This is a genomic window from Photobacterium sp. Ph5 (genome assembly GCF_022129445.1).
Taxonomy (GTDB): domain Bacteria; phylum Pseudomonadota; class Gammaproteobacteria; order Enterobacterales; family Vibrionaceae; genus Photobacterium.
Genome location: NZ_JADQAQ010000019.1, coordinates 1 through 57,671, shown reverse-complemented (window position 1 = coordinate 57,671; position 57,671 = coordinate 1). Strand labels below are relative to the sequence as shown.

General features: G+C 38.3%; 54 protein-coding genes and 1 pseudogene (1 of these 55 running past the window's edge). 24 read left to right on the top strand and 31 right to left on the bottom strand.

The genetic code is table 11. The features are described from left to right. Positions 1–408 carry the 3' portion of a cation transporter gene (locus I3259_RS09515; RefSeq protein ID WP_238029400.1) on the top strand. 273 nt of this gene lie to the left of the window's left edge, so only the last 408 of its 681 coding nucleotides appear in the window; its start codon lies beyond the left edge, outside the window; its stop codon occupies positions 406–408. Between the two features lie 72 nt (positions 409–480). On the opposite strand, the gene I3259_RS09510 is transcribed toward I3259_RS09515, so the two are convergent. Next, positions 481–960, bottom strand: coding sequence for an NYN domain-containing protein (locus tag I3259_RS09510; RefSeq protein WP_238029399.1), 480 nt, complete (start codon positions 958–960; stop codon positions 481–483). Between the two features lie 221 nt (positions 961–1,181). Here I3259_RS09510 and I3259_RS09505 point away from each other — a divergent pair, with 221 nt between their 5' ends. Both I3259_RS09505 and I3259_RS09500 read left to right on the top strand, forming a co-directional pair. Beyond that, positions 1,182–1,925: a YggN family protein gene (locus tag I3259_RS09505; RefSeq protein ID WP_238029398.1), complete on the top strand. Its 744-nt coding sequence runs from the start codon at positions 1,182–1,184 to the stop codon at positions 1,923–1,925. 175 nt (positions 1,926–2,100) lie between these two features. After that, on the top strand, positions 2,101–2,256 hold the full coding sequence (locus I3259_RS09500) for a hypothetical protein (protein WP_238029397.1): 156 nt from the start codon (positions 2,101–2,103) through the stop codon (positions 2,254–2,256). A gap of 62 nt (positions 2,257–2,318) precedes the next feature. Here I3259_RS09500 and I3259_RS09495 read toward each other — a convergent pair whose 3' ends face one another. Together I3259_RS09495 and I3259_RS09490 are read right to left on the bottom strand one after the other, a co-directional pair. Next, positions 2,319–3,317, bottom strand: coding sequence for a phospholipase A (locus I3259_RS09495; protein ID WP_238029396.1), 999 nt, complete (start codon positions 3,315–3,317; stop codon positions 2,319–2,321). Positions 3,318–3,505: 188 nt separating this feature from the next. Continuing rightward, entirely contained in the window at positions 3,506–5,854 is a 2,349-nt protein-coding gene (locus I3259_RS09490; RefSeq protein ID WP_238029395.1) for a YgiQ family radical SAM protein, read from the bottom strand. A 206-nt stretch (positions 5,855–6,060) separates the two neighbouring features. On the opposite strand from I3259_RS09490, the gene I3259_RS09485 reads away from it, so the two are divergent. Then, positions 6,061–6,315, top strand: coding sequence for a YhfG family protein (locus tag I3259_RS09485; RefSeq protein ID WP_238029394.1), 255 nt, complete (start codon positions 6,061–6,063; stop codon positions 6,313–6,315). 2 nt (positions 6,316–6,317) lie between these two features. Beyond that, on the top strand, positions 6,318–6,908 hold the full coding sequence (locus I3259_RS09480; protein ID WP_238029393.1) for a putative adenosine monophosphate-protein transferase Fic: 591 nt from the start codon (positions 6,318–6,320) through the stop codon (positions 6,906–6,908). An 86-nt stretch (positions 6,909–6,994) separates the two neighbouring features. Here I3259_RS09480 and I3259_RS09475 read toward each other — a convergent pair whose 3' ends face one another. Continuing rightward, on the bottom strand, positions 6,995–8,254 hold the full coding sequence (locus I3259_RS09475; RefSeq protein WP_238029392.1) for a mechanosensitive ion channel domain-containing protein: 1,260 nt from the start codon (positions 8,252–8,254) through the stop codon (positions 6,995–6,997). Positions 8,255–8,373: 119 nt separating this feature from the next. On the opposite strand from I3259_RS09475, the gene I3259_RS09470 reads away from it, so the two are divergent. Continuing rightward, positions 8,374–9,141, top strand: a complete 768-nt coding sequence (locus I3259_RS09470; protein WP_238029391.1) for a ribonuclease H family protein — start codon at positions 8,374–8,376, stop codon at positions 9,139–9,141. A gap of 13 nt (positions 9,142–9,154) precedes the next feature. Here the strand turns inward: I3259_RS09470 and I3259_RS09465 are convergent, their stop codons facing one another. The 3 genes from I3259_RS09465 to I3259_RS09455 all read right to left on the bottom strand — a co-directional run bounded on the left by I3259_RS09465 (position 9,155) and on the right by I3259_RS09455 (position 12,165). Next, positions 9,155–9,496, bottom strand: coding sequence for a hypothetical protein (locus I3259_RS09465; RefSeq protein WP_238029390.1), 342 nt, complete (start codon positions 9,494–9,496; stop codon positions 9,155–9,157). Between the two features lie 102 nt (positions 9,497–9,598). Beyond that, positions 9,599–10,966: an anaerobic C4-dicarboxylate transporter DcuC gene (dcuC, locus tag I3259_RS09460; RefSeq protein WP_105059935.1), complete on the bottom strand. Its 1,368-nt coding sequence runs from the start codon at positions 10,964–10,966 to the stop codon at positions 9,599–9,601. 320 nt (positions 10,967–11,286) lie between these two features. Next, positions 11,287–12,165 carry a LysR family transcriptional regulator gene (locus I3259_RS09455; protein WP_238029389.1) on the bottom strand — a complete coding sequence of 293 codons (879 nt, stop codon included), beginning with the start codon at positions 12,163–12,165 and terminating at the stop codon, positions 11,287–11,289. Positions 12,166–12,324: 159 nt separating this feature from the next. On the opposite strand from I3259_RS09455, the gene I3259_RS09450 reads away from it, so the two are divergent. Continuing rightward, positions 12,325–13,533, top strand: a complete 1,209-nt coding sequence (locus I3259_RS09450) for an MFS transporter (RefSeq protein ID WP_238029388.1) — start codon at positions 12,325–12,327, stop codon at positions 13,531–13,533. Between the two features lie 55 nt (positions 13,534–13,588). Here I3259_RS09450 and I3259_RS09445 read toward each other — a convergent pair whose 3' ends face one another. Beyond that, positions 13,589–14,005 (bottom strand): hypothetical protein, encoded by a 417-nt coding sequence (locus I3259_RS09445; RefSeq protein ID WP_238029387.1) that lies wholly within the window; start codon positions 14,003–14,005, stop codon positions 13,589–13,591. A gap of 186 nt (positions 14,006–14,191) precedes the next feature. Between I3259_RS09445 and I3259_RS09440 the strand changes: the two genes are divergently transcribed. Further along, positions 14,192–14,380 carry a hypothetical protein gene (locus I3259_RS09440; protein ID WP_238029386.1) on the top strand — a complete coding sequence of 63 codons (189 nt, stop codon included), beginning with the start codon at positions 14,192–14,194 and terminating at the stop codon, positions 14,378–14,380. Between the two features lie 6 nt (positions 14,381–14,386). On the opposite strand, the gene I3259_RS09435 is transcribed toward I3259_RS09440, so the two are convergent. After that, entirely contained in the window at positions 14,387–14,743 is a 357-nt protein-coding gene (locus I3259_RS09435; RefSeq protein ID WP_238029385.1) for a hypothetical protein, read from the bottom strand. 287 nt (positions 14,744–15,030) lie between these two features. On the opposite strand from I3259_RS09435, the gene I3259_RS09430 reads away from it, so the two are divergent. Together I3259_RS09430 and I3259_RS09425 are read left to right on the top strand one after the other, a co-directional pair. After that, positions 15,031–15,699, top strand: coding sequence for a hypothetical protein (locus tag I3259_RS09430; protein ID WP_238029384.1), 669 nt, complete (start codon positions 15,031–15,033; stop codon positions 15,697–15,699). A gap of 131 nt (positions 15,700–15,830) precedes the next feature. Beyond that, positions 15,831–16,019 (top strand): DUF4250 domain-containing protein, encoded by a 189-nt coding sequence (locus tag I3259_RS09425; protein ID WP_238029383.1) that lies wholly within the window; start codon positions 15,831–15,833, stop codon positions 16,017–16,019. 52 nt (positions 16,020–16,071) lie between these two features. Here I3259_RS09425 and metR read toward each other — a convergent pair whose 3' ends face one another. The 9 genes from metR to I3259_RS09380 form a co-directional block, all read right to left on the bottom strand. Continuing rightward, on the bottom strand, positions 16,072–16,983 hold the full coding sequence (metR, locus tag I3259_RS09420) for an HTH-type transcriptional regulator MetR (protein ID WP_238029382.1): 912 nt from the start codon (positions 16,981–16,983) through the stop codon (positions 16,072–16,074). 185 nt (positions 16,984–17,168) lie between these two features. Further along, on the bottom strand, positions 17,169–17,618 hold the full coding sequence (locus I3259_RS09415) for an META domain-containing protein (RefSeq protein WP_238029381.1): 450 nt from the start codon (positions 17,616–17,618) through the stop codon (positions 17,169–17,171). A 362-nt stretch (positions 17,619–17,980) separates the two neighbouring features. Continuing rightward, positions 17,981–19,642, bottom strand: coding sequence for a mechanosensitive ion channel family protein (locus I3259_RS09410; RefSeq protein WP_238029380.1), 1,662 nt, complete (start codon positions 19,640–19,642; stop codon positions 17,981–17,983). A gap of 244 nt (positions 19,643–19,886) precedes the next feature. After that, complete coding sequence (locus I3259_RS09405; RefSeq protein ID WP_045084364.1) at positions 19,887–20,222, bottom strand: DUF1971 domain-containing protein; 336 nt, start codon at positions 20,220–20,222, stop codon at positions 19,887–19,889. 25 nt (positions 20,223–20,247) lie between these two features. Then, entirely contained in the window at positions 20,248–20,883 is a 636-nt protein-coding gene (locus I3259_RS09400; protein ID WP_105059943.1) for an alternative oxidase, read from the bottom strand. 176 nt (positions 20,884–21,059) lie between these two features. Further along, positions 21,060–21,809 (bottom strand): phosphate ABC transporter ATP-binding protein PstB, encoded by a 750-nt coding sequence (pstB, locus tag I3259_RS09395; RefSeq protein ID WP_238029379.1) that lies wholly within the window; start codon positions 21,807–21,809, stop codon positions 21,060–21,062. 16 nt (positions 21,810–21,825) lie between these two features. Continuing rightward, a complete protein-coding gene (gene pstA, locus I3259_RS09390) occupies positions 21,826–22,686 on the bottom strand; it encodes a phosphate ABC transporter permease PstA (RefSeq protein WP_238029416.1) in 861 nt (286 codons plus the stop codon). A gap of 32 nt (positions 22,687–22,718) precedes the next feature. Then, entirely contained in the window at positions 22,719–23,630 is a 912-nt protein-coding gene (pstC, locus tag I3259_RS09385) for a phosphate ABC transporter permease subunit PstC (protein ID WP_238029378.1), read from the bottom strand. Between the two features lie 86 nt (positions 23,631–23,716). Beyond that, on the bottom strand, positions 23,717–24,538 hold the full coding sequence (locus I3259_RS09380) for a phosphate ABC transporter substrate-binding protein (protein ID WP_238029377.1): 822 nt from the start codon (positions 24,536–24,538) through the stop codon (positions 23,717–23,719). A gap of 450 nt (positions 24,539–24,988) precedes the next feature. Between I3259_RS09380 and I3259_RS09375 the strand changes: the two genes are divergently transcribed. The 3 genes from I3259_RS09375 (at position 24,989) to I3259_RS09365 (ending at position 27,851) form a co-directional block, all read left to right on the top strand. After that, positions 24,989–25,903, top strand: a complete 915-nt coding sequence (locus I3259_RS09375; protein ID WP_238029376.1) for a LysR family transcriptional regulator — start codon at positions 24,989–24,991, stop codon at positions 25,901–25,903. 311 nt (positions 25,904–26,214) lie between these two features. Then, a complete protein-coding gene (locus I3259_RS09370; RefSeq protein WP_238029375.1) occupies positions 26,215–27,477 on the top strand; it encodes a NupC/NupG family nucleoside CNT transporter in 1,263 nt (420 codons plus the stop codon). Between the two features lie 98 nt (positions 27,478–27,575). Continuing rightward, positions 27,576–27,851, top strand: a complete 276-nt coding sequence (locus I3259_RS09365; protein ID WP_045150175.1) for a hypothetical protein — start codon at positions 27,576–27,578, stop codon at positions 27,849–27,851. An 82-nt stretch (positions 27,852–27,933) separates the two neighbouring features. Here the strand turns inward: I3259_RS09365 and I3259_RS09360 are convergent, their stop codons facing one another. Further along, positions 27,934–30,474, bottom strand: coding sequence for an Ig-like domain-containing protein (locus I3259_RS09360; RefSeq protein ID WP_238029374.1), 2,541 nt, complete (start codon positions 30,472–30,474; stop codon positions 27,934–27,936). Positions 30,475–30,744: 270 nt separating this feature from the next. Here I3259_RS09360 and I3259_RS09355 point away from each other — a divergent pair, with 270 nt between their 5' ends. The 3 genes from I3259_RS09355 to I3259_RS09345 all read left to right on the top strand — a co-directional run bounded on the left by I3259_RS09355 (position 30,745) and on the right by I3259_RS09345 (position 33,149). After that, on the top strand, positions 30,745–31,128 hold the full coding sequence (locus I3259_RS09355; RefSeq protein WP_238029373.1) for a DUF805 domain-containing protein: 384 nt from the start codon (positions 30,745–30,747) through the stop codon (positions 31,126–31,128). Between the two features lie 187 nt (positions 31,129–31,315). Then, positions 31,316–31,558 carry a hypothetical protein gene (locus tag I3259_RS09350; protein WP_238029372.1) on the top strand — a complete coding sequence of 81 codons (243 nt, stop codon included), beginning with the start codon at positions 31,316–31,318 and terminating at the stop codon, positions 31,556–31,558. 415 nt (positions 31,559–31,973) lie between these two features. After that, positions 31,974–33,149, top strand: coding sequence for an aromatic amino acid transport family protein (locus I3259_RS09345; RefSeq protein WP_238029371.1), 1,176 nt, complete (start codon positions 31,974–31,976; stop codon positions 33,147–33,149). Between the two features lie 289 nt (positions 33,150–33,438). On the opposite strand, the gene I3259_RS09340 is transcribed toward I3259_RS09345, so the two are convergent. Then, positions 33,439–34,005: a C40 family peptidase gene (locus I3259_RS09340; protein ID WP_275949787.1), complete on the bottom strand. Its 567-nt coding sequence runs from the start codon at positions 34,003–34,005 to the stop codon at positions 33,439–33,441. Positions 34,006–34,367: 362 nt separating this feature from the next. Between I3259_RS09340 and I3259_RS09335 the strand changes: the two genes are divergently transcribed. The 3 genes from I3259_RS09335 (at position 34,368) to I3259_RS09325 (ending at position 39,057) form a co-directional block, all read left to right on the top strand. Next, positions 34,368–35,555: an extracellular solute-binding protein gene (locus I3259_RS09335; RefSeq protein WP_238029415.1), complete on the top strand. Its 1,188-nt coding sequence runs from the start codon at positions 34,368–34,370 to the stop codon at positions 35,553–35,555. Then, positions 35,552–37,618 (top strand): GGDEF domain-containing protein, encoded by a 2,067-nt coding sequence (locus tag I3259_RS09330; RefSeq protein WP_238029370.1) that lies wholly within the window; start codon positions 35,552–35,554, stop codon positions 37,616–37,618. The genes I3259_RS09335 and I3259_RS09330 overlap by 4 nt, the downstream gene beginning before the upstream one ends. A gap of 152 nt (positions 37,619–37,770) precedes the next feature. After that, positions 37,771–39,057, top strand: coding sequence for a PepSY domain-containing protein (locus I3259_RS09325; protein ID WP_238029369.1), 1,287 nt, complete (start codon positions 37,771–37,773; stop codon positions 39,055–39,057). 41 nt (positions 39,058–39,098) lie between these two features. On the opposite strand, the gene I3259_RS09320 is transcribed toward I3259_RS09325, so the two are convergent. Both I3259_RS09320 and I3259_RS09315 read right to left on the bottom strand, forming a co-directional pair. Continuing rightward, positions 39,099–39,566 (bottom strand): RNA methyltransferase, encoded by a 468-nt coding sequence (locus I3259_RS09320; protein ID WP_005368466.1) that lies wholly within the window; start codon positions 39,564–39,566, stop codon positions 39,099–39,101. Positions 39,567–39,677: 111 nt separating this feature from the next. Continuing rightward, positions 39,678–40,013 (bottom strand): PBPRA1643 family SWIM/SEC-C metal-binding motif protein, encoded by a 336-nt coding sequence (locus I3259_RS09315; protein ID WP_238029368.1) that lies wholly within the window; start codon positions 40,011–40,013, stop codon positions 39,678–39,680. 605 nt (positions 40,014–40,618) lie between these two features. On the opposite strand from I3259_RS09315, the gene zwf reads away from it, so the two are divergent. The 4 genes from zwf to I3259_RS09295 all read left to right on the top strand — a co-directional run bounded on the left by zwf (position 40,619) and on the right by I3259_RS09295 (position 44,840). Next, the gene (zwf, locus tag I3259_RS09310) at positions 40,619–42,118 is read left to right on the top strand and encodes a glucose-6-phosphate dehydrogenase (RefSeq protein ID WP_238029367.1); all 1,500 of its coding nucleotides are present in this window, start codon (positions 40,619–40,621) and stop codon (positions 42,116–42,118) included. 2 nt (positions 42,119–42,120) lie between these two features. Beyond that, positions 42,121–42,846, top strand: a complete 726-nt coding sequence (gene pgl, locus I3259_RS09305) for a 6-phosphogluconolactonase (RefSeq protein WP_238029366.1) — start codon at positions 42,121–42,123, stop codon at positions 42,844–42,846. A 1-nt stretch (position 42,847) separates the two neighbouring features. Beyond that, entirely contained in the window at positions 42,848–44,296 is a 1,449-nt protein-coding gene (gene gnd, locus I3259_RS09300; protein WP_238029365.1) for a decarboxylating NADP(+)-dependent phosphogluconate dehydrogenase, read from the top strand. Between the two features lie 106 nt (positions 44,297–44,402). Beyond that, positions 44,403–44,840, top strand: a complete 438-nt coding sequence (locus tag I3259_RS09295) for a hypothetical protein (protein ID WP_238029364.1) — start codon at positions 44,403–44,405, stop codon at positions 44,838–44,840. Positions 44,841–44,930: 90 nt separating this feature from the next. On the opposite strand, the gene torA is transcribed toward I3259_RS09295, so the two are convergent. From torA to I3259_RS09265, 6 genes are all read right to left on the bottom strand, one after another. Continuing rightward, positions 44,931–47,399 (bottom strand): trimethylamine-N-oxide reductase TorA, encoded by a 2,469-nt coding sequence (gene torA / locus I3259_RS09290; RefSeq protein WP_238029363.1) that lies wholly within the window; start codon positions 47,397–47,399, stop codon positions 44,931–44,933. A 23-nt stretch (positions 47,400–47,422) separates the two neighbouring features. Next, the gene (gene torC, locus I3259_RS09285) at positions 47,423–48,601 is read right to left on the bottom strand and encodes a pentaheme c-type cytochrome TorC (protein ID WP_238029362.1); all 1,179 of its coding nucleotides are present in this window, start codon (positions 48,599–48,601) and stop codon (positions 47,423–47,425) included. A gap of 42 nt (positions 48,602–48,643) precedes the next feature. Further along, positions 48,644–48,820, bottom strand: coding sequence for a trimethylamine N-oxide reductase system protein TorE (gene torE / locus I3259_RS09280; protein ID WP_045153582.1), 177 nt, complete (start codon positions 48,818–48,820; stop codon positions 48,644–48,646). 450 nt (positions 48,821–49,270) lie between these two features. After that, positions 49,271–50,374: a phosphoribosylaminoimidazolesuccinocarboxamide synthase gene (locus I3259_RS09275; RefSeq protein ID WP_238029361.1), complete on the bottom strand. Its 1,104-nt coding sequence runs from the start codon at positions 50,372–50,374 to the stop codon at positions 49,271–49,273. Between the two features lie 198 nt (positions 50,375–50,572). Beyond that, positions 50,573–51,337, bottom strand: coding sequence for a metal-dependent hydrolase (locus I3259_RS09270; RefSeq protein WP_238029360.1), 765 nt, complete (start codon positions 51,335–51,337; stop codon positions 50,573–50,575). 236 nt (positions 51,338–51,573) lie between these two features. Next, a complete protein-coding gene (locus I3259_RS09265) occupies positions 51,574–52,281 on the bottom strand; it encodes a DUF445 domain-containing protein (protein ID WP_238029359.1) in 708 nt (235 codons plus the stop codon). 245 nt (positions 52,282–52,526) lie between these two features. On the opposite strand from I3259_RS09265, the gene I3259_RS09260 reads away from it, so the two are divergent. After that, positions 52,527–54,848 (top strand): ATP-dependent helicase, encoded by a 2,322-nt coding sequence (locus tag I3259_RS09260; RefSeq protein ID WP_238029358.1) that lies wholly within the window; start codon positions 52,527–52,529, stop codon positions 54,846–54,848. 36 nt (positions 54,849–54,884) lie between these two features. On the opposite strand, the gene I3259_RS20225 is transcribed toward I3259_RS09260, so the two are convergent. The 3 genes and pseudogenes from I3259_RS20225 to I3259_RS09250 all read right to left on the bottom strand — a co-directional run. Continuing rightward, a complete protein-coding gene (locus I3259_RS20225) occupies positions 54,885–55,016 on the bottom strand; it encodes a hypothetical protein (protein ID WP_255721151.1) in 132 nt (43 codons plus the stop codon). Positions 55,017–55,838: 822 nt separating this feature from the next. Continuing rightward, positions 55,839–57,083 carry a dicarboxylate/amino acid:cation symporter gene (locus I3259_RS09255; RefSeq protein WP_238029357.1) on the bottom strand — a complete coding sequence of 415 codons (1,245 nt, stop codon included), beginning with the start codon at positions 57,081–57,083 and terminating at the stop codon, positions 55,839–55,841. A gap of 292 nt (positions 57,084–57,375) precedes the next feature. Beyond that, positions 57,376–57,671 (bottom strand): annotated as a pseudogene (locus I3259_RS09250) (S-(hydroxymethyl)glutathione dehydrogenase); the annotation flags it as partial.

Genomic DNA, 57,671 nt, shown 5'->3' with positions numbered 1-57,671 from the left:
ATGTGTTTATGGTCTTTTTATTCAGCCGTTGAAGCAATTTTAGCCGGTGGGCGTGATATTAATGCAGGTGTCGCACTTGCATTTGGTATGGTAAGTGTTACTGGCTGTTATGCGACTTATCGTTATATTAAGTTGAAGAGCGAGAATATTGAATCTGCGTTAGCTGATGCTGAAGCAAAACAGTGGGTTATGGATACCGTGATCAGTGTTGCTGTTTTAGCTGGCTTCTTTATCGCTAAATTATTAATGATGACGCAATACGCAGAGTATGCAGTATATGCCGATCCAACAATGGTTGTATTAGCATCGGTTTATTTCATCATTGTTCCTGTGAAAATGGTATGGCGTTCAGTACATGAACTATTAGAAATTCATGGTCAGCCAATGGCGCATGCAATGAGTAAATAAAGAAAAGTAAATGAGATAAGGCCAGCTTTATTATTTGATAGAGCTGGCCTTATTTATTGTTGCAAGCAACGATTAACGTCCAAGTAAAAGGGTATCTTCAATTTCACGGTAATGTGCGGCAGTATTGATAAGTGATGTCGCCGTTAAGCCAGGTACGCCATAAATTTCTACTTTGGTATTATATTTGGTTTGTACTTTATCAACTAACAAATCAAAATCACCATCGCCTGATAATAAAATAATACGATCAGCATCTTGTGCATGCTCGATAACATCTAGCGTAATACCTACATCCCAATCTCCCTTAGCAGAGCCATCACTGCGTTGGATAAACGGTTTTAGTTTTACTTCAAAGCCAATCGCTCGCAGAATATTTTGAAATTGTCTTTGCTTTTCATCTCCTTTATGAATTGCATAAGCGTAAGCTGCGATGATTTCTCTATCTTGTGAAACTTCCGCCCAAAAAGCATTGTAGTCGAAGTTAGCGCGATACTTTTCTTTTACGGTGTAGTAGATGTTTTGTACATCAACAAAGATTGCAACTTTTTCCACGAGAATTCCAAATTGGTTGAATTTAAAAGCTATGTTGAAGAAATGGAGGGGATAATTCAACTGTTATTGAACAATGTGTTGTTATTGTTGGTTTTTTATTCAAAGAAACACGGCGAGTCGTTACAAGCAACAAATCGCGATAGATTATGGAATAAAAGTAGAAAATTGATGTCTTAATAAAAAGGCAATCACTCGCCTAGATGATTTAAAGAGATAAAGTGATGAACAAGTTATTGATCGGCACACTACTATTAAGTTCAAGCTCAGTATTGGCACAGAGTTGCCCTGTAGATGTACCAAATCCTATTCATATTGATAATGGCAATATTTCTGTTTACGAACAAGGTAAGCCTAAGTTACTGATTGATAAAAATAATGAAGTTTATATTAATGGTGAAAAAGTTGATTTAACTGCAATGCAGCAAAAAGCAGTCGAGGCCTATAGCCAGAATGTTCAGACTTACCTACCGCAGATGGCACAACTAGCACAAGAAGGTGTTGGGATGGCAACGGATGTATTGGGTGAAGTTGCCAATAGTTTTGATTCACAAGATGCTTTTAAAAACGTTGAAACGCTAATTGCTCAGTTTGGTCAGCAAGCTCATGAGAAATTTTATAATCAGCAAGGGGAGTTTGTTATGCCTGCTGATGTGTTTTCTAATATGGATACTAATTGGAAAACTGAGTTTGAATCGGCAATGAAACAAGTCAGTGTTCAATCGATAGCGAGCTTATTTGCGGCGCTTTCTGATGAAATGAAAAATGGCGATGTAGATTTTACGCAGCTTCAATCAAAATTTGCTGAATTAAAAACACGATTAAGTGAACAAATGACCCAACGTAGTCAGCAAATGAAAGTAAAAGCAGATAGTTTATGTGGTTCTATTGAAGGTCTGGCCGAACAGGAGAAGCAGCTTCAACAGGTAATACCACAATTGAAAGATATGCCAATGTTTGAAATTTAATTAGCTCTTTTATTTTAGAAATAGCGCAGCTCTGCGCTATTTTTTGTTTGTGTGTTTTTTGTCCTAAATATGAACTATGTGTTAAGCTAAAAAGATAAAATAAGTAATAAGATCGTGTATTTAAAGGAAGATATTTTCATCATTAGAAACGCACTTTGACCAATAGGGGATAAATATGTTGAAGATTGCTGTGATAATTGGTCTGTTACTGTTTGCTTATTGGGTTATGCGTTATATGTCGCCGACAAATCAAAGAAAGGTTGTTGTAGGTCTTTTTTCTGTATTAGGTAGTGCTGCAATTATCTTTATGGGGTTTGAATTATTTCGATAGAACAAGCATGACGCTTATATGGGCTTTAATGAGAACACTAAGCGTCATGATGATTCTAATTATTACAAAATATCAGTTAGGGCTATCCCCACACCAATACGTTGCTGTTTGTGGTTATAATCAATTAGGTTTTCACCGTAACCTGTTGAATATTTAGTATAACCGCGTAGTTTCCCCCAGAGTGGGAATGTTAAACCAATCTCGCCATAACCTTTATGAGAAGCAAAGTTTTCACGTCCAATAAAGCTGAACTCATAGTCATCCCATTTATAGACCATACCAACTTGGTAATGGCCCATGTAATGCTCGATATCAGGGTTATCATCACCAGATGGAGAGAATGGTTCTTTTTTCTTATCTTCAGGAATGCGCCACCACGGTCTAAAGGAGAAGGCAAAATGTCCCTTTTCAAAAATAAAGTCGGTATATACACGATTCCAACTACGGGATAATCCTTGAGTACGGCCATTTGATTGATGCTCGATACCTATTGTCGCCCACGTATTACCACCTAGAGGCTTCCATGGCGTAGGGGCTAGGTAAAACATTTCAGGGCGATAGTTGGTTTCTCTAAATGGGCGTGAAATGTCACTGGCATACACCTGCCAGTAAGAATTTAGAGTGAAAGCAAGAAAGACGCCATCACCATCAATGAATAAATCATCGTAGTTTAATGGTGTTTTAAAACTTATCTGGAATTCAGCTTCTGCATTCTTTAAGTGATTATCCCATTCTGTACCATTATATGCATCACGATTAACACTGTCGGTTAAGCTAACAGGAAGGAAGTAATTCATTCGGTGGGGGGTAATAACAAACGGATCAAATGTAGTCGCACGCTCACGTTGCAAACGCTGCGAGATCATGGGTTCGTTATTGATTTTTTTAGCCTCAGCTATTAACTTTTCACACCGACTACGAATTTGGCTAAGTGTTAAATCACCACTTTGACGTTTCACTGCATCAAATAAACATGCCTCATAGTCGTCATTAGGTGCAGCATTTACAACAAAGGGGGTTGTAAACATCGCTAATAAACAGAAGTTATATACTGGTTTCACAAGTAATCGATGTCCCTGAAATAAGCACAAGAAAGTTATAAAAAAGTTAAGTAAGCAGACTTGAACTGTTTGTTTTGTATCAATTACTATCTATTATACCTACAAAATGTCAATGTTTGGTTAAATAAAAACGCCACTTTGATAGTGGCGTTTTTTGCAATTGGCTATATTAATTAATATTTATAATATTAAGAGCCAGCTCGACTGCGTGCTGGTTTGTTTGGTCGCCCCGCTTTTCCATTACGATTTGTATTGCCTGCAGGTCTGCTATTGCGGGCACCTGCATTGTTGCTGTTATTTGGGCGTTTATTGCTGCTTGTCTCACTTCGGTTGCTAGTCCCAGTAGGTTTGCCATTAGCTGAAGGTTTACCTTTTACTGTTGGCTTTCCGTTACGCGTTGTTGGGCTACGCTTCCCATCTTTACGGATATCTGGTTGATTTGGGTGCTTAGTCGCAAATCGCTTAGCGCCATGACGACCTGAGCCACGACGCTCTGCTGGCGTTAACTCAGCTTCTGTACCTGGTGGTGGTACCAAACAACTCGGACGATTACCGATTAAGTGCTTTTTACCCATCGAAATTAGCGCATCACGGATCAATGCCCAGTTAGCTGGATCGTGGTAACGTAATAGCGCTTTGTGTAAGCGACGTTGACGTTCACCTTTAGCAACAGATAAATCTTCGCGACCTTTATATTTCACTTTTTTCAGTGGGTTTGTTTCAGAGTGATACATCGCTGTTGCATTACACATTGGAGACGGATAGAAGTTCTGAACCTGATCACACTGGTAATCATTTTGCTTTAACCATAATGCAAGGTTAAGCATGTCTTCATCTGTAGAGCCAGGGTGTGCTGAAATAAAGTAAGGGATCAGGTATTGCTTCTTGCCTGCTTCCTGACTGTATTGTTCAAACATTTCTTTAAAGCGATCAAATGTACCCATACCAGGCTTCATCATTAGATCAAGCGTGCCTTTTTCGGTATGCTCAGGAGCGATTTTTAAGTAGCCACCAACGTGGTGAGTCACAAGCTCACGGACATATTCTGGTGATTCAACGGCTAAATCATAACGCACGCCTGACGCAATCATAATCTTCTTAATGCCTTTTAGATTACGCGCTTCACGATACAGATCGATAGTATGTTTATGGTCAGTATTTAGCTTTTCACAGATCTTAGGGAAGATACATGATGGACGACGACAGTTAGCTTCTGCACGTTCATCAGAACAACCTAAACGATACATGTTTGCTGTTGGGCCACCCAGATCAGAAATAGTACCTGTAAAGCCAGGTACTTTTTCTTGAATATCTTTAATTTCGTTCAAAATAGATTCTTTTGAACGGTTTTGGATGATTCGACCTTCGTGCTCTGTGATTGAACAGAAAGAACAACCGCCAAAACAACCACGCATGATATTAACCGAGGTTTTGATCATGTCATAAGCTGGGATCTTTGCTTTGCCGTAGCTAGGGTGTGGCACACGTGCAAATGGTAAGCCGAAAACAAAGTCCATCTCTTCAGTAGAAAGTGGGATTGGTGCACGGTTTACCCAAAGCTCACGATCAGCGTGTTTTTGAATTAGAGCACGGCCAGAGTAGGGGTTGGTTTCTAAATGCATCACACGGCTAGCGTGGGCATAGAGAATACGGTCATTGGCTAATTTTTCATATGACGGTAAACGAACAACTGTTGTTTTTGCATCGTGACGTGATGGCTGTACACGTACTACTTTAGCTTCGTTTTTTTGTTCTTGTTTATTAGTGTCACAGTTTTCTTCGGTCGCGTATGGGTTTGGCATTACCATTGCGCGGCCTGGTTTTTCAATACGTGAAGAGTCAATTTCTTTATACTCTTCAGGAACTCCTTTCACCATTACCGCAGTACCTGCGATACGCGTTAATGATTTAATATCTTCGCCATTACCTAAACGGTGCGCGACTTCAACCAGCGCACGTTCAGCGTTACCAAACAACAAAATGTCGGCTTTTGCATCCATTAATACTGAACGACGGACTTTGTCAGACCAGTAATCATAGTGTGCTAGACGGCGAAGACTTGCTTCAATACCACCTAATACAATAGGAACGTCTTTAAATGCTTCACGGCAGCGCTGAGAATATACGAGTACTGCGCGATCGGGACGTTTGCCCCCTTCATTGTTCGGGGTGTAAGCATCATCATGACGAAGCTTACGATCGGCGGTATAGCGGTTAATCATTGAATCCATGTTACCAGCAGTAATACCAAAAAAGAGATTCGGTTTACCCAGCTTCATAAATTCGTCTTTATTGTCCCATTTAGGCTGGGAAATAATACCAACGCGGAAACCTTGGGCTTCTAGTAGGCGCCCAATGACTGCCATACCAAAGCTAGGATGGTCAACATACGCATCACCAGTAACAATAATAATGTCACAACTATCCCAACCTAAAGCATCCATTTCTTTACGAGATGTTGGTAAAAATGGCGCTGTGCCATAGCATTCAGCCCAATACTTAGGATAGCTATCAATAGGTGTTACTTTCGTGTGCATGTTTTGACCTCTATATTTTGAGGCGGGAATTATAACGGTTAGCGGTATCACTGACTAGCCCTTATAAAACCAGAGAATTTTTAAGGATAAATCATTACTGAAGCAACATTTTTATAATAGCTAACTATGCTAAAAATATTTCATATAGAGCGTTAAATTAGATGTATTAAATGAACTGTGAATTATAAAACATAAAAATGTTTACAATGGACGAAAAAAGAGAAGTGAGAAAATGGATGAAGAGTAATGAGCAGGAGAATAAATCGCTACCGATATTAACAAGCTTTGCAGACAAGCATGCATATTGTGAGCAAGTTAAAATGGCTAACTTTACGCAAAGTATGCGGTTAGAAGGCTATGACATTAGTGTGCCTTCACCGATAAAAAATACGCGAGAGCGTAATGCATTGCGCCTACAACTGATTAGGTATTATCAACAAGAGAACACTGAAAAGGTGTGAATGTGGACGATAAGTACGGTACAGACCAAGATCCTTATACTTACGAAAATTCTTATGTATTGATTAATAAGCTCAATATTAGAGATGAAGCTTTATTTGATGAGGCAGAAACTCAATTTAATATATTGGCGGCGATGGGAATTGAATTTGACTCGCCACCTTATGATTTCGCGTATTTTTGTCAGCTACACAAATGGCTTTTTGATGATTTGTTTGAGTGGGCGGGTCAGTGCCGTACGATTGATATATCAAAAGACGATACACGTTTTTGTCACGTGAGTCGTTTACCGCAAGAAACCACTCGTTTATTTAACCAACTTGAAGCTGAACGTTATCTGGTCGGGTTACCCTTTGAACAGTTGATTGAGCGATTGGCACAATATTATTGCGATATCAATGTATTACATCCTTTTCGAGAGGGAAATGGGCGGACACAGAGAATACTGTTTGAACATATCGTCATTAATTGTGGCTATAACATTAATTTTAGTGGCGTAACGGCAGATCAGTGGCTTAACGCTAACATTCAAGGGGTTGTGTGCAACTATAAGCCGATGCAGGATTTGTTTAGACGCTGTGTGACAACGCCTTAATGTACTAGCAACGTTCTGAGTAAAATAGCAAGCTATAAACGCTGAGTGCATAACGTTATATCGCTTGCCATTTCTAAGTTCGATAATTAAAAGTTTTGTTTTTCAGCGATGGTTTGTTGTTCTATTGCCATAGTTGGTTGCAAGCTTCTAATATCTGATGAGGCAGGGCTTTGGTAAACCGCCAGACCAAACTTAGGGATCATTGCAAAGACATGGTCAAAAATATCTGATTGCACATCTTCATAAAAAGCCCATCGCGTATCATTCACAAAAACATAAATCTGGATCGGTAATCCGTTAGGGGTCGGCTCTAATTCACGCACGAGAAAAGTCATATCTTGGCGTATTTGAGGATGTTGTTTGAGATACACATCAAGATAACCACGAAATATCGCGACGTTGGTTAAGCCAGTATTTGGTGGTAGGTTTTGTTTTTTCTTTGCCAGAATTGTAGGTACAAAATCTATTGTTGCTAACTGTGCTTCATCATTGCTGTCGATAAACTTGATGGTATCAATATCGATTAACACCGATCGTTTAATACGACGACCACCTGATTCTTGCATTTGGCGCCAGTTAATAAAGGAATCTTGTACTAACGCATAAGCGGGAATATTGGTTACGGTGTTATCCCAGTTTTTAACTTTTACTGTGGTTAATGAGACTTCTTCAATACTGCCATTAGCGCCATATTTATCCATTTGGATCCAATCACCCACTTTTACCATTTGGTTTGCAGATAGCTGGATACCAGCAACAAAACCTAAAATAGTATCGCGGAAGACTAATAATACTAGACCTGTCGCAACACCTAAACCACTTAAGAAATAGACTGGAGAGCGATTGGCGAGTACTGAAATCGCGATGATTAAGCCAATTAAAAAGATGATTAACTTAAATAATTGAACGAAACTTTTTATGGGCAGATCACGGCTCATTAATTTGATATCAGCGATATCATTACTGGCATCTAAAAAAGCATAACTACTTCGGATAAGAGCAAAAATAAGCCATAAACTTAGAATACGGTCTATTAATCCACTAAGAATAATGTGTTTATCAAGTACTAGTGGAATGAGTAAGTTAAGCACCACAGCAGGAATGATCAGTGACAGTTTTTCAAATACCGCATGTTTGACGATCACTGAACCCCATGAGGCTTTTGAGCGTCTAAGCATGGCATTGACAATTTTCAATAATCCCCAGCGAACGATCACATAAGAAAGAAAAGCGACCCCACTACATAACACTAAGAAAAAGACCGTTGATATATTGTCATGTGGTTCAATATTGACACCAATTTCGGACAGAATGTGGGCGATATCAACTCTAATTTCTTTGCTCACAGGCTCACTCCACTTGATAACGTTTAAACAATAAATTATTACCGCATCATACCTGAAAAAAATAGCTAATGACTGTTAGTATATAATTGAATACTCAATGATATGTGCTGGAGATTGGCGTGGCAAAAAAGTTTTATGTTGTATGGCAAGGAAGAGAGCCGGGAATATATACCGATTGGCTTAGTTGTAAACAGCAAGTGGACAAGTTCGCAGGTGCTAAATACAAGTCATTTCCTAGCCAAGAAGAAGCACAAGCCGCTTTTGGTGGTAAAGCTCCCACACATAGGGCATCTTCTACCACAAAAAATATCGCGAAAGCAGCTAAAACCAGTAAAGGATCTTTGACCGCAGAGCAAGTACATGCTGTAAAAGCTGAGATTAAAATCTTCACGGATGGTGGTTGTGATCCCAACCCTGGCAAAGCTGGATCGGGGTTAGCGCTGTATAGAGAAAACCAATTAAGTGAATTATGGTTTGGTTTATATAATCCGCAAGGTACCAATAATACCGCTGAGCTAAATGCGTTATATCAAGCTTTACTCCAAGCTGAAAAGTATATTGCTGGTGGCATAAGTGTCGCGATATTTTGTGATTCAAGATACTCGATTCAGTGTATTACTCAGTGGGCTGTATCGTGGAAAAAGAATGGTTGGAAAAAAGTAGGGGGAGAGATCAAAAACCTAGATTTGATCCAACCAATGTTTGAGCACTATCAAGCAATAAAAGAGATGATCCAAATTCACCATGTAAATGGGCACGTTGGCATCGAAGGTAATGAATTGGCTGATAGAATGTCGATTCTTGCAGTAGATGAGCGCGAGGTTGCGTTTTCGCTATATCAGCAACCCTTAGATATTAAAGCAATTTTAGCCCTAAGAGCGGGCTAAAATCGGTGATGTATCATTCTTGATAGTTAAGTAAAGCGAGCATATGTTCAATGTTCGCTTTTTTATTTCCGTTATTTCCCATCATTTCAGTATTAGCTAATGCATAGAGCCAATCTTCAATTGCATCACCATCAATATCGTCACGAAAATTGATCAAATTAGCCCATTGCTCAAGATCATCATCATCAATCTCTTGTGTTAAGTATTTATTCAGTACTTGAATGAGCAAAGGTTTAGTGACAATAAATGGTGTGTCTTGATCTGACGCTGCATTAAGGTAGACAGAAAAGGCACTGTCACGTTCAGGACCAAAACTCATAATTTGATAAATAGCTTGTTGTTTATCCACAGTCATTATCTTTAATCGATGATTGAGTGGTTATTCTGCCGTTTTAGAAGCAATAAAAAAAGCCTGTAGATCGCTCTACAGGCTTTAGTTTTATCATGTCAGTTTTTATTAAGCGTACATAGGTACAAGCACGACGGTACCTAAAATAACGGTGATTAAGCCACATACCACAGGTACAACAGTACGTTTAACCACATCGAATGGGCTGATTTTCGCCATACCAGACGTTGCAACAATAACACCTGATACCGGTGAGATAGTACGACCTAAGTTTGATGCTTGAAGCATCGGAATAATAAGGAATGCAGGGCTTAAACCTAACTTACCCGCAAGTTGAGGTGCAAGTTCAACAAAGGCATAGAAAGGCGCATTACCCGATCCTGTTGCAATTGCAGCGGCAACCGTTAGTGCTGTTAGTAATAGCATTAGAGCGACGCCACCGGCACCAGCTTTATCAGCCAATGCAAGTAGGTTATCAATGGCACCAACAGACATTAAGCCTTGTGCAAACACACCTGCTGCGACTAATAACATCACTACGCCTTTGAATGCATCACCCATACCTGCGTAGCAAGATTCTAGGTTTTCAAGTGTAACCTTACCGTTTAAGCGATTAGTCAGAAAATCGACAATCGCACCAATAGTAATAGATAACACAACAATGGTGTAAATATCGATTTTTAGACCAGGGATAGTCTCGCCATTGAATAGGAATACACCAATGATTGGCATGAAAGGTAAAATTGAGTAATAGGCTGGCGCTGTTACTTCCATTTCAGAAATATCAACACGCTCCATTGGTGTGTTGTTTTTCTTATCAAGGTATTTATTCCAGAAGAATGCCGCCACAGCCATGACAATAATAGCGCTGATAGAAACAGGTAATACAGTTTCAACGGCGAACACGTGTAATGGTAAACCTGCTTTTTCTGCAGCAACAACCACATCACCTGACGTTGGCGAGAGAATGATTGCTGCAGGGGATGCACAGACTGCCGCTGCCGCAGGGCGAGAAATACCCATTGCAGTCATCATTGGGAATAGTGTTGCCATTAATAGCACGCCAAGACCAGTTGCAGAGCTCACGGCAAGAGACATTAAACAAGCAACAATATAAGCCGCAACTAATAATACGTAAGGCGATTTAATAAATGACAAAGGTTTTGAAAATTGTTTTACCACGACATTATTAGCACCAATATGGGTCATGTATGATGCGAAACCGCATAACAACATGATTTGTAGACCTAAGCCGCCACCACGGTACTGCAGCATGTATTTTACATACTCAAGAGAATCGGTGAATAAATTACCAGTTGATACAACTTTTGCAGGTAAAACCGAATGGCCTAATAAGCCGGCAATAATTAATAACGAAACTCCTGCAGTTAATAAGACTCCTGCAGCTTTATATCCTTTAACAATGTAATAGCCAACGGCGATGGTGATCACCAAGCCTATTAATAGCTCCGTCATGAAGACTCCTTATTTCATTTTAAATCTAATTATAGAAAGTTGTTACTGGGTAGTAGTGTTTGCTGCGAGTAATTTAACTAAAACTAAAATTATTAACGAGATTTAATCAGAAAAGTTATGATCTAAAGCAGTATTTACTGTTTAATGTTAATTATTTGATATATAAATGATAAAGGCATTTGCTGTTTGTGGTTGTTTAACGTTACATATTGATATTCATATTGTTTTCTATTAAAAGATAATAAGATTTAATATCAGATCAATTAATAAGATAAAGCGACTTAACTATTTAGTTGTTGAGTGATATTTATACAACGTAATTATTGTTGGCAGCAGTGTTGCTTTACATAATCAATAAATGCTTGATCTGCTATTGATAAATATCCTGTTTTACGCCATGCCATTACAACATCAAGCAAGATCGGTTCTTCAAAAGGAATAGGGACAAGTTTTGGTTCATACTCAGTCACCATTTCTAGCAATGTAGTGATGGCGAAATCTTGTCTCACGATTTTAAAAATCATCGCCAATAAGTTAGTTTCAAATGAAATGTTAGGTGTGAAATGGTATTTCTCACAGATGCTATCGATTGTTTCTCGATGAAAATAGCCATGTTTAAACATCACTAGCTCTTGGTTAAAAAAATCAGCAAAAGAAAGGGATTTATATTTTGAGAATTCATGATTTTCTGAAACAACGGCAACCATTTGTGATTTTAATAGTGGTTCTGGATGCAATGAATCAGGCAGATCATGATTAATTATCACACCAAAATCTAACTCACCATCAATAATCATTTTTCTAATTGATTGAGTGCCAGCTTCAACAATGCTGAGCTTTAAATTTGGGTATTGACTTTTAAAGCCCATAATAATTTCTGGAAAGAAGTATGAGCCTAGCATGCTTGGAATACCGACACGTACTTCCCCTTTTTCTAATCCTCGTAATTCAGCCATTGCAATTTGCGCATCATGAATTTTTTGAATAATCACTTTTGCATGTAGCAGTAATACTTTACCTTCATCAGTTAATTCTACTTTGCGTTCATTGCGTGAAAATAAGCATAAGCCCAGTTGTTGTTCTAGTTTTTTGATTGTCATGCTAAGCGCAGGTTGAGCAATGTGTAGCTTTTCAGCTGCTCGCGTAAAATTAGTTGTTTCTGCAAGTGCGACAAAATAGGTAAGCTGTCGAGAATCCATGGCTATAAACCAAAGTTATTATAATTATATTTATTATATATTTTCATTATCACAAGGCAATTGATACCGTAAGTGCAATTTGATAGATAACTCTTTCCTACGTTAATGCTTACATCACAGGTATGAGCGTTGTATTGAGCATGACTTTCTGGTGAATAAATGATTGAACTTCATTCATCGCATTATAAAAAAGCCTGTTTTGCTCTGGCATTAGGTTCGTTTATTGTGTTTTGTAACCTCTATTTATTTCAACCAATGCTGCCTCTTATGGCACGAGAATTTGGTGTGAGTGCGACAGCAATAAATTGGGTATTAGCGGCAACAACATTAATGTTAGCTGTGTGTTTGATCCCTTGGGCGATTGCTTCTGAAATTGTCGGACGGCGTGTGATTATGTTAGTGAGTTTGTCATTATTACCTGTAGTTGGCAGTATCATGGCTTTTAGTAATAGCTTAATCACACTCACGATTTTAAGGGCGATAATGGGGGTTTCTGTTGCTGGTTTTATTGCTGTTGCTGTTGCTTATATGGCAGAAGAATTTACGCCAAAAGCGCTTATGGTTGCAGTGGGGAGCTATATTAGTGCTAATTCATTAGGGGGGATAGTTGGGCGATTATATGGAGGTATTATTAGTGAGCATTATAGCTGGCATCTTGCCGTGTTAGGATTAGCTGGTTTTAGCTTGGTTGGTGCAATCATTGTGATCAAGTTATTACCTAAACAGCAACACTTTAGGCCTAATCGCCAAGGTTTTCGCGTTCATGGTAAGCATTTGGTACAGCATATAAAGCAACCGATATTATGGATAGCGATGTTGATTGGCGGTATTAATTTTGCGCTATTTGTTAACCTTTATTCTGTCTCTGGTTTTAGGTTGGTCGCAGCACCGTTTAATTTACCATTGAGTTGGGCAGCCTTAATTTTCCTGTGCTATTTAAGTGGGACATTAACAGCACGACTTAGCGGTAAATGGGCTAACAGATTTAGTCCTGTGAGTGGCATGTTTTTTGGTGGAGTGATTAGTTTACTGGGAATGTGGTTAGGTCTAGTTGAATCACGTGAAATGATCCTCATTAGCTTGTTACTGATTAGTTCTGGCGCGTTCTTTACTCATTCATTGGCTTATGCATGGGTGAGTAAACATGCACAAGTTGCTAAAGCTACAGCAACAGCGATGTATTTAGTACATTACTATGTGGGCGGTAGTATAGGGGGCTTTGTATTAATTTACTGTTGGCAGCACGGTCAGTGGGAAAGTGTCGTTGCTGGTGGAACGGTACTTTATAGTGCAATGTTCATTTTATGTGGCTTATTAGCCCGAGAAGCTGAAAAAAGTAAAATGCAATTGATGGAACAAGTTGGATAAAGATCTAGTGCCTATTGATAGTACGTTATAGACAGGATCTATAACGTACTTTTAACTATTTTATTTCAATCAATAATGTGAAATCACTATGCTCACCACGACGAGCAAAGGCACGATGTTGACCAACACGAATGGTGTATTTACCGCTGTATGGCAAAATATAAGCGCCTTGTTTATTGAGCGATTCAGAGTATTCACTGAGATCAACACCTGATTCTAAGTGCTGATTAGATAGGTTAATCCATAATTTCGTACTTTTTGTAAGAAGCTTTGCTGTTAGTGCCTGCCCTTTTTTTGCATAAAAAACATAATCATTAAAATCATAGCCTGTTATTTTTGCAGGATATTCAGCACTGGTTGCCCCTCTTTTAAAGTGAACATCTTGGACTTTGTTCGCAGCTAACGCAGAGAAAGAAAACAAGCTTAGGAATAGCGTAAGAATAATAGCATTGGTACGAGAGAATAATTTCATAGTTATATCCAATTAAGTTGAATCAGAGAAACGAGTATTAATTAACGACAAGTATATCAATGCTAGAGGCGAATGCGTAATAGCGACGATAAATGACTTTGTTTTTGATGACAAAAAAATTGAATAACAAAACGACTTTTTTAAGCTAAAATATATGCAAGTTGTTTATGTACTATTGGTGTGTTCATGGAAGATAAAAACATACTCGGTCATTTAACAGTAAAAGAGCGTTTAGCGCTGGCTGAGCAAGGAAAATACATTGAATTCCTCATTAATGATCCTGATCGTCGAGTAAGAGAAGTGGCGAGCGAGCATGATTTAGATATATTAATTGATGACGATACTGCCACTGAAGATTTACTATCGTCTCTATAAAATACATTATTTAATTTTCTCAACAACAGAATCTAAGAGGGTTGAACCGTGATAGATTTTAAAACTGAGAAAGTTAACAAAAGGGTATTGCTTATTTAAAATTGCTTTATCTGAGTGCATATTTTGAAGCATTTCTTTTGCCAAGCCATGCAACTGTTCAGTGTTAAAAGATGCGGGATTATATTGGTAACTATAGGTTAAAGTTTGCTCTGAACAATTAATGACATAAAAGGCATCAATACCTGAGTCATTGGTTTCTAATGTATTTTTACCTGATGGTATGTCCGCACAAGAATAAATGGCGGACAATGCAGGTGTACTGCTAAGTAGTAATAATAGTGGGAGAAGTGGTGACTTTCTCATATAAACCTCCTGCTGTTTGAAATAATACTGATAATGAGAAGTAAAGTTAAATAGATAAACCTATTTTAATTTTATCCTTTTCACTATGAAAGATAGCTTAATTACTAAAATTTCTTATAGTTAAGAAATTTTTATTGGAATATGCAAAATGCGTCTCAAATAGAATAAATGAGAGTATTGTTCTATTTTAAAATGCTGCCTCAATTTAGAAAATATAGTCATATATTCACATCACTGAATAACTCGGTATAATCGCAATACATTTTCTCTACTCAATGACGTTTATTATGGCAGGCTACTTAACCTTTCTCGTGCCCGCGCTACTTGGTGCGCAGTTTATCCTTACCATTGTTTTGATGAAGGGCGAAATTTGTCCTGGTCAACGTGGTCGTGTTCATAAAATGTTACCTGTACTGCTTGTTGGTTGGTTACTTGCCGCAATAGCGCAACCTTTAGCTGTATTGCCTTTATTGTCATTAGCGTTCTTTACAATGAAGGTGAAAACAAGGAAAACGCGTGATGCAGGGCCGATTAAGGTTTTATATGGCAGTGATGTCTTAGCGTTTATTTGTTGGCTAGTATTATTACCAACGTTAAATATGCCTGAAATTGCGATTAGCTTAGTCGCTATCGCGTTATATGGTAGTGCATTAGCCCATGTTTTACTGACTTTTGCTCGTACGCGTTTACAGGCATTTCACCGTATTTTGCCTTTTGTCGGTTTTATTAGTGCGATATTAACGATTTTATTTATGATTTGGCAGATCATGACTCTTGGGCAAGTAACAACAAGTCACCATATGATAGAAATCATTACAGCATTGGCATTAATGGTGATTGGCTTGGTGATTTGGGCTGGTCACATATTATTAAATAAAAAAGCCAATAACTGGCAGTTAGTGATTGCACTTGCAGTACTGGTGTTTTCAGCAGGTTTACAGTTAGTCTTGTTTTAATATTCGGGACACAATAATGTGAAAAGCCGCTTTTTGAAGCGGCTTTTTCGTATCTGTTTTCTACGTCTATGCTTAATAAGTAAAGTTAATATATCTTGATTTAGTTGTTAATGTTGGGATCTGGAGGATGAATGGAAATTAACAATTTATTAAGTATGGATGGCAATATTGTTATCGGTATAGTGAATGAGCGCTTACGTTTAGAGTGCAGTAGTATTTCGGAGCTGTTGAGCCGTTATGAACTAGATGAAGGCGAATTAACAGATAAGTTGGCACAGCTAGGTTATCAGTATGATCCTATAACCAATCAATTCCGATAGTACATTCATCTATAAAGTAGCCTCACGAATGAGGCTTTTATGCTGTAAAAAATCAGGCTGATTTAATACCTTCTAAATGGAGTTGGCATTGCTGCTTTGCGATTGCAAAAAAGGCCTGTAGATAATGGCGCTGTTGTTCAGATGCTCTAATCGCAGCAAATAAACGTCGCCACAAGCCTTGTTCTAACGGCTTACTTACTACCAGACCCTGTTGCGCAAAATCATGAATAGCCCAATTGGGTAGTGCAGCAACGCCTAATCCTGCTGACACCATTTGTACAAGCATCAAGGTATTATCTGCCTGTTTCCAAGCTTTTGGCTCTATGCCCGCAGGTTGTAGGAAATGTTTGACGACATCTAAGCGATTTTTTTGTACGGGATAACTGAGCATGGTTTGATCGGCAATATCTTGTGGTGTGATAAAAGGCTTTTCTGCTAAAGGAGAATTAACACTAACGATTAATCGCATTTCAAAATCAAATAAAGGCTCATAATGGATTTCACTCCGAGGTTGAATATCGGAAGTGATCACTAGATCGAGTTCACCGCAAACAAGAGCCGGGATCGGTTCAAAGCCAAAGCCTGATGAGAAGTCGAGTGTTACTGCTGGCCACTGTATTTGGTATTCCTTAAGTGCAGGCATCAGCCATTGGAAACAGGAATGGCATTCGATCGCCATATGTAAGCGACCAGTGGCATCTTGTTTTATATTAGCGAGTTCATGCTCGGCATGAGTAACTTGAGGAATAATCGTATCTGCAAGGTTTAATAAAATATCACCTTCTGCGGTAAATTTTACAGGTCGAGTTTTTCGTAAAAATAGTTGGCCGCCAAGACGTTGTTCCAGATCTTTTAATTGGTGAGAAAGGGCTGATTGAGTTAAGCATAATGTATTGGCGGTCGCTGTTAATGAGCCAGTATCCCGCAATACAGATAATGTCTTAAGGTGTTTTAATTCAATCATGCTTATTTACCGTCCTTGTAAATATGTAGTGTTAAACAACTTATCGTTTTACGGTATCAAAGTAAACATCTGGACGGCTAAATGGCTATGTTGGTGTGAATTAATTTATATCGCCATACTATCGACATAAGAAATAAAAAAGGCAGCCCATTGTTAGGCTGCCTTTTCAATGTTTAGCGTAATACTTATTTAACGTCAGCAATTTTTTTAGTGAACGTTAATGTATGTTTGGCATTGGTTAGCGTAAGCGTATCGTCAGAAACAGCTACTTTGTTCCAGTCTGATAATGACTCAGAGAATGTTTGCTCAACATTCATTGCTTCATCAGGGCATAGCATCATCGTCATACCCATTTTTTCAATGCGTAGTTGACCATCTTTAAGCTCTGCTTGACCAAAGTAACGGTTACAACCTGCGTTACCGTTAGCTGCAAGATCAGAAGCTAGTTCTAGGCTAGGAGCTTGGAAAGGTTCTGGTAATGTAAGGTCTTGGTTATCGATTTTAACCAATTCCCAACTGCCATTGCTGATTTCATTTGCTGTTACTTTATGCGGTGTTGAGTTCATAGCACTGTTACCGGCACAAGCTGTTAGCATCATAGGAAGCACCAAAACTGATAAAAGACGCTTTTTCATAATCATCATTCCTGAATAAAGTCTATTTTAAAAATAGCAAAGCGTGATAAACACATTCTATTTTTATGTCAGCGCTATTGTACGCTGTTTCATTGTGTAAATAACTATAACTTAAAACACTCTACCAGAGTATTACTTTACATTTTTTTACGTAACCAAATGTAAATCTTTAAGCTAAGTAAAGATTATTGAAAGGTTTAATTATTCAAAATCGATAACATTGTAGCGTGTTATGGCTGATGAATCATTGTTTTGGAAGAAGAGGCGGATAAAACAATGAATAAAGTTAGCAATAAAAGAAGGGGAAGGTATTACATAAATAATGTGATACCTTCCCTCCTGATTTAACTCATTTGGTCTATTTAAGCACTTTTAGATTCGAGCGCTTTTTCCACCATGTGTAAATGTACATCTTGTTGTGGGAATGGAATCGAAATATTTTCTTGGTCGAAGCGCATCTTCACTTCACGAGTAATATCCCAGTAAACATCCCAGTAATCATCTGTCTTGACCCAAGGGCGAACAATGAAATCAACAGATGAAGAATTCAGTGTGTGTAGTTTAATTGTAGGCTCAGGGCTACGTAGCACTGCAGGGTGCTCAGATACAATTTCATTTAACACACGTTCTGTTTTTTCAATGTCATCGCTGTAACCAATGCCAAAGATCATATCGACACGACGTACTTTTTCGTGAGTTACGTTCTTGATGATGTCACCCCAAATTTTACTATTTGGGATCATCAACATTTCGTTACTGAACGTTTTGATCGTGGTATTTACAAGGCTCATGTGACTAACTTTACCTGTAATACCGCCGGCTTCAACAAGATCACCGACATCAAATGGACGGTAGATCAGCAGCATCATGCCCGCAGCAAAGTTAGATAATGTGTCTTGTAATGCGAAACCAACAATAATACCAGCCACACCGAAACCGGTGAGGATAGGGGCTAGGTTTAGGCCAATTTGAGATAAAGCAATAAGCAAACCAATAGCAAAAACGGCTTTACCTGACATAGAGATAAAGAATTCTTGCATCAGGATAGACATTTGCAAGTTCTTTGCAGAAACGGCACGCTTAACCATTTTTCTAACAATGTTCTTTAATGTTTTGAATGCAAAGATGATCAAAACAAAAATAAATACTTTAAATAGCATTTGTGGCAGGTTATCAAATAACCAATCTTTCAGATCTGATGTCCAGCCAGATACAATAGACCACATTACTTTGCTGTTAAGTAAGTCGTCAGTCACATTACCCGTTTGCTCGAATAATTGCTTTTTGTATTTAGCGGTATCAATACCAATGTTATCCGCAATTTCAATCAGTTGTTTTAGATTTTCAGTGTCGTTGTCTACTTGTCGCTGTGCAAGGATCTGTGACATCTGCAACGTACTTTTCTCACTTTCAGTTGCAGATTTTAACTGTTTGCTTGCAAGATCAAGTGCTTGGCTATCGAAGTTAAGTGAAGCAGAAATAAACTCTAAGCGGTGTTCTACTTTGCTTGTAAGCTCTTTGACAGCTTTTGGCGCAGGCTTATCAAGTTTTTCTAGCCACTGATAGTTTTGCCACTCTTCATTAAGGATTAATGTCGAATAATGACGTGTTTCTGCCAGCTTTTTCAATGCAATTAGCTTGTCTGCATCTTTTGCGTCATCAAGCTTTTCTTGATCTCGTTTAAGCTTTTTATCAAGAAAAGTACTGAACTGATTAATCAAAACGACTTGATGATTAACTTCTTTAAGTAGTTGTTTTTTATCCGAGTCTTTTTCACTGATTAGTGATGCTAAGATGTCACGACGCTCATCATTCTTATTTAGAATCTGTAAGCCAATCACATCAGCAGAAGAAGAACCGTCTTTAACAGCACTTTCTTGTTCTTTTTGCAGTGATGATATTTCAGTGTTTAGTTGTTGAAGTTGTTCAACTTGAGGGCTAGTTGTTTGTTTCGGCGTGTCGACTTTAGTTTCTGCAAAGCTAAGGGAAGACACAAGTAATAAGATTAATACCAGAAAGCGCATAATGCGATTAACTCCTACTGGTGTAAACATAACCAAGAAAAGTCAGATTATACATTTTTTATCATGTATATTTTTGCTGACTATAAAAAATAGGCGCAGATTATATATTAGTTTTAAGGCAGAAAGTTAGAAATTTGCAAGTAATCAACAAGAAGAATGGATGGTACAAATAATTGTTTAAGTTGATATGAAAAATAGAAAACCACGACAATTTAGTGACTTATCGTGGTTTATTGTAACTTTATTATGAACGTTCATTTAAGTTTTGGCGCGCTATCTCACTGTCTTTGTCTGCATAGAAATGTACTTGAAATTGAGTATCAGGCGTCATTAATTCAACTTTATGCCAGTATTGAGGCGGGCTGATAAGTGAGTCATTTGCCTGAATAACAACCTCTTGTTCGATTTCTCCTCGTCTTTCAGTAAAGCCATAAAATTTCAGAGTCCCAGATATAACACTAATTTTTCCGTATACACCTTCACGGGTGTTGTGCTCATGAACTAACATTTTCGGCACAGTGTCACGATTAAATACTGAGGTTGATTTGTAGTTAATAAAGCTATTAGGAATAGATGCCATAAGTTCTCTCCAATATTATTTTTGATTAGGCTTGGTGAGCTGGTAAATCCTTGTTCTGATAACAATCAGCAAAGTTATGATTACGATCGCGATGTTTAGCTTCATCTTCTCTGATTCTTAATACAACATCTCGCAGTTTTGCATCATCATGTAACTCATAGTAGTTAATTGCAATTTGTGGCGCTGCGACATTTTCAAGTTCACCACTATCAATTTTTTCTAAAAATTCGGTATAGCTTTTACAAGCTTCCTCTTCAAAGTAACCCACGACACGGTGCGCAATCTTTGATGAAGTGAGGTAAATAATACTGTAGACACAGATGAAAACGGCTTGCCCTAATAAGACGAGTCCACGTTCAACCCAGCTTGGTTTAGCGATATCTAAAAAGATCATTAAGTGCATACGTTCATTATCTGCTTCACTTAATAATTCTTTGATCCAACCCTCATCATCTTTCATTCTGCGAAGGGCTTTTAAATGGTTAAACATACCGGCAACCATACCTGGTACGGCAGCAATGGTTTCTAAAATCACAGCACGTTTAGCGTATTTTTTGCCATAGAAAATATTAAGAGAATACTTGAGAAGCTGTGTGATTTTATACGCTAGGCGCTCAGAAAATTTAGTGGTTTCTCTGTGTGTTAAAGCAAAATCTGACATTGGACTACTCGCTCTTTTTTAAACATGTATTAATAATACATTTTTAAATTGTTAAAACAAGCATTTCAAATGCAACATATATAAAAAAGCCTCTTCACAAGGAAGAGGCAAAAGTACCATCGCTATTATTATTCTAAAAAATGCGAAGAGGAAGAACGTTAATTAACTTCTATTAATTAACCAAAATCACCATTTACATAACCACGAGTGCGATCATCTTGAGGGTTAGTAAACAGGTTTTGTGTTTCATCATGTTCAACTAATTCACCCATAAGGAAAAATGCAGTACGATCCGAGATACGACGTGCTTGCTGCATTGAGTGAGTAACGATAACAATGGTGAAATCTTTCTTCAGTGACTCCATTAAATCTTCAATTTTCTTGGTTGCAATAGGATCAAGTGCGGATGTTGGTTCATCCATCAAAATAACTTCAGGCTTCATTGCGATTGTACGTGCAATACATAAACGTTGCTGCTGACCACCCGACAGGCCAAATGCGTGTGATTTCAAACGATCTTTTACTTCGTCCCATAATGCGGCACCACGAAGAGATTGCTCTACAATCTCATCAAGGTTTTTTTTATCTTTAACGCCTTGTGCACGTAGACCATAAGCAACGTTTTCGTAAATGCTCATTGGGAATGGGTTTGGTTTTTGGAATACCATGCCGACTTTAATACGTAGCTGTGCCACATCAATATTGCCATAAACATCTTCGCTATCCATGGTCAGTGATCCTTTGATGCTTACGCCTTCAATAAGATCATTCATGCGGTTAAGGCAACGAAGTAGGGTAGATTTACCACAACCTGATGGGCCAATAAGAGCCGTTACCTGACGATTAGGAATCGGTAAGTTAATTTGTTTTAGCGCTTGGTTCTGACCGTAGTAAAGATCTAGGTTTTCAATATTAAATTTATTCATTTTATCTTCCTCAAAATTAGTAAGTCGCAGTGTTGAAACGGCTGGCAATTAGTTTGGTAATTAAGTTAATAATAAGAACAACAACAATAAGAACGGTGGCAGTACCGTATGCCTGATTCCATTCATGAACGGTGTAAAGTTCTTGGGTTAACTTATAAAGGTGCACGGTAAGTGTTCGACCAGAGTCAAAAACACTTTCAGGTATACGTGCAACCATACCTGCGGTCATAAATACCGGTGCGGATTCGCCAATTACACGACCGACACTGAGGATGATAGACGTTACAATTCCAGGCATTGCACTAGGAAGAATAAGTCGCCAGATGGTGTAGATTTTAGATGCGCCTAAACCATATGAACCTTCACGGTAGGTTTGAGGAACAGCCATTAGTGCTTCTTCTGTGGTTCGAATAATAACAGGCAGAATCAAAATACTGAGTGTTAATGCACCCGATAAAATTGAATAGCCAAAACCCATTACCACAACGAAGAATGTCATACCGAATAAACCATAAATAATTGATGGAATACCGGCGAGTGATTCTGTACAGAATCGAATTACTTTAACTAAACGACTGCCTACTTTTGCGTATTCCGTTAAGTAGATAGCCGTCATAATACCTAATGGTGCTGCAACTGAGATAGAAGCAATAACCATATAGATAGTTGAGACGATCATCGGCCAAATTCCTGACTCTTTATCAATAGTGGTGTAGTCAGAAGTAATAAAGGACCAATTAACATGGGCAAGACCATTACTTAAAATGTACCAAATCACCCAAAGTAAAAAACCAACCGTAACGCCTGCTGATAACCAAATCAAAGATAAGGCTATCTGATCTTTACGTTTTTGTGCTTTAGGATTGGCTTTAGCCAATGCCGATGTATTTGTTGTTAAAGACATTACTTTTACCTCGCACGCTCACGGTTTAAAAACAAAAGCGCACCGTTTAGCATCATGATGAAAACCAGAAGGACAATACCTGTAGCGTACAATGCGCTGGCGTGAATACCGGTTGCGTAAGACATTTCGATTGCAATATTCGCTGTTAACGTACGTGCAGACTCTAGTAGACCTTCAGGCATAGCAGGGGAGTTACCCATCACCATGATAATTGCCATCGTTTCACCCAGAGCACGAGCAACACCTAAGATGACGCCAGTCATGATGCCTGAGCGAGCTGCCGGAACCAGTAGTTTGAAAATGGTGAACATCGATGATGCTCCCAATGCCAAAGAACCCTCTTTATACGCACGAGGTACAGCGCGAATAGAGGTTTCAGATACCGTAATAACTGTTGGTAAGATCATTACGGCAAGCACGATGATACCCGCCAGAATAGTGTTACCAGCAGGAACATTAAATACATCTTGGATAAGTGGTACGATAATAACTAAGCCAAAGAAACCATAAACGACAGAAGGAATACCCGCTAGTAGTTCGATCATTGGACGAATTAAATCGGCTAGGCGTTTTGGGGCTACTTCTGCAATAAAAATAGCAGTTAAAACACCAATAGGTACACCTAATACGACAGCACCAGCTGTTGAAACCAATGATGCGACAATCATTGGTGCTATACCGTATAGCGCTGGTGGCAACCAATCAGTACCAAGAACGATGCCAGATACACCAGCTTGCGCAAAGGCTGCATAACCTTCACGGAAAATAAAGTAGCCAATGGTAACCAGAGATAAAATGCCGATAGCGGCACTTAACATAAATAGATTTTTAAAGAATATTTCTCGCCAATCAATTCGTTTTTTTGATTTTAGCGAAGAAGTGCTCTTTGCTGTTTTTTCAATATTCGCGATGGTCATTACTTACTCCAGAACCAGTACAAAAGTGACCAGTTACTGACAAACAAAAAACGCTCAGCCCATATGAGCTGAGCGTAAAATACTAATTAATGTGTAGAGATGAAGCCTTTGTTCTCAACAAGTTTCTGTGCGTCAGCTGTTTTCATCCAAGATAGGAATTTTAGAGCTTCAGCAGATGGACGACCTTCTTTGTATACAACAAGGAATGGACGCTGAACTGTGTAGTCACCAGATTTGATTGCTGCAACAGAAGGTTTGTGGCCGTCGATAGCTAGCGGTTTAACTGTGTTATCTACTGAACCTAAAGAGATGTAACCAATAGCAAATGGGTTGTTTGCAACTGTTGTTTTCAGCTGACCATTACCACTTGCAACTTGTGCTTTCTGTGAAATAGCTGAAACTTTAACGCCATTGATTTTTTTCTTTAGTTTCATGATGTCTTCAAAAGCACCACGAGTACCTGATGCTGTATCACGTGTAGCAACAACGATTGGCTTATCTTCACCGCCAACTTGTTTCCAGTTTGTTACTTCACCTTTATAGATTTTTGCAACTTGCTCTTTTGTTAGGCCAGAAACCGGGTTGTTGTTATTAACAACAACAGCGATACCGTCACGAGCAATAACCACTTCTTTTACTTCAGGTGCTTCTTCTGATGCTTTAAGCGCACGAGAAGACATACCAAAATCGGCTGAGCCATCGTGTGCAGTACGAATACCTGCTGATGAACCTGGGCCTTGAACTTCTACTGTTACGTCGTTTGCTTTCGCGTAAGTTTCACCAAAAACTTCCATAAGCGGTGTTACTGAGCTTGAACCTACAACAGAGATAGTTTCACCTGCAATTGCTGCAGTGCTAGCTACCATTGTTCCTGCTAAAGCGATTGCACCGATAATCTTTGTTTTCATTTTCCTAGTCCTTCGTGGTTGCTTATTACTGTAGATTTAAATGAACGTGACAAAGATTAGGAAAGTTGTGTGACACTTATGTTTCAAAACTTTGAACACTCTATGAATGTTGTCATAAATACTTAGTAGGGATTAACCGGGGCTTTAATTTAATGATATTAAAGCGATTGGAGTAATTTATCGTTATTTAGCATCTTGTTGTTATATATTAATTTATATAGGTACAGCTGGCTGTGAGCGATTTTTCACCTATTTATATGCTCAACGGTTGAATGTTTCGATGCGTCATACTTAATCGTTGTTAGATAAAAATTTAATTATGAAGTGAATTTGAGCCTATATATCAGAAAGTTGTTTGACACTTTATCTATAGTAAAATGAATGGTTGTAGTGGATAGTTAAATTGTAATGACTTCCCAATCAGACTTTTTATGTTAATAAAGGCTATCGATGTTAAAAAAAGCGCAGCAGATGGTGGTGTTTAATGCTCTAACCAAGCAGAAGAGTTTTACAAAGGCTGCTCAATTATTGGAAATTTCGCGTACTCAAGTGACTAAACTGGTTCAGCAATTAGAGGAACGTCTTGGCGTACAGCTAGTACAGCGTACAACACGTTCTTTTGCATTAACGGAGTCGGGGCGAATTTTTGCCAAACATTGTGAAGCTGTTGTCGATGAAATTAATGAAGCTGAGAGTGAGCTGTTGATTTTTGGTGATAGTCAGCAAGGATCATTACGAGTGGGTATTGCCCAGTCATTTGCTTCAAATCATGTTGCACCTTATATCAATGAATTTCATGAACAAAACCCGTTAGTTAATCTTGAACTCAGTTTATTTGATCATCGTGTCGATTTGATCTCAGAGCAATTAGACTTATGGATAGGTTTTATGGACTCTCCTCCTGAAGGTTTTGTTGCGCGCCACCTGACAAATTGTGATTTTGTTTTAGTCGCTAGTCCTGATTATTTAGCAAAGCATGGTGTGCCTTATCATCCTGATGATTTACAACATCACAACTGTATTACGTATTTTAGTCGTGAGCGTAAAGACAATATTTGGAATTTCAGTCTAGGTAATGAAGAACAACATATAAAGGTGACTGGAAATTATCGCGTGGATTCTGCTGATGCGATACGTGACGCGACCATTTCAGGTAATGGCATTGGGTACTTAGCAACGTATTTATTAAAAGATGAGATCCGCCAAGGTAAATTAATCCGTTTAATGCCTAATTGGCAGTTAACGCAACATATGCCACTGTATGCTGTTTATCCTCGTCATAAGTATTTACCGTCGAAGGTAAATCTTTTTATTGAGTTTATTCGTGATCATATTGAGTCAGGGAATATCTCTTGTCAGCTCTAATAAGTGATTAAATTGTGCATGATGGGTAAGTCTTTATTTTCACCAATTATATGATGTAAAAAACAGCAGCGTGACGCAAACGGTTAGCTAAACGCTGTTTTAAATGTTTCTTATTGTAAACTATGGAAACAATAGTATTCCCTATAGGAACCAATTAGACGTTTTTCGTTTGCTTAGCTTGAAAAGTCGTCGTTTTCCGTGTTTTTTGTTTTCTAATTGTTAATTGCAATAACAATTTGATCCTTGTCACATTTTTATTTCTCAATAGAATCCCCCCGCAATCGTTTACTACTACACATTGGAGAATGACCATGCATTATTTGGTCGGCATCTTAGGCATTATTATTATTTTTGCCGTTGGTTTTTTATTTTCAGAAAATCGTCGTGCAATTAATTGGCGCAGCGTATTGGGCGCATTTTGCATTCAAGTTATTTTTGCTGGCTTCATTTTATACATTCCTGTTGGTCGTGTAGTTTTAAACAGCGTATCAGGTGCTGTATCCGGTATTCTTGAATACGGTCATGAAGGTACTGAATTTCTTTTTGGTCAATTAGCACAATTTAAATTAGGCTTCATTTTTGCTGTTAACGTTTTGCCTTCAATTGTATTTTTCTCTGCGTTAATTTCAGTTCTATACTATTTGGGTGTCATGAAGTGGGTAATTAGTACTATTGGTGGCATTTTACAAAAACTCCTGGGTACAACACGTACAGAATCAATGTCTGCAACCGCTAATATTTTTGTCGGTTCAGTTGAAGCGCCTTTAGTTGTTCGACCATTCTTGGCTCGAATGACACGTTCAGAATTATTTGCAGTAATGGTTGGCGGTTTAGCGTCTGTTGCTGGTGGTACTATGGTTGGCTACGCAGGGCTAGGTGTTCAACTAAAATACCTGATTGCGGCAAGTTTTATGTCAGCACCTGCAGGTTTGATGATGGCAAAATTGCTTGTTCCTCAAACTGAAGGTGTTCACACCATGGAAGAAGAAGACGATGGTGAAGAAGACGAGCCTGTTAATATGGTTGATGCTGCTTCTCGTGGTGCGCTAAGTGGTTTACAAATAGCAATGGCAGTTGGCGCAAGCTTACTGGCGGTTATCAGCTTAATCGCGCTTGTGAATGGTGGCTTAGGTCATATTGGTAACTGGTTAGCCTCTGTTGGTCAGTGGTTAGGCTTTAACTGGGATGGTTTACATCATCTAAGCCTTGATATGATCTTTGGTTATCTATTTGCACCTGTTGCATGGTTAATTGGTGTGCCATGGTCTGAGGCAACAACGGCTGCAAGTTTGATTGGTACTAAGATTGCGGTTAACGAATTCATTGCATTCGCTGATTTAATGAAGCCTGAAACTGTAGCTAAATTAAGCGAACACTCTCAAGCGATTGTGACCTTTGCATTGTGTGGTTTTGCTAACTTAACCTCTATTGCAATGTTAATGGGCGGTTTAGGTGGTATTGTTCCACAACGTCGTCCTGAGATTGCACGTTTAGGTATGAAAGCTATTTTTGCTGCAACACTTGCAAACTTAATGAGTGCGACATTGGCAGGTTTATTTATCCCTCTTTCATAGTAATATAGAAAGTAGAATAAAATACCAAACAGAGAGCTTAGGCTCTCTGTTTTTGTATATGTGGTTTTTGAACAATAAATAAAAGGGAAACGCATATCATGAAATCTGATGTGGATAGGCTTGTAGCAAAACATGCTGAACTCATTCATAGCGATGGATTGAAAGTTCGCTCACATACTCAGCGAGAAGACGGTGAGTGGATCCTGCATACTTTGATGATTGAAGGTTACGATGTTCCATTTAAATTTAAACGAAAGAAAAAATATAAAAGCTTAAATGGCTGTAAAGTGAATATGACGTATTACCCTGAAATGATGGTTGTGGCAGGGTTTGAAGTTGAAACGATGAAAGTGGTTCGAATTAAGCGCTATTAAATTATTTTCCTTATTTCGAATAAAACGCCAAGATGCATAAATAGCAATCTTGGCGTTTGTTTATCACGTATATGGATACGGGTTAACGTTGGCTATTCATTTGTTGAAGCTTATCTCCTATAGGACCAGAGAAATTAAAGCCATCATGAACATCCCAGTTAATCGACCATGTCATTACACCACCAAAGTTTGGATAAAGCTTAGTCGGTACTACCGAGCCACAACTACTGCCTTTAGTTACACAATCTAGTGCATCAATAATGTTTTGTGTTGGAGCTTGTCCAGAGTTCGCGGAACTTGGCCCTGACGGCAAGCCAATCGCAACTTGATCATCGCGAAGTGGTGCAAATTGACTGCCATCTGCCAGTTCAAACCCTTCTACTAACATTTTGACTGAAGCTACCATCATATCAACCGATCCTTCAGGGGCTACTCCTGACGTATATGGATTTGCTAACCCCCCGTTGTTATATAGCTGTACATGCAGCAGATTTAGCATGTCACGTAACTCATTTATCATCGGGATGTAAGCGCCCCAAATTCCTGAGTAGGCAATCATGCCGCCTTGAACATAAGGATGTTCTGGTGCCATGGTTAAATACATATCACCACCAATGTTGGCTTCGATTTGTTTTAACGCAACAGGCAAACGAGCTTGGATCTCTGTACCATGAAGTAAGTTCGACCCACTTTCTAAGTCAATATCTAGCCCGTCAAATCCCCACTCATTTATAATATCAGTCAAGCTTGAAACAAAGTTTGCTTGGTCTGCATCGTTATTTAAAGTGATAGTACCTTCAGCACCACCAAGCGAAAGAACGATGATTTTACCTTGTGCGCGTAATTCACGAACATCATCTTTAAATTGTTGTGGATCGAGCGGTTCACAGCTACTGCGAATGTCACCGTTGTATAAATTAAAATGAACAGTACCGTCGCTGTTGCGGTCATTATCAGCAAATGCGATATCGATAATATCCCAAGCTGGCGAAATATCACGAAGACGTATTGGACAGCCAGAGCCATTAACGAAGTTGTGCCAATAGCCAATTAAGTTATGTTGAGCCTCAATTGGTTCTTGAACTTTTACACTGGCTGCGGTTGATAGTGCGGTTTCACCGTTCCCATTCGTAGCGAGGGCTGTGACAGTGTAATTACCTGCAGATTGCGCCGTCCAAAAAGTGCTATAAGGCGCAGTCTTATCAGTTGCAACAACATTGCCGTTAATAATGAAATCAACTTGTCGAACATCACCAGTTAGTGCCGTCGCTGTTGCTGAAAGGGTGAGTGCTTTCCCTAGTGTAACAACAGAGCCACTACTTGGAGACGTTAAGCTAGTAACAAGAGCTTGATCGCTTACAGTAACCGTAGCACTTGCTTCATTAGTGTTCGCTTCATTATCAGTCGCAACGACTTTAATTGTGGTATTACCTAAGTCTGATGCTAACCACTGTGTGCTATAAGGGGCTGTGAGATCGGTGTCAATAAGTTGTTCGTTAGCATAAAAACTGACTTGTTCTATAGTGCCATCGGCATCAGTAGCATCAGTATCAATCGTTAAAGTGGTTCCTGCTAATACTGTTTGTTGAGCATTAAGAGAAGTGATCTTAACGTCAGGGGCAATGGCGCAAATACCTAAATCTGTCCATGCATCTGTCCAATGCTGTCCCTCACCTGGCTTATAAGCCCAATCAGATGATGAGGAACACCAACCTGCGATGTCACAACGGTATTTATGATTATTACTCTCTACTAAATCGCCAGTTAGATAATCAGTACCAGATTTAAAGGTTGGAATATCACCACAACCACCACCAATAATAACGTTATCAACAGTGAGAGTTATCGCACTTGATGTGGTTGTACTATTTTCATTGTCTGTTGCTTTGGCTGTAATTTGATGATTACCAGCCGTTGATGTCCATTGTGCTGTGAACGGGGCAGAAGAACTTGTTGCGATTAGTTGGTTATCAACAAAGAACTCTACCTGAGTGACTGAGCCATCTTTATCTTCGGCATCGGCTGTAATCGTTACTGTATCGCCTTCAAAGATAGTGGTATCTGATGTTGGTGAACTAATTGCAATACTTGGCGCAAGGTTTTCACTCGCTGAAACGACACTAATATTCACAACATCTGTTTTAGTGGCATTTTCATTATCCGTTACTGTGGCAGTAATGGTGTAGTTACCAAGCACCGTTGTCCAATTAATTTGGTATGGGGCTGTATCGACAACTGCAATAGATTGTTGGTTTATGAAAAACTCAACATGTTGAATAGAACCGTCTTTATCACTTGCGTTCGCAGCTAACGTAATATCTGTTTGCGCTGTTAATTGTGCATTATTAAGCGGTGAGATCAGTGTTACGGATGGATCTTGATTTCCACTGCTCATGCAGCTATCAACGAATGTCCATTCTTGCCAAGACCCTGAGTGGCTCGCTGGCTGATTGCCTTGAGACCACCAATTTGCATTATATATGTTATTGTCTTGTTGGACTTGGCTACCGCCATTATAGGCTATATCTGCTTGCCATTCGGCGATATTAGAACAATCTGCCGCATAAGCATGCGATGTGCTAAAGGCGACGGCTAACGCACAGGTAAGAAGTGTCTTTTGCATTGTCTATCCCTATTGCAGTTAAAATTCCTCGAAAGTGAGTAGAATAATAATGCGAGAGGAAATGAAAAAATGTTTAAAACAATATGTATATTCTCTAGGCTTTATTAAGTCACTCACAGTGCAAATAAAATACAAAGCGACCGTCATTTTTATTTTTGAGCAGTCTCACATCAAAGTGGTCGCTAAAATTACTTGGCTAGAGTTATGAAAAGGAATACATTTTGTGTAAGAGGCTTATTAGCTTAGAAATATCGGACTAAAGGAAGAAAAATGGATTGGTATCTTGCAGTTTTAAAAAAATATGCACAATTTGGTGGGCGTTCACGTCGTAAAGAATTTTGGTTTTTTACGCTATTTAGCGCTTTGATAAGTATGGCGCTAGGGTTTGCCGATAGCGTTTTAAGTTTACCAACCATTGGGGATGGCTACGGAGTATTAGCAGCGTTATATTCACTGTTTATTGTTATCCCTAATATTGCTGTAATTATTCGTCGGTTGCATGATCAAGACCGTACAGGTTGGTGGGCACTGATCATGTTTGTACCTATTATTGGTATTTTAGTGCTGATTTACTTCATGGTGCAAGACAGCAATCCAGGTGATAACCGTTTTGGTCCAAATCCAAAGCAAAATGAAGGTTCATTCACCGTATAAATGCCAACTAACTATTAGATTTAACTCAAAAGCTCAGAGAAAAGTTCTGGGCTTTTTTGCGCTTAAAATTTAATCAGCTAATTAAAAAAAGTATAAATTGCTAAACGTACCCTTGCATATCTTAGTACGTTTGGTAAAAAGAAATGAGCGAATATGGAAAGCGCGGTTATTTTTGTAGGAGGCAACGATGCTTATTGCTGATAAATTATTAAGTAAAGCAATTCAAGAGCAAGTAAAGCGTGAGGGTGCTTTGAACGCCTTAGAAACCGTATATTCAAAAGCGCGTTATGCACACTTTAAGCGTGTGAAATGGGGCTCTCAGTTCTTTGATGGGATTCAGTTCGGCGATGGCAGTTTAATTGCTGTAAAACCAGGTTCATTTAACCGTTTAACCCTTGTTAGTCTTGCTTCAGAAAAGCACATGGGGTGATAAACCATTATTCTGAGCAATATTCTCGTTAAAGCACGCTATGAGTCTTTGGTTATAATTACTGAAGGCTTATATAAGTGTAATGCTGGTCTGAGGATATAATCTATTATTTCATTCCTTAGTAATGTGTTTTAGTATGACAACAGATGAGCGATGTTCGTTTTGACCGAAATGAAACATCATGACCACTCATCATTATTAATATCGTTTTTGGAGTACGATTAATGTTGTTAAACTTTTCTATTCATCAAGTACAGCGACAACGCTCGTTGACTGTCTTTTCAAACCTATCTTTATATTCATCTCGATTTAGTCACGGCTATTAATTAGCCGCCAATCTAAAGATTAAAAACATTTGATAATGAGCAGCCATAAGCTGAGGCTTTGTGGTGCATATATAAAGTAAGGGTATTGTGTGAATTTAAAATTAATAGGTAGTTCGCTGATTATTGCGGGCACAGCACTCGGTGCAGGAATGCTCGCTATTCCAATGGTCTTAGCGCAATTTGGCTTGTTGTCAGGCACCATATTAATGCTAGTTATTTGGAGTGGTACAACGTATGCCGCATTATTACTGCTTGAGGCTAGCATTAAAGTTGGCGGTGGGTTAGGGATGAACAGCATTGCTAGACAAACGTTAGGAAAAGGAGGGCAGTTAATCACAAATGGATTGTTATACGCACTGTTGATCTGTTTATTAATGGCCTACATCATTGGTGCCGGTGACTTAGTACATAAAATGGTACTGAATTTAGGTTTAGATATTTCGTTAGTTCAAAGTCAAATTCTGTTTGCTGTTATTGCTGGTGGTATTGTCGCTGCTGGTACTGGTGTGATTGACAAGCTTAATCGCGTGTTATTTCTCTTAATGTTAGCAGTGCTGATAATCACGTTATTTGCTTTAGTACCAAATATGTCATTAGCACACTTTTTTACTGCAACAAATGACAGCAATATTGATCTAATCAAAACCAGTGCGGTGTTGTTTACTAGCTTCGGCTTTTTCCCTGTAATCCCAACATTAGTGTCTTACAACAAAAAAGCAACACATGCACAATTACGTAATATGGTTTTACTGGGCTCGTTTATTCCGCTTGTGTGTTACTTATTATGGCTTTATGCCGTTGTTGGTAGTTTATCTTATGAGCAGTTGGCGCAATTTAATAATGTTTCTGAGCTAATAAATGTGCTAGCTACTCGTTTTGAAGGGATCCATGTCATTCTTTCTTTGTTTACAGGTTTAGCTCTACTGACATCATTTTTTGGTGTAGCGTTATCTCTATTTGATCAAAATATTGATTTATTCAAACAAAACCGAGTAGTGACTTATATTTTAACGTTTATTCTACCGTTACTAGGTGCATTGTTTGCTGCTGATAAGTTTTTATCAGTGTTGAGTTATGCAGGTTTAATCCTTGTATTTATTGCTATTTTTATTCCGATGATGATGGTATTAAACCTACGAAAAACTGAAGACAAACAGCAAGTAACGATAAGTGATGAAATAGGATATGAAGTAGCAGGTGGACAAATAGCAATGCTGCTATGTTTAGGGTTTGGTTTATTCCTGATTGGAGCGCAAGTTATTTAACTAAACACTATATAACTAAAGAGTGTGGGGCTGGTAGATTGACCGATCTATCAGCCCCTTATTCTAGGTATGTATTAAGTGACCGACTTATACACACCAAACAGAGCATAACTATTGGAGTGCGATAGGTGTATCGCTAGTGAACACTGTTATTATTAATAAATAATACAAAGTTTCTGCTGGTAGGGCTAGATGATGTTAATTTTATAAAATCTAGCCATGTAAAGAAAAGCTTACAAAAAAGGAGCGTGATGCTCCTTTTTTTAGCTAAATTAGCAGACTATCTTGGTTACATTTTGATAACTGTTAAGTAACGCTTTGGGTAACCACTTTTATAATAATCGGTTTCAGTGACACCAAAGTGTTTTTTTGATGATGAGCTATGAACAAATTTCAATGTGTTCTTGCCTACTTCAGTAATAATACCGGCATGACCTGGTTTGCGAACCTTTGGATTTGTCCCTGTAAAAACAATGAGATCACCTACTTTGGCATGTTTTAATGATATTTTTTTATCATAAAGATTAGGGTAAGCCGCTGTTGTACGAGGTATGGAAATATCGTACTTGTTATAAACATATTTAATGAAGCCTGAACAATCAAAGCCTTTCGGTGTTGTTCCTCCCCACACATACTTTGTACCAAGGTACTTACGTGCAAAGTTGATCATATCTTGTTCTTTTTTGATCTGGGCTTTTGAACTATGCGTCGCTAAAGGTGTAGCGACTATTTTAGATGAAACTGGTTGTTTTAAGAGCTTCTCTGGTTGTGGTGACGCATTTACCGTGGATTCACAAGCAACGAGAAAGAAAAAAGAACAGCTGATAAGCGCCATTGTGGATTTAGGTAATGTCATAACTCTATTTGTGCTTCAGTCTAGATAAAAGGTAAAGAGGTTAATGATAACGGTTGATACTTTTTTATGTTAGTTATTTTACTCGTATCACTTCACATTCAAACAAATAAGTAATGTTTTTATAAAAAGCGTAAGAAATGAGCAATATAGACTATTGATAATATCTTGTTAGGTGGCACGTCAAAGTTTGTTATTTATAATTAATATCATTTACCGAACTTGGTATTGTTTAGCTTGATTTATTTGCTGTTTAATTCTTTTTTGGAATGATTTATGATTAAGATATAATCGATGAGTGTGTAGTATATTTATAATAATTATTCACTTTTTATCAGTATCCTCAAAAGGTATTTAGTGTGGTTATGTTAAGAAGTATTACATTGTTTTTAGTTATGTTTTTAGTTATGTTTTTTTCTTTCACTGTAAATGCAGAAGAAAAATTAACGCTTTGGTATTCTCATCAAGATAATAGTTTTATTGAATTGTTAGTGAAAGAATTTCAAAAAGAAAACAATATCAATATTTCACTTGTTCAATTTGAACCTGAAAAGATAAAAGCTGAAATATTATTGGGGGCACAGTACGGTGGTCTACCTGATCTCGTCATTTTCCCATCAGATTTTATTGGCTTACATAGGTTAATGAAATTATCGAGTATTCCCAAAAATTGGTTATCGCCTGAGTTATCTAAAAAAGCAATGTTAACAGCTTATGTTAATGATAAATATTGGGGGATACCCGTTATTCAAGGGAATAACTTATTGTTATATTATAATAATAAGTTAGTTTCTCAACCATTACGTACTTGGAAAGAAATAATAGCATCCAAGCAAATATGGTTAGATAAAAATATTTTACCTGTTGGGTGGAATTACCTTGATATGTATTACTTTATCCCATTTTTATCAGCATTTAATGGGTGGCCAATTAGCGATGGGAAAATATCACTGAATACACCAGAAATGGTTAAAGCATTAAAATATTATCGTTATTTGTCTGAGCAAAAAATCATTAATCGCGAATGTGATTATGTGTGTTCTCAAGGTGACTTTATCGAAGGAAAAGAAGCTTATGCGATTAATGGTGATTGGGCATATCAAGATCTAAAAAAATCGATGGGAGATGATTTAGGTGTCGCATTATTGCCAACGCTAAATGGTAAACAAATGCAACCTATGAGTAGCACCTTTCTTTTATCGTTACCAAACTATAAAAATCATTCTGTAGACAAAAAAGTATTAATAGAAAAGTTTGCAAAGTTTATTCAACAGGAAAGGATTCAACATTTAATATATGAAGATACACGTCTATTGCCTGTTTCAACAAAGTTATTGAAAGAGTTTAGACATCAAGCGTCAGGTGATGATGAAATTTTATTTAAGCAATTTGAATTATCTAAACCAATGCCGTCAACAATTAAAATGTCGATAGCATGGCAGGCTATGGCTATTGGTTTTAAGCGTTATGAAGATGGATTATCAGCAGAAAAAACGGCAGAGTTTATGCAGAAAATTGCTATTCAGCAGTGGCATAGGTTGAACAAAAAATGAAATTAAAATTAAAGTCGTCATTGGCACTACTAATGGTTTTCGTCGCGGTTTTACCTGCTTCAATTATCGGTGGATTATTAATAAAACAACAAACGGAAGTTGAAACAAATTATCGAGTAGATTTAATAGATCGATTATCAACGACGTTAAAACAAGAGTTTAATTATCGTTTTTATCTATTATCCACGGCGTTAGATGTTTTATCTCGTGATCGACTATTAGTGCAAGGTATTGATGATTTCTTTCTAACCAGTCATGTCGATGCGACACTGGCTAATTTAGTTGATAACACACCTCTAGTACAAGCAGCCTATTTAGTTGATGCTAACTGGAATGAAGTCGAAAATTATAATGGTATTAATGGAATTAACTCATTCTCTGGGTTAAAAGTATTACTAAATCAAAAGGTAAGTACCAGTAAAAATACCGGTGATCAATGGGTATTCAATTATGCCGATGAGTCTTTAATGCCTGATAGGTTTAATCCCAGTCATAAAGGTATTGCTATTGGTGTACCAATATATCAGTCAACGTTAACTGAGGGGCTGAAGCGTAATCCGTTAGGGTATTTAATTGTTGTAGTACCTGTTGAAAACATTATTAAGGTTCTTCGTCCTTATTTAAAAGATGGAGAGCATGTTATCTTTCATCATAATGGAATGGATAAAATAGTTGTCTATAAAGGGAAAATAGATCCATTGACCCCAACAGTTTCTAAAACAGAGGTTGTGACGATAGATAACAAGTATATTACAGAGCCGATGTCTTATAACGCGCAAGTTTTTATGAATAAATACTTGGGTGAAAACCCATTTACGAATTCATTAAAAATATTAACGATTGTCGCTATTATTGTCGTTATCCTTGCATTATTGACTGCGACAATCTCGTATCGTTGGTTCGCTAAGCCTTTAACTTATCTTATGGATAGTGTGAGAGCCTGTTTAGGGGGTAATTACAATATTCCAAGTAAAGATCTTAGGTTTTCTGAGTTAATAATGGTTAATAACTTAATTCAAAAAATGGCGATGACAATAAAAGCGCAACTTAGTGATTTAGAAGATAAAAATACTAAGTTAATGACATTCAATGATCAACTTGAAAATAAGGTACATGAAAAAACATTAGAGTTAACCCACTCTCTACAACGTGAAGAAAAACGTCGAACGATGCTTCAGTCATTGTTGTCATTTAGTAATAAGTTACAACATGGTGATATTCATTCCACTGTAATGACACAGTTAGTCAGTTTGTATCCTTATGCTGGATGGGGAATGAAGTTGTTTGTTAATCAGAATAATAATTGGGTTTGTGAAGGGGTTTCTGAAATTTGTTTAGATAGCATTGATGCTGATGCTCATTGTAGTGATTATTTTCGTGTGAATAGTGATGAGACCATTTTACAATGTTTTAAAATTGTAGATACCCATAATAAGTTACTGGGTGTGATTGTGATGAAAACGCCCAATATTGAGCGTGATGATTATGAAATTATTTCATTATTTATTCGTCAATTATCGGCAGAACTTGAAGGGCGATTGTTAAACGAAGAGTTAGAACGAAGCGCAATTACCGATCCATTAACAGGCTTGAGTAATCGTAAAGCCTTTGATGTTGATTTTGATGAATGGGTAAAAGTGACACACCGTTACCCAGAGCAATATTTAGGCTTGTTTATGATTGATTTAAATGGGTTAAAACAAGCTAACGATGAATATGGACACCATATGGGGGATCAATTACTTATCGAAACAGGGCGGTTAATTAAAAGTGTATGTCGTAGTACAGATAAGGTTTATCGGCTAGGTGGTGACGAATACGCAATTATTATAAAACACGGTGATAATGCGGGCTGTAATCAGCTAAAAGAACGTTTATTACAGCTATTAATGGAAGATCATTATGCAAGTTTACCACCTGGTGACAAAGTAGGTATTCATTTTGCGATGGGGTCTGCAAGTACAGAATCTCATGATGTTCATACTATTTATCAAGTCGCAGATAAAGCTATGTATCTAGATAAGAAAGCTTATTATGATCAAATGGGTAAAAAGCCGAGATAATTAGATGTTACCTGTTACTTATAAAACTACAATTGTATATTGTGATTTTTGTATAGTATCAAATTAAAAAATAAGCCTCTATAAATAGTGAGTTAATTGCCAAACTGTTAAACTATGTAGCACAATTTAAATGATTCACATGGATGTGTTATATGATAGGTGCTCGAAATATTCATAATTGGTTATGGCGATGGCATATTATTGCAGGAATAATATCGCTACCTTTTATTTTTTTATTATCAGTCACTGGGGCTGTCTATTTATTTAAAACAGATTATGAGCAGCAAGCATATAAAAATGTGACGAATGTTGACTCAAGTTCTTCTTCTTCTCTTTCTTATCAACAACAATATTTAGCAGCAAAACAGGCTGCAATAGAGAATAACGTACCCATACCTACTAAAATGGTACTACCAGAGCAGATGAATACTGCAACAAAATTTATTGCGGGGCGATTTTCATCTGAAAGTTATATTTATGTTGATCGATATACTGGTGAAGTCACTGGGCTTTTTGCTCGAAAAGATACCTTAATGCAAAAAGTACGTAAGTTTCACGGAGAATTATTGTTAGGAAAAAGCGGAAGTTGGATTACAGAATTAATTGCCAGTTGGTTAGTCGTATTGATTATAACTGGGCTGTATTTATTCTTTCCTCGCTCGATTTCAGGTATTAAGTCGTTATTTATTGTCAGAGTAAAACAAGGAAAACGTATATTTTATCGTGATCTTCATACAGTAAGTGGATTTTGGCTTTCAATGGCATTGTTAGTTGTCTTAGCGGGAGGATTGCCATGGACAGAGTTGTTCGGCAGTAATTATAAGCTGTTACGAGATACAACAGAGACGGGGTATCCAAAAGGATTTAACGGTAAAGGACTTAAATCAAGTGAACAACAAGGCGCTAATTCTCAGGCGCTTGATGATATTGTATTACTAGCACAACACAAACAATTAGCAGGAACTGTAACAATATCTATACCTACAAAATCCAGCGGTATATTCAGTATTAGTAATAGAGCAAAAGATCTATATCAACAAAAAAAGATTCATGTTGATCAATATAATGGTAAGACAATTGCTGAATATTCGTGGGATGAGGTGGGGATTCTTAGTCATGGTCGGCAAATTGTGATGCGTATTCACCAAGGTGAATTATTTGGTCAAGCCAATTGGTTCTTTATGTTTGGCATTAGTGTGATGACTGCAATATTAAGCCTGAGTGCTTTAGTATCATATTGTTTACGTAAACCTAAAAAGAGTTTAGGTTTACCGACGGTGGCACAAGATAAGAAAATAGGACCTTTATTATGGGGAACAATGGCAATGTTTGCCATAGTATTACCCATGTTTGGCATAAGTTTACTGCTGATTTTAATTTTATCTTTACTTACAACAGTCATGAAAAGAACACTAAAATCTATATCCATCACTTCTTAGTATCAAAGGCCTCGAAATTATCGAGGCTTTCTTTTGATGTACTATTTGTGGTTTGAAAAATTGTCGCCTTTAGCTAAACGATCATAAAGAATCACATTAACGGCAGCGGCAAGGTTCATTGAACCATTCGTTGGTACATAAATTGTTTCACGACAAAAATCAGTAATTTCTTTTTTTAGGGTACCGTCTTCAGGACCAAAGATATAAAAAGCACGTTTTGGATGTTTATAGTCAGGTAATGCTTTTGCACCTTCGATTAAATCAACAGCAACGGGTACACAGCCGATAGGAATGATTTTCTTTAAGTCTTCAACACCTATTAGTGGTATATCAAGTGATGCTTTTTTAGTATCAGTACAAAACTGTGCGGCATGATCATAACGTGTTCCCGTATAAAACACTGAGTTAACGCCATAACAGCCAGCTGCGCGCATAACAGATCCAACATTCTCAGGTGTTTTGGGATTAAATAGGCCAATACAAGAATAGCCTTGGCTTTTTTTGCTCATACTTCTATCTACTTTTAATTACAGATAAATAAATGTTTAACAGGTGTCAGTTAGACATTTATTTGAAGCTAAAAACAAAGCAGGTACGAATACCTGCTTTTTTGTTTGCTACTACTTACCACAGCACTTTTTGTATTTTTTACCGCTATCGCACGAACATGGGTCATTACGGTTTGGCGTTTTTTCAAAAACAGTGGTTTTTGGTTTATTTAAAATACCTTCAAGTTCAGCAATATTTTCTGCAATGTCTGCGTTGATAGTGATATTTGCAAACAGGTGGTTGTCATTAACTAGCTGTTGTATTTCTTGTTGACGCTCTTCACTGTTCACAATCAATGTGAGTGGGTTGGTTTCCGTGCCAGGTTTAGTTTCGCGTTTCGTGTTGTAACCAAAACTTTCGTACTTTGGTTTCTTTTCGATACGACCTTTATAGAAGAATTTAGACATGGGATAACCTATTTACCATGAATTAACCCAAACCATAATAGTGGGTTAATTGTTACGAATAAAAAACCACCGCGAGGGTGGTTGAAATTGCGGGCATAATAACCGCCATTAGTGAGCTTATCAATAGTTACCCATGTGCGTTCTAAGGGATTTTTAAATGATCAGTGATAGATAAACCATGATTCGGAATGTGAATTGGTGAACGTTTAAACGTTTGCGTCAGTCTGAGTATCTTTTAGATTGACGATCGTTTCTAATAATGAGTAATTTAAAGAAAATTGATAGAAAAAACGGTAATCAAAGGCTTAGCCTATTAGCATAATAGAAAATTTCGACTGGTACTGATAACAAATGTTGTTAACATAAGCTTCAATAAATTTCAGTGTCAGTGATTTTATCGTTGTTTCGTCAGCGAGTTATGCATCGGGTTGATGTTAATGGTCATTACACTTTTTAACAAAAATAATAAGGTATAACGAAATTTTTTTATTTTTTTCATATTTATTCGTAACGAATGAAAAAAATACGGCATAATAAGGCCCCGTTATACCAAGCAATTGATTGCTGCCGCAGGTCTGAAGATCTGAAATTAATGGGAAAATGATATGGTTCAACCAGAAAATAACTCAATTGTAATTTTTGGTGCGTCAGGTGATTTGACACACCGAAAGTTAATACCTGCGTTTTATCACCTTTATGCTAATGGTTTATTACCTGAAGATTTTGCAATTTTAGGGGTAAGTCGTACATCATATAGCGATCAAGAATTTCGTGATAAGTTAAAGCAATCTTTGACAGAAAATGAAAAAATCGATGAAGAAACATTGGTTAACTTTTGTCAGCATCTATACTACCAAGCGTTAAATACGTCTGATAAAGATGAATATGCAGTACTGAAAGAACGCTTAGAGACATTTAAAGAAACGCATAATACTCAAGGTAATGCTGTTTTCTACCTCGCGACACCACCAAGCCTTTACGGCGTGATCCCAGAATGCCTAGCTGCACATGGCTTGAATGATGAAACAGACGGTTGGAAAAACCTGATTGTTGAAAAACCATTTGGTTATGATCTAGCGTCAGCGATCTCACTAGACAAGCAAATTCATGCTTGTTTCCAAGAGCATCAAATTTACCGTATCGATCACTACCTTGGTAAAGAAACGGTACAAAACCTTCTGGTATTCCGTTTTGCAAACGGTATGTTTGAACCGCTTTGGAATCGTAACTTTATTGATTACGTTGAAATCACTGCATCTGAATCATTAGGTGTAGAAGATCGTGGCGGCTACTATGATGGTGCAGGTGCTGTTCGTGATATGTTCCAAAACCATTTGCTACAGGTATTAGCTATGGTCGGTATGGAATCACCTGCTGCTATCAATGCTGACTCAATTCGTGATGAAGTGGTTAAAGTGATGCAAAGCTTTAAACCATTATCAGAAGATGATCTTAAAAATAACTTAGTGTTAGGTCAGTACACGGAGTCAGATGCTCGTGGTAAGCATTTCTTAGGTTATCGTCAAGAGCCAGGCGTAGCGGAAGACTCACGTACTGAGACTTATGTTGGTATGAAGATGTTTATCCAAAACTGGCGTTGGAATGGGGTGCCATTCTATGTACGTACAGGTAAACGACTACCAACACGTGTGACAGAAGTAGTTATCCACTTTAAGAAAACACCGCATCCAGTCTTTGGTGAAAATGCACCTGAGAACAAGCTGATTATCCGTATTCAGCCTGATGAAGGTATTCTAATGAGCTTCGGTCTTAAAAAACCGGGGGCGGGTTTCGAATCTCAAGAAGTATCAATGGACTTCCATTACGATAAACTTGAAGAAACCAACATGCTAACGGCTTACGAACGCTTACTTCTTGATTGTATGAAGCAAGATGCAACCTTGTTTGCACGTACTGATGCTGTTCGCGCTTGTTGGAAATTCGTTCAACCAATTCTTGAATACAAAGAAAACCCAGAACACTTATTTGGTTATGCCGCAGGTACGTGGGGACCAAAACAAGCTGATGACTTACTTGCATCAAGTAATCGTGAGTGGCGTTTTCCTTGTAAGAACTTAGCAAACACTGACTATTGTGAGCTATAAGCATGATTAATTATCGCATATTTGAAACACCGCAGGATGTTGTCGTTTCATTAGCTGACACCATGATGGTAATGAGTAAACAGGCGAAGCCTGTACATATATCGCTGTCTGGTGGTAGTACACCGAAATTGTTGTTTAAAACATTAGCGCAAGCACCTTATGCAAAAGGCGTTAATTGGAGCAACTTACATTTTTGGTGGGGCGATGAGCGTTGTGTCGAGCCAACCGATCCGGAAAGTAATTTCGGTGAAGCAAATGAGCTATTGTTCCAGCAAATTGATATTCCAGTCGGTAATATTCATCGTATCAAGGGTGAAGATGATCCAACGGTAGAAGTGGTTCGATTTGCAGCGGAAATGGATGCAAAGATCCCACATAAAAATGGGATGCCTGCATTTGATTGGATTTTATTAGGTATGGGAACCGATGGACATACTGCATCATTGTTCCCTAATCAAACAGACTTTGACGATCCTGAGCTATCTGTGATTGCAACTCATCCAGATAGTGGTCAAAAACGCATTTCAAAAACAGCGCGCTTACTTGAAAATGCGGATCGTATTACCTACCTGGTGTTAGGTGAGAGTAAAGCTGAAGTATTGCAAGAAATTAATAATACGTCTGCAGAAGCTCTAGCTTATCCTGCAGCGAAAATTAAAGCCGTAAATGGCAAAACAGAATGGTTTTTAGATTCAGCAGCGGCAAAACTGCTGGCGCAAGGAGAATAATATGAAAGGCGATATCGGTGTAATTGGCTTGGCAGTAATGGGCCAAAACCTGATCCTAAACATGAATGACCACGGCTTTAAAGTTGTTGCTTACAACCGTACTGTAGCAAAAGTGGAAGAATTCCTTGAAGGCCCAGCAAAAGGCACAAACATCATTGGCGCTACTTCTCTAGAAGATCTAGTGGCTAAGCTAGAAACGCCACGTAAAGTGATGCTAATGGTACGTGCTGGTGACGTTGTTGATGCATTTATTGATCAGCTAGTTCCATTGCTAGATAAAGGCGACATCATCATTGATGGTGGTAACTCAAACTACCCAGATACTAACCGTCGTGTTGCTGAACTAGAGAAGAAAGGCATCTTATACGTAGGTTCTGGTGTGTCTGGTGGTGAAGAAGGTGCACGTTTCGGACCTTCAATCATGCCTGGTGGTTCAGAAGCTGCATGGCCTGCAATTAAGCCAATCTTCCAAGCGATCTCTGCAAAAACAGATGCTGGTGAAGCATGTTGTGATTGGGTTGGTAAAGATGGTGCGGGTCACTTCGTTAAGATGGTACACAACGGTATCGAATATGGTGATATGCAGCTTATCAGCGAAGCATACCATTTCATGAAGTCTGGTCTGGATCTATCTCACGATGAGATGCAAGCGATCTTCCAAGAGTGGAATAAAACTGAGCTAGACAGCTACCTAGTTGAAATTACATCTGAAATTCTTGGTTACAAAGATGAAGATGGTCAACCGCTTGTTGAGAAGATCCTAGACACGGCTGGTCAAAAAGGTACAGGTAAGTGGACAGGTATTAACGCACTTGATTTAGGTATTCCACTAACACTGATTACTGAAGCTGTATTCGCACGCTGTGTATCTTCAATGAAAGAGCAACGTGTTGAAGCTGAAAGCTTATTTGGTAAGACAATCGCTAAGATTGATGGCGATAAGAAAGAGTGGGTTGATGCACTACGTCAAGCACTGCTAGCATCTAAGATCATTTCTTATGCTCAAGGTTTCATGTTGATCCGTGAAGCATCTGAAGAATTTAACTGGGATCTAAACTACGGTAACGTAGCTCTAATGTGGCGTGGCGGTTGTATCATCCGTAGTGCCTTCCTAGGTAATATCCGTGATGCGTACGAAGTGAATCCTGAAATTCAATTCCTAGGCTCTGATCCGTATTTCAAAGATATTCTAGTAAACAGCATGCCAGCATGGCGTAAAGTTGCAGCGAAAGCGATGGAGATTGGTTTACCAATGCCAACAATGACGTCTGCGCTAACATTCTTAGATGGCTACACAACAGCAAGCCTACCTGCAAATATGATCCAAGCACAACGTGACTACTTCGGTGCTCACACTTACGAGCGTATCGATCAGCCTCGTGGTCAGTTCTTCCATACTAACTGGACTGGAACTGGCGGTAATACTGCTTCTACTACTTACGACGTTTAATTTCTAAACACAGTAAGCATACTAAGCCACCGTTTGCGGTGGCTTTTTTATTTCTTGTTAACGGTAAATGTGGTTTAGTTGTTGTGATTTATAATAGAAGGGCGAAGTGAAACTAATTAAATGGTTAGCGTTATGTGTCGCAGTTACTTTCCAAGTGCAAGCAAAGCCAGTTCCAGTGATTCCAACAAAGATTGATTTTGTATCAACTCAGTGGCTAGAACATCGTGGAACATTTCGAGTTGTGGTGTTTAATTCTGAAGATAATCCGTGTTTTATCGTAGAGAATTATCAGCAAGGAATGAGTGAAGGCTTAACATCAACACGTTCAATTTGTCGTGTGGTATTGCCTGATCAAACAGTCGTTAATGTGTTAGATGATCCTATTGGCGGTATGTGGTTTGAACATTTTCGTTGGGGGGAGGGGGCGCTTAACTTCAATTTGAATACAGAGAGCGCAGAATATAGTTGTTCTCTCGATCTCACGAAAGAAAAAAAACTATTAGCCCAGTGTTATTTACCCCAAAAGCAGATGAAAACTGAATAATAGCAGGGAAGTCTATTTAGCATTAGGATAGAAAAAAGCCCTAACAGTGTTTGATGTTAGGGCTTAATATTATTCAGTAGTTAATTGTTATTAGCTTACTTCAATTGGACCGCCGAAGGCGGTTACCGGTGGTAGTTCACCTTTAAACTTCTCGAAGTTCACAATACAGGTTTGTGCGCTTGTTGCTTGCGCTAACTCTGATGTTGGAATATCAATTGTCAGTGTATTCGGATCGCCATAGGTATCAATCGCCCCAATTTTTTCGTTAAGAGGGCCATACCATGCACCTTCTTCGATACGAACGATACCGCGAGGGTAACTGTCAGTCAGTACTGCACCCGCTAATAGCTGTCCACGGTCGTTAAATACACGTACGACATCACCATCTTTAACGCCTTTTTCAGCCGCATCTTGAGGGTTAATGTAAATAGGTTCACGGCCTTGTACGGTATAAGTGGCACGGAACTCTTCTGATTCACACATTTGTGAGTGCAAACGCTTGTCAGGGTGACAAGATTGCAGCCAGAATGGATGTTTATCAGAGCCAGGGCCACCGTGAGAACGTTCTGTTTTTTCAAACCACATTGGGTGTTCCTGACAGTGTTCGTATTTGTAACGGCCAATCTTACGACTTGTGATTTCAATAAAGCCTGATGGTGTGCCTAAGGCATTGATTTCAGGATCTTGACGGAAATCAGCGTGACGTACCCAAGGTTTACCTGTACCAAAGTCTAAGAAACCTTGTTGCCAGAACACATCAAACTCAGGCATATCAAACTTGCCTTTGTTCGCTTTACGACAATCGTTATAAAGCATGCTAACCCATTGCATTTCATCCATACCACGGGTGTATTCGTTGTTCTTACCAAACCGACGTGTCAATTCTGTAAAGATTTCAAAGTCAGTTTTAGATTGGTAAAGCGGGTCAACCAGTTTATGCATGGCCAGTAAACCACGACCACTGTATGAACCCATAACATCAATATCATTTCGTTCAAACTGGGTACATGCTGGCAGTACAATATCTGAGAAACGACAGGTTGCAGTCCAAGCAAAATCAATCGTTACAACAGTTTGTAGCTTTTGGAACGCTTTTTTCATGCGGTTACGATCTTGGTGGTGATGCCAAGGGTTGTTACCACTGATCACCATCATTTTGTAATCAGGAAGAATAACTTTTGAACCGTTGTACTTAATCTCTTTACCCGGCTCTAAAATACAGTCAACAAAACGTGCAACAGGGATAGTGCGGCTGTAACCGTTAAAATCATTGTTATCCCACTTTGGCTTTTGACCTTCATCGACGTTACGAGGGAAGCCGCCTGGTGCTGCAAAACCTGTTGAAGGTACACCGATACCAGAGTAGTGGTGACCATACGAAATACCACCACCAGGTAGACCAATTTGACCAACCATAGCGGCAATAACCGCACCCATCCAGTATGGTTGCTCACCGTGCTCTTGACGTTGAATACACCAACCAAACAGAATTTGAGTACGCTCTTTAACCAGCATACGGGCAAAGTCTTTAATTTGATCGGCGGGAACACCACAGATCTCAGCAGCCCACTCAGGCGTTTTCTCAACTTTGTCTTTGGTTTCGCCTTTTACGTAACCAATAAACTCATCGAAACCAAGGCAGTACATCTTGATGAACTCTTTATCGTAAAGGTTCTCGTTGTACAGGGTATGCGCCACACCTAACATAAATGCCACATCGGTTTGTGGATTAATGTATAGGTGTTTGTTATTTAGATAACGTTGAGTCTTGTTCTTTACCGGATCGACAGAGATCACATTGATCTCACCGTTATCGACTTTCTCTTTCAGTTTAGCTAGGTATGGGAAAGATTCGTGGGTTTCACAGTTCCAACCTACCTGTAGGTTTTTCACCGGATCGTTTGCCCATAGCACCACATTTTTACTGTGATCAAGGATCTCAGACCAAGAAGTACCTTGTGCGTAAACTTCTGTTGAGCCAAGTACGTATGGCATGATGGTTTGGCCAGCACCTGTTGAGTAGTCGCCTACTTTAGTGATGTAGTTACCATGCATACCCACAGCACGTTGCATGTGGCTAGTACAACTATGGAATTGACCTGTTTGACGCCAGCCCGTTTGACCTGCATGCAATGCCCATGGACCGTAATCTTTTTGAATACGTTCAAGTTCACGATAGAACAAATCTAACGCTTCATCCCATGTAACACGGATGAAACGGTTATTACCGCGAGTTTCACCACTAAATTTGTGTTTCTTCAGCCAATCTAAACGCACCATAGGGTAGCGTACACGAGATGGATTGTAGATTACGCCCTTAATGCCTTTTAGCATCTCGGTTGGGTTTTTATCTATTTCAATTGCTTCGATTTCTTGTACTTTACCGGCATAGATGTGGGCGCGGAATGCGCCCCAGTGTGAGCCGGAGTAACGCCATGTACCTTGACCAATTTGATCGTCTGCAAACACTTTTGATGATGCGAGTAGGCTAGGACCGATAACAGAAGCAGCACTTGTTGTTGCAAGGCCTTTAAGAAAACTTCTTCTTGATACAGACATATTTATTTTAACTCCATCAATACTTAGTGTTGTGCGTCAGAAAAATCAGAAGAGTGCTTCTGAAGGTATTTACGCACTACGGCTTCACTATCACGGTCAAAGTTAACGAACGCTAACATACCGTTAAACATTCCAGGCCAAGTATTGGCATCGAAGTGACTTTCAGCTGGTTGTGTGTGGCATACTGAACAGTTAGTGGTGTAAGCAGATTTTGCTTTTTCCCAAACAGGAGTAATGTCGTTTACTAGTGAATCTTTAGGCATCCATACTTTCGCTGTTACACGCTGCCAAGGTAGACCTGTTAGGTCATCTACTTTCTCTTCGTATTTATCAACAACCTTGTCGTTTTGCGCAGATTCTTTTAGGAGCGACGCAACAGGGATATTCATACCGAAGTCTTCTTGAATAACTCGGCCATAGCCCTTGTCTTTACGCCAACCTGCAATTTCAACTTCAACTGCGTTGTCAGTTTCATCGATAACTTTTACGCCAGAAGCAGGGTTTAATAGGCCAGCTTCTACCTTCATGTCTTTGTCTTCATAAACAGGAAGGAAACGCACGCTATACACTTCTTCGCCTTTGTTGTACTTAGTATCGTGAGATAACTGTACTAACTCTGAAATCATGCCACCACTGGTATCCATATTTTTAGGTAGGTGGTGAGCAATGCCTTTATGACAGTCCACACAGCTTTGATCACGCTCTGCCGCATTCTTCATTTGAACACGCGCAACAGGAGACATCTTAGTAAAGTCCATACCTTTGTAGTCATGACAGTCTCGACATTCCTGAGAGCCATTCGCTTTAAAGCGTTCCCATTCGTGTTGAGCCAAAACAATACGGCGGTCTTCAAATTTTTCAGGGGTATCAATGAAGCCAGCGACGTGAGCGAAGACTTCTTTACTTGCTTGAATTTTACGCGCGATTTTATCTGTCCAGTCGTGCGGAACATGACAGTCAGGACAAGTTGCACGAACACCAGAACGGTTTTTGTCATGAATAGTGTTTGCGTATTCAGGTGCAACGTTTTCAGCGTGACAGCCAACACAGAACTCTTCGGTATTGGTTGCTTCTAGTGCAGTATTAAAACCACCCCAGAAAATAACGCCAGCAATAAAGCCGCCAAGGGTTAATACACCTAGGCTAATATGAACGCTTGGACGTGATAGAGTCTGCCAAGCTTTAAGCAAAAATGATTTCATTATAGATTCTCTTATATGATGCTAACGGTGATTAATTAGGGATTAACCGCCATGTCCTGGTGGACCAAATACGAAGAGTTGAAGCATCCAAACGGTAAAGCCGTAGCCTCCGACAAAGATGACGCTGAGAATTGGAAATAAAAAGACGACGATAAAAATGAACATCTTCCATTCTCGGCTACGAGTTTGCTTGGTTTCTTGATCAGTCGCACTGCTCATACAACCTCCTAATTTGTAAAAATGAGTAGTTATAAATATTTTTATTAAATCTATTTATATTGCGATCATAAAGTAACCACTACATACAATTCAATTAATACTTTAGGGTTATGCTTATGTTTTATAGGATTTTTTGATTTTAAACGCATACATTAATAGCAAAAAATATAAAAAATAAAAATATTAAGAAATATGAAGAGATGTGTGCAAGGTGAAAGGGTCGTAAGAGTTGTTTAGTTGTGTTAATTGTTCCATTTGTATCGTAATTGTTATGAAAGGAGCTAAAGTTCGTATCGGTTAATACAATGGAATAAGACTAGTAATAAATATAAAAATAGCAAATTTATTTCAAATTAACGTAAATATGAACAATATTAATAGCTGATAGCGACGAAAAAACAGGCATATATGAATGCCTGTTTTTATGTAAGAGAAAAGATTTTGAAGTGATTAGTCGATCAATTGATATTGATTGTGCAAAATCTCAATGATTTCAGCTTTCGGATTTTGACTTAGTTTGATTGGCTCACCGGTGATTTTTTCAGCGATCCCTGTATAAACGTTAGAGATCTGCATCAGTACGTCTTGTGGTAACTCGTTATCACGTGCAAGGGCGAATCGCTCTTCCATACGATCTTTATTTAATAAGATATCAGGTTCAGGAAAGGTACTAAGCAGCACTTGGCGGAAATCTTCTTTGGAGTTTTCGATAATTTGACCGTCACGGTAAGCTGCGCCATCCCAAATACGTGATGAATCAGGTGTGCCTACTTCATCCATGTAAATAAGTTTTTCGTTACCACTGGCATCTGTCACATAGCCAAATTCAAATTTAGTATCAACAAAGATTTGATCAATATTTGCAAGTGCATCACTGATAACATTAAACCCTTCTGCTAATAACTTTTCATACTGGGTAATGTCATCAGTATTACGGAAGTTAAATGCACCGTAGTTATTTATCAAATCGTCACGGGTGACATTCACATCATCCGCTTCAGGCACGTTCGGGATACCTTTTAAAATACCTTTAGTTGATGGTGTCATGAGTAGTTCTGGGAGCTTTTGGTCTTTCTCTAGACCTTCCGGTAGTTCAATACCACAGAAGTTACGCTCACCTTTGCTGTATGCTCGCCACATTGAACCTGTAATGTATTGACGACAAATTGCTTCAACCATAACGGGCTTTGCTTTTTGTACAATCCAAACAAAAGGGTGGGGGATATCAAGAATATGACTATCAGCTAACCCATTATCTTTAAATAATTGAAACCAGTGATTAGATATTGCATTTAGCGCGGCGCCTTTTCCAGGTACGCCTTTAAGATCCCCTTCACCATGCCAGATGCAGTCAAAAGCAGAAATACGGTCGCTGATAACCATAATCGCGAGTGGTGCGTCTGGCTGAACGTTATAGCCTTTTTCTTTAATCAAACGTTGACTGTCAGCTTCTGTAAGCCAGTAAACAGAGCGTACCTTACCGCTATGAACGGGTTTGTCAGTACGGATTGGGAGATCATCATTAACAGCTAAAACTTGATCGGCAAGGCTCATCGTGAAAGTCCTATTCAAATGATTACGCAGAAATGCAGAAGGATAGCGATATAAGTGAAATCAGGAGGCTATCTATCATCGTAATCGCATAATACAAGGTTAAGGTGGTGACTACCAGTAAAAAAGCAAACGTTTGCCTTGAGGCGTAAGTAAAAGAAAAGGCGATAGACACTGAGATGTTTATCGCCTTCGTTGTACTTAAAATAGCTTATGAATACTGCTTAATTTTTGTGGTGCTTGATGGATAAAGTGGTTTACCCACATTTGAATATCAGTCCAGTTAAACCACGTTGGACTAAATCTGAAGTGGTGCCAATTGGTTAAAATATGCAGTGTCTTGTAATAAGACGGTGCGGTGGTAAAAAGTAAAACAATTGCCGCTATTTGTGCCAAGCTAATGAGAGGGTTGCTAAAAGAGATGGGTTTTAACGCCGTTCCAAACGACTTTTTCAGACGTTGATTGGAAAGGTCAACACTGTAAATTTCATCCAATACTAAGTGGACTAAACCACCAAAGAGAACAAATCCGCCAGCTAGCCAGCTTGTTTCAGCTGTATGTCCAATTATTGAACTTACATGTACACAGCAAAGAGCAATAAGCACAACAAAGGCAATTGAATGGCAGCAACCACGGTGGACCGTACGACGTTCAAAAACCGCTTTTCCCATGTAGCGAATAGTAATAAAGAGTGCTGAGGTATAAAGCAGTAACTCAAGCATCGTTACTTGAGTATAAATATGACTAATTAAAATGAAACAGCAAAAACCAGCCAAGATATTGAACAAGGCTTTCATCGATGTTGAATGATCTGAATCTATGTCAGGTAATAGGCCACCAATGGTGCCAAGAAATGTCATCCAAATAGCCATCGATGGCGAAATATGATCAGCCGATAAGAAGGCGGTAGCAGTTAAACCACTAGCAATGGCTGCAACACTAAAATGAGTAGAAAAGTTTGCCAAGAAGAAAATTCCAACTGGGTTTATATACAGTTGTGTTTATCACTATATGGTCATAAATTTCAACCAATATCACAATTCTAGCACGTAGTTGATGTTTGATCGGATAAATAAACAACGAAGTGGAGTATTTATCTGTCTAGTGTGTTACGACGATGGAAGAGAGAATAAGAGATAAAAAAAGCCTTATTAAAGTCGGAGTGACTCAACTAAGGCTCTTTTAAGTAGGAGTTGAAAATTTATGCTGCGATAAATGCTGAGATAATACCGATCACACCACCAAAGACACCGCCCCACACAACTAACCAGCCTAAGTGTTCACTGATCATCTTTTGCACCATTTCTTTGACCATCTTAGGGGTTAATTCATTCAGACGTTGATCGATAATTTCTTCAATCGTATCTTCGATATCATTGAGTGATTCAGGTTTAGCTAGTTGATCTTTAAGTGCTGCTTTAAAGTCATCTTGTTGGCTGATTTCGTTAACAGAATCCTGCATTTTTTCAATGAAAGGTTCGCGTAATGGTTGGAGTGCTTCTACACCCCCCATCATGGTTAACATACCACCAAATTGTGAATTCATGATCACATCAAGTAACGAATCGTAAGCTGGCGCAAAATCAATTTTTTGGATCACAGGCTGCAAGTTTAAATTAGTTGAGCTTGTCATTTCTTTATTAAGGAAACGACTAATGTTTTCCTGAGTAAAAAATTGCTCCATCATTAGATTTTTAATGGCTGTTTTAAATTCTTCAAAACGAGCTGGAATAACGCCTGAGCCATAGAGTCCTGGTACCTTTTCAAATAGCATATGAATGGCAAGCCAGTTTGTTAATGCACCAGAGAATGCGAATAAGCCACAATAAAGGATGACTTGCTGGTTAGTAACATAGCCAATAGCTAGCAAGATAAGTGAAATAAGGTTTGTGAGTAAGCTTTTATTCATACGGGTTTATTCTCGGTGTGGAGCACACAGCTAATTTTAAAAGAGGTGAGCCAAGTCTTTGATGGCTTATAGAGGGCAGATTTTAACAACAGACTATGCGCAATGCCACAATTAGCAGATTGATAGGTAATGGTGAGCTATATGTTATGTTCAACTGCTGTATATATCACCAGCAATGAATGTAATCCTAATTAAGGAATTGTTATACTCGCGCATTCACTTATCTACTATCACGTGGTGTTGTCATGACAAGCTTTACAGCTGAACAAACGGCTTTTATTAATCACCTATCTGGTAATGCATTATGTGTTGCAGGGGCGGGGACGGGTAAAACCACCACTTTGGTAGGGTTAGTTGAGAAAAAATTAGCGACGATTGCACCACAAAATATGTTGGTATTGATGTTTAACCGTGATATTCGCACCGATTTTAAAGCTAAGTTAGAGCGAAATAGTCATGGGGTGAATGTTCCTGTGCATACATTTCACAGTTTTTGTTATCAATTATTACGTCAATCAGGCTATTTAGCTGAGACGGGTTATCAAATTGATTTCAATCATGGTGAAAGTGATAAAACCATCGCGAAACAAATTTTGCGGCAAATGGCAGCACAAGAGAAGTCATATCAAAAGCAACAAACATTCAAAGATCCGCGCACCATTGAATTACTGATGAGTTTTATTGGTTTGGTAAAAGCGCATATGTTGCCACCAAAGGAAGTATTTGAGCTGTCTGATATTAGTGATGAATATCATTTCATCATTGAAGCGTATTGGAACTTTGAAACTATTCGTAAAGAGCGAAAACAACTATTTTTTGATGATTGGTTAGTTGAAACCGTTAATTTACTAACAAAGGATGAGGCGTTACGTGCTTATTATCATCAGCAAATCCAATTTATGGTCGTTGATGAATTTCAGGATATAAATACCGCACAATATCGCTTATTAAAGCTGTTACTCGGAGCGCAAGCTCAATTAGTTGCTGTCGGTGATGTCGATCAGTGCATTTATAAATGGCGTGGCAGCGCTCCCCAATTTATGTTGAACTTTGAACAAGATTTTACGCCTGCAACCACCTATAGCTTGTCACATACATTTCGTTTTGGTCATAGCTTAGCGTTAGCTGCGAGTCACTTGATTGCCAATAACAAGCAACGTTTCCACGATTTTCAAACGATCTCTCATCAGTCAGTTGCTGATACACCCATTGAAGTGATAGGAACTGCGCGCCAAGTAGGCGAGATCGCACAATCTATTGCTGAATATATCGAACAAGGTGGAACACCTTCTGATATTGCGATTTTAGTTCGTCGTTGGTCACAAACTATGTTGTTTGAATTAGCGTTTTTAACTAAAAATATTCCTTTTTATATGCCTGTTGGCTCGGTGTTATCAAATAGTCGTGAAGTGAAATTATTGCTTGATGTGATGCGATTTGCCACAGGACGCTACAATCAGTTTCAACCCCATGAGAAAGCGACATTAGTATTTAATATGATGTCTTTTCCACACTGCTATGTGCCAAATGCCAGTTTACGACCGTTATGTGATGAACTTGCTAATACGCCAATTGAGCAGTGGTTAGATATTGTAAAGAAAACGGAAAAGTTACAGCCAGCATTAAATCTTGATAAGTTTACATCACGAGTAGAATTATTAATCACGCTTCGCCGTAAAGGTAGCTTTAAAGCATTGGACGTTTATCGTCAGTATCGGCGTGACAGCGAGTTAGATAATTGGATTTGGAAAACAGAAGCGACCGCTTCAGAAATAGAAGAAACCGTAGAACGACTTGATAGTGTGGAAACAGTATTGGCTTCGATGGATCAAGATTGTGAAAAAGCACTACAGTATTTTGAGTATTATACGCAACGTTCTGATTCGTTACGCCAATCTGAATCCACCACAAGCAATGTGCAATTAACCACGATATTCAGAGCGAAAGGTTGTGAGTATAGCCAAGTACATTTACCGTATTGGGATAAAGATGCTTTTCCTTATGTTAATCGATCTTCTGTAGGCATTTCTGCTGATACTGAAGAAGAACGACGATTGGCGTATGTTGCGATAACACGTGCGAAACATAAAGCTAATATCTACTATTCAGTTGAGAACAGTAAAAAAGATAATTATGTTCGTAAAGATAAAAACGCGAGTCAGTTTATTCTTGAATCGAAGGCGACACTGGCACAAGACATTGGTCCTCAGCTTTATCTGGAAGGGGCGTTGCCATTTAATAAATCACCGATTGTTCAAGGGTATTACCAGCGCTTAGGGCGTATTGAACAGATGCAAGCAGCACCGGAACCTGTAGAGAGAGAACTGCCAGCAGCCGGTAAGAATGGACAGTTAAGCTACAGTTACTTGTGGGCAGTTGAACAACCATTACCTGATAATGCAGAAAAACTTGTTCGATCAATGGTGAAAACTAAAACAGCAAAATATTTAGAGACAGAGTTAAATAGAATATTACGAGAATTAAAAAAAGCAGATTTTACGAAGGAAAAAGTGTTGGTAAACCGACTTATCGTAATAGCTAAAGCAAAAGCAAGAAGATATAACTAAACAGATAAGTCATTTACAATCGTAATAGATGAAATGCTATTCATGGTTATGACCTGTCTTATGACCAGCATTTTGTGACATTGCAAAATCGAGACGATTTTTTAATGCTTGTTGTTTTTTTTCTTTTTTCTTTTTCTTCATTATAGATGCGAGTAATTGTCTAATCATAAAATTATCCCTATCTGTTTTTAACAACTGTATAACATTTTGGCGGTAATTGTTAGTTAGAGTTTTAAACAAAAATATTATTTATGTCATGGGACTATAAACGCTATTCTTAATAGAAAAATTAGTTATTAAAAACGTTTCTCATTATTGAGATTAACTTGATTTCAGTTATTTATCTCATTAAAAAGTTTTAATTAGTATATATGGCTGCATTTAGAGTTAATAAAGATAATCTCATTTTATATCATGAAATATGTAGTTATGTTTTTATTGGTACCGACAATTAAGTTATTATCTTAATTATCAATAATAAGAATTTTAATTTAATGATGTTTAAATGATGATTTTATAATGTCAAATCTATCATTAATCAACAAAGTAACGTTGCTCCCTATTATATCGAGCTTCACGCTGACCTAAATTTTGTTGAATAACAAATTCAAGACGAGACCGTAATCGTTGTGATTTATTTATTTGTCGTTTATGAAAAACGGTGTGAAGTAATTGTTTTAACATTCTAAACCTACTTATTTTTTATAGCTGTATAATAAAAACACTTTTGTCAGTTATGAAGATAACATCGTATTTAAACCGTCTTATACGATTTAAGACTCAATATATCGAACCGTTTCTGAACCTAAGTTGTATTAAACAACACAGGATAGAACTTCCTAATTCAATAGAGGATGTTAAGAATGGTAAATATAAAAGGGAGGATAACCTCAATAACACTTATGTTAATTAACCAGAGTTACCATGTCAAAATCGAAAAATGCATCATAATATTGTCTTATTATGATGCATTGTTATTTGTCTTTTAAGCTATTTATTTTGCCATTTATCAATAACAAGAGCGGCAATTAAGTCACCTTCGACATTAACAGCTGTTCTAAATGTATCTAATGGACGCTCTATCACTAATAAAATAGCTATGGCCTCTAAAGGAATACCGACAGCCAACATAACTAGCTGCATACCTGACATTGAGCCAGACGGCATACCAGGGGCACCAATGGAAGAGACCATTGCCATGATGAAAATCATAATCAAACCACCAGTTCCTAAATCAATACCGTAGAGTTGTGCTAGGAATATAGCTGCAACGCCTTCGAATAATGCTGTACCATCCATATTCATGATTGAACCTAGCGGTAAAACCATACTGCTGGTGGACTGTGAAATATTTAGTTCTTCTTCTGCTGTTTGCATAGAAAGAGGCAAGGTAGCAGAGCTCGATGATGTTGCAAAAGCCATTGCCATTGGCGCTGATAGTGCTTTAAATAAATCTTTAAACTTAATGCCTGTTACTACTTTTGCGATAATAGGTAAAACAAAACCGCCGTGAATAAAGGTTAAGATAAAAACCAATAATGCAAAACGAGCTAATTCACCAAAAATGGCATTGCCACTTTGTAGTGTAAACTGAAATACAATCGAAAATACGGCTAATGGTGCTAATTTAATGATCCATGAAACAACGCGATTGACTGCTATATTCAAGCCATTAATAACTTCAAACACAGGATGCTTTTCAGGCAGACTGGCTAATAGCGCAATACCTAATAACAATGAAAAAACAACAATAGCGAGTAAATTAGTTGTTGCAAGCGCCTGAAAAGGATTAACCAAAGCCATGTTAAATAATTTCTCAACAATCGCCCCACCAGATGCTGATGTGTGATCAATTAGCTGTATATGTTCGCCAACTTTAACAGTTGAAGTATCAATAAGTTGTGGCCATTTAGGTAAGGATAATGATGTACCTAGGGCTAAGCCAATGGCAAGTGTTGAGGTAAATGCATAGAAAGCGATGGTTTTAAAACCAAGTTCTTTTAGACGTAAGGTGGAGCCGATGCTGGTAATTCCGCGTAATAGCGAGAATAAAACAACGGCACCAACGAGCATTTTTAACAAACCAATATAGGTTGTTTTCGTCAACATCAGTAATTGAAATGTCGTGGAGCTTTCAAATCCTGCAGATAGTGGCAGTGTAGATGCTAATGTCCATGCTAATAGACCTGCTAGGAGTAATTGAAAAGGTAGTGATTTTAGTAATCTACGATGCATGAGAAACTCTTATACGTTCGTTGAGAAATTAAAAAATGGCGCAATAATAAAAATATAATACTTATAATAAAAAACGCTCTGTCACTGAATAAGTGCCAGAGCGTGGCAAATGCCAATTCTCAATTAACGATAAGCTGGTGTCTTAATAATCGACAGTAAGAATATGTTTAATAATAACTTTCGCTAAAAGAGGAAGTGCTATTCCATAGCATGGTATTGAACAAAGTTTGAGATATACACATCTCGCTTATCTTCGTAGCAGGCAGTTGCTACGAAGATAAGATATAGCAAATTACTTATCAAAGTGAATGATAGTACGGATGCTCTTACCTTCGTGAAGCAGGTCGAATGCTTCGTTGATCTTGTCTAGACCCATGTTGAATGAGATGAAGTCATCTAACTGGAATTCACCCGCCATGTAACGATCTACGATACCTGGAAGCTCTGAACGGCCTTTAACACCACCGAATGCAGAACCGCGCCATACACGACCAGTTACTAGTTGGAATGGACGAGTAGAGATCTCTTGACCAGCACCAGCAACACCAATGATTACTGATTCGCCCCAACCTTTGTGACAACACTCAA

Excerpts from the sequence above, each read along its gene's own strand:
- I3259_RS09505 (WP_238029398.1), top strand. The coding sequence starts at position 1,182 with ATGAACAAGTTATTGATCGGCACACTACTATTAAGTTCAAGCTCAGTA.
- I3259_RS09500 (WP_238029397.1), top strand. The coding sequence starts at position 2,101 with ATGTTGAAGATTGCTGTGATAATTGGTCTGTTACTGTTTGCTTATTGG.
- I3259_RS09490 (WP_238029395.1), bottom strand. The coding sequence starts at position 5,854 with ATGCACACGAAAGTAACACCTATTGATAGCTATCCTAAGTATTGGGCT.
- I3259_RS09485 (WP_238029394.1), top strand. The coding sequence starts at position 6,061 with ATGGACGAAAAAAGAGAAGTGAGAAAATGGATGAAGAGTAATGAGCAG.
- I3259_RS09465 (WP_238029390.1), bottom strand. The coding sequence starts at position 9,496 with ATGACTGTGGATAAACAACAAGCTATTTATCAAATTATGAGTTTTGGT.
- dcuC (WP_105059935.1), bottom strand. The coding sequence starts at position 10,966 with ATGACGGAGCTATTAATAGGCTTGGTGATCACCATCGCCGTTGGCTAT.
- I3259_RS09455 (WP_238029389.1), bottom strand. The coding sequence starts at position 12,165 with ATGGATTCTCGACAGCTTACCTATTTTGTCGCACTTGCAGAAACAACT.
- I3259_RS09450 (WP_238029388.1), top strand. The coding sequence starts at position 12,325 with ATGATTGAACTTCATTCATCGCATTATAAAAAAGCCTGTTTTGCTCTG.
- I3259_RS09445 (WP_238029387.1), bottom strand. The coding sequence starts at position 14,005 with ATGAAATTATTCTCTCGTACCAATGCTATTATTCTTACGCTATTCCTA.
- I3259_RS09440 (WP_238029386.1), top strand. The coding sequence starts at position 14,192 with ATGGAAGATAAAAACATACTCGGTCATTTAACAGTAAAAGAGCGTTTA.
- I3259_RS09435 (WP_238029385.1), bottom strand. The coding sequence starts at position 14,743 with ATGAGAAAGTCACCACTTCTCCCACTATTATTACTACTTAGCAGTACA.
- I3259_RS09430 (WP_238029384.1), top strand. The coding sequence starts at position 15,031 with ATGGCAGGCTACTTAACCTTTCTCGTGCCCGCGCTACTTGGTGCGCAG.
- I3259_RS09425 (WP_238029383.1), top strand. The coding sequence starts at position 15,831 with ATGGAAATTAACAATTTATTAAGTATGGATGGCAATATTGTTATCGGT.
- metR (WP_238029382.1), bottom strand. The coding sequence starts at position 16,983 with ATGATTGAATTAAAACACCTTAAGACATTATCTGTATTGCGGGATACT.
- I3259_RS09415 (WP_238029381.1), bottom strand. The coding sequence starts at position 17,618 with ATGAAAAAGCGTCTTTTATCAGTTTTGGTGCTTCCTATGATGCTAACA.
- I3259_RS09410 (WP_238029380.1), bottom strand. The coding sequence starts at position 19,642 with ATGCGCTTTCTGGTATTAATCTTATTACTTGTGTCTTCCCTTAGCTTT.
- I3259_RS09405 (WP_045084364.1), bottom strand. The coding sequence starts at position 20,222 with ATGGCATCTATTCCTAATAGCTTTATTAACTACAAATCAACCTCAGTA.
- I3259_RS09400 (WP_105059943.1), bottom strand. The coding sequence starts at position 20,883 with ATGTCAGATTTTGCTTTAACACACAGAGAAACCACTAAATTTTCTGAG.
- pstB (WP_238029379.1), bottom strand. The coding sequence starts at position 21,809 with ATGAATAAATTTAATATTGAAAACCTAGATCTTTACTACGGTCAGAAC.
- pstC (WP_238029378.1), bottom strand. The coding sequence starts at position 23,630 with ATGACCATCGCGAATATTGAAAAAACAGCAAAGAGCACTTCTTCGCTA.
- I3259_RS09380 (WP_238029377.1), bottom strand. The coding sequence starts at position 24,538 with ATGAAAACAAAGATTATCGGTGCAATCGCTTTAGCAGGAACAATGGTA.
- I3259_RS09375 (WP_238029376.1), top strand. The coding sequence starts at position 24,989 with ATGTTAAAAAAAGCGCAGCAGATGGTGGTGTTTAATGCTCTAACCAAG.
- I3259_RS09370 (WP_238029375.1), top strand. The coding sequence starts at position 26,215 with ATGCATTATTTGGTCGGCATCTTAGGCATTATTATTATTTTTGCCGTT.
- I3259_RS09365 (WP_045150175.1), top strand. The coding sequence starts at position 27,576 with ATGAAATCTGATGTGGATAGGCTTGTAGCAAAACATGCTGAACTCATT.
- I3259_RS09360 (WP_238029374.1), bottom strand. The coding sequence starts at position 30,474 with ATGCAAAAGACACTTCTTACCTGTGCGTTAGCCGTCGCCTTTAGCACA.
- I3259_RS09355 (WP_238029373.1), top strand. The coding sequence starts at position 30,745 with ATGGATTGGTATCTTGCAGTTTTAAAAAAATATGCACAATTTGGTGGG.
- I3259_RS09350 (WP_238029372.1), top strand. The coding sequence starts at position 31,316 with ATGCTTATTGCTGATAAATTATTAAGTAAAGCAATTCAAGAGCAAGTA.
- I3259_RS09340 (WP_275949787.1), bottom strand. The coding sequence starts at position 34,005 with ATGACATTACCTAAATCCACAATGGCGCTTATCAGCTGTTCTTTTTTC.
- I3259_RS09335 (WP_238029415.1), top strand. The coding sequence starts at position 34,368 with ATGTTAAGAAGTATTACATTGTTTTTAGTTATGTTTTTAGTTATGTTT.
- I3259_RS09330 (WP_238029370.1), top strand. The coding sequence starts at position 35,552 with ATGAAATTAAAATTAAAGTCGTCATTGGCACTACTAATGGTTTTCGTC.
- I3259_RS09325 (WP_238029369.1), top strand. The coding sequence starts at position 37,771 with ATGATAGGTGCTCGAAATATTCATAATTGGTTATGGCGATGGCATATT.
- I3259_RS09320 (WP_005368466.1), bottom strand. The coding sequence starts at position 39,566 with ATGAGCAAAAAAAGCCAAGGCTATTCTTGTATTGGCCTATTTAATCCC.
- I3259_RS09315 (WP_238029368.1), bottom strand. The coding sequence starts at position 40,013 with ATGTCTAAATTCTTCTATAAAGGTCGTATCGAAAAGAAACCAAAGTAC.
- zwf (WP_238029367.1), top strand. The coding sequence starts at position 40,619 with ATGGTTCAACCAGAAAATAACTCAATTGTAATTTTTGGTGCGTCAGGT.
- pgl (WP_238029366.1), top strand. The coding sequence starts at position 42,121 with ATGATTAATTATCGCATATTTGAAACACCGCAGGATGTTGTCGTTTCA.
- gnd (WP_238029365.1), top strand. The coding sequence starts at position 42,848 with ATGAAAGGCGATATCGGTGTAATTGGCTTGGCAGTAATGGGCCAAAAC.
- torA (WP_238029363.1), bottom strand. The coding sequence starts at position 47,399 with ATGTCTGTATCAAGAAGAAGTTTTCTTAAAGGCCTTGCAACAACAAGT.
- torC (WP_238029362.1), bottom strand. The coding sequence starts at position 48,601 with ATGAAATCATTTTTGCTTAAAGCTTGGCAGACTCTATCACGTCCAAGC.
- torE (WP_045153582.1), bottom strand. The coding sequence starts at position 48,820 with ATGAGCAGTGCGACTGATCAAGAAACCAAGCAAACTCGTAGCCGAGAA.
- I3259_RS09275 (WP_238029361.1), bottom strand. The coding sequence starts at position 50,374 with ATGAGCCTTGCCGATCAAGTTTTAGCTGTTAATGATGATCTCCCAATC.
- I3259_RS09265 (WP_238029359.1), bottom strand. The coding sequence starts at position 52,281 with ATGAATAAAAGCTTACTCACAAACCTTATTTCACTTATCTTGCTAGCT.
- I3259_RS09260 (WP_238029358.1), top strand. The coding sequence starts at position 52,527 with ATGACAAGCTTTACAGCTGAACAAACGGCTTTTATTAATCACCTATCT.
- I3259_RS20225 (WP_255721151.1), bottom strand. The coding sequence starts at position 55,016 with ATGATTAGACAATTACTCGCATCTATAATGAAGAAAAAGAAAAAAGAA.
- I3259_RS09255 (WP_238029357.1), bottom strand. The coding sequence starts at position 57,083 with ATGCATCGTAGATTACTAAAATCACTACCTTTTCAATTACTCCTAGCA.